Annotated in this window: 47 protein-coding genes and 2 pseudogenes (1 of these 49 running past the window's edge); 33 read left to right on the top strand and 16 right to left on the bottom strand. The window is 71.9% G+C overall.

The window, feature by feature from the left end; translation table 11 throughout:
• From gatB to AB0I68_RS21790, 3 genes are all read left to right on the top strand, one after another.
• Positions 1–1357 carry the 3' portion of an Asp-tRNA(Asn)/Glu-tRNA(Gln) amidotransferase subunit GatB gene (gene gatB, locus AB0I68_RS21800; RefSeq protein WP_363178986.1) on the top strand. It extends 152 nt beyond the left edge of the window, so the window shows 1357 of its 1509 coding nt (coding positions 153–1509); its start codon lies beyond the left edge, outside the window; the stop codon is at positions 1355–1357.
• Positions 1358–1505: 148 nt separating this feature from the next.
• Positions 1506–2432, top strand: coding sequence for a hypothetical protein (locus AB0I68_RS21795; RefSeq protein ID WP_363178985.1), 927 nt, complete (start codon positions 1506–1508; stop codon positions 2430–2432).
• A 20-nt stretch (positions 2433–2452) separates the two neighbouring features.
• Positions 2453–2776, top strand: a complete 324-nt coding sequence (locus AB0I68_RS21790; RefSeq protein ID WP_363178984.1) for a hypothetical protein — start codon at positions 2453–2455, stop codon at positions 2774–2776.
• A 119-nt stretch (positions 2777–2895) separates the two neighbouring features.
• Here AB0I68_RS21790 and AB0I68_RS21785 read toward each other — a convergent pair whose 3' ends face one another.
• The 3 genes from AB0I68_RS21785 to AB0I68_RS21775 all read right to left on the bottom strand — a co-directional run bounded on the left by AB0I68_RS21785 (position 2896) and on the right by AB0I68_RS21775 (position 7533).
• Entirely contained in the window at positions 2896–4743 is a 1848-nt protein-coding gene (locus tag AB0I68_RS21785; protein WP_363178983.1) for a serine/threonine-protein kinase, read from the bottom strand.
• Positions 4744–4906: 163 nt separating this feature from the next.
• Positions 4907–5509 (bottom strand): GNAT family N-acetyltransferase, encoded by a 603-nt coding sequence (locus AB0I68_RS21780; RefSeq protein ID WP_363178982.1) that lies wholly within the window; start codon positions 5507–5509, stop codon positions 4907–4909.
• Positions 5506–7533: a penicillin acylase family protein gene (locus AB0I68_RS21775; protein WP_363179064.1), complete on the bottom strand. Its 2028-nt coding sequence runs from the start codon at positions 7531–7533 to the stop codon at positions 5506–5508. Before AB0I68_RS21775 ends, AB0I68_RS21780 begins: the two co-directional genes overlap by 4 nt.
• A 256-nt stretch (positions 7534–7789) precedes the next feature.
• On the opposite strand from AB0I68_RS21775, the gene AB0I68_RS21770 reads away from it, so the two are divergent.
• A complete protein-coding gene (locus tag AB0I68_RS21770) occupies positions 7790–7948 on the top strand; it encodes a hypothetical protein (RefSeq protein ID WP_363178981.1) in 159 nt (52 codons plus the stop codon).
• A 203-nt stretch (positions 7949–8151) separates the two neighbouring features.
• Here the strand turns inward: AB0I68_RS21770 and AB0I68_RS21765 are convergent, their stop codons facing one another.
• Both AB0I68_RS21765 and AB0I68_RS21760 read right to left on the bottom strand, forming a co-directional pair.
• Entirely contained in the window at positions 8152–8652 is a 501-nt protein-coding gene (locus AB0I68_RS21765; protein ID WP_363178980.1) for a DinB family protein, read from the bottom strand.
• 173 nt (positions 8653–8825) lie between these two features.
• Positions 8826–9623, bottom strand: a complete 798-nt coding sequence (locus AB0I68_RS21760) for a GNAT family N-acetyltransferase (RefSeq protein WP_363179063.1) — start codon at positions 9621–9623, stop codon at positions 8826–8828.
• Between the two features lie 60 nt (positions 9624–9683).
• Between AB0I68_RS21760 and AB0I68_RS21755 the strand changes: the two genes are divergently transcribed.
• From AB0I68_RS21755 to AB0I68_RS21730, 6 genes are all read left to right on the top strand, one after another.
• Positions 9684–10073 carry a signal peptidase I gene (locus tag AB0I68_RS21755; RefSeq protein WP_363178979.1) on the top strand — a complete coding sequence of 130 codons (390 nt, stop codon included), beginning with the start codon at positions 9684–9686 and terminating at the stop codon, positions 10071–10073.
• Positions 10074–10278: 205 nt separating this feature from the next.
• Positions 10279–12528, top strand: a complete 2250-nt coding sequence (locus tag AB0I68_RS21750; protein ID WP_363178978.1) for an MMPL family transporter — start codon at positions 10279–10281, stop codon at positions 12526–12528.
• Between the two features lie 39 nt (positions 12529–12567).
• Entirely contained in the window at positions 12568–13122 is a 555-nt protein-coding gene (locus tag AB0I68_RS21745) for a GNAT family protein (protein ID WP_363178977.1), read from the top strand.
• Positions 13123–13225: 103 nt separating this feature from the next.
• On the top strand, positions 13226–13819 hold the full coding sequence (locus AB0I68_RS21740; RefSeq protein WP_363178976.1) for a hypothetical protein: 594 nt from the start codon (positions 13226–13228) through the stop codon (positions 13817–13819).
• Between the two features lie 158 nt (positions 13820–13977).
• Positions 13978–14175, top strand: a complete 198-nt coding sequence (locus tag AB0I68_RS21735; protein ID WP_363178975.1) for a hypothetical protein — start codon at positions 13978–13980, stop codon at positions 14173–14175.
• Positions 14176–14255: 80 nt separating this feature from the next.
• Entirely contained in the window at positions 14256–17309 is a 3054-nt protein-coding gene (locus AB0I68_RS21730) for an AAA family ATPase (protein ID WP_363178974.1), read from the top strand.
• Here the strand turns inward: AB0I68_RS21730 and AB0I68_RS21725 are convergent.
• From AB0I68_RS21725 to AB0I68_RS21715, 3 genes are all read right to left on the bottom strand, one after another.
• Positions 17275–17442, bottom strand: coding sequence for a DUF6191 domain-containing protein (locus AB0I68_RS21725; protein ID WP_363179062.1), 168 nt, complete (start codon positions 17440–17442; stop codon positions 17275–17277). The genes AB0I68_RS21730 and AB0I68_RS21725 overlap by 35 nt on opposite strands.
• Before the next feature lie 51 nt (positions 17443–17493).
• On the bottom strand, positions 17494–18720 hold the full coding sequence (locus tag AB0I68_RS21720) for a PQQ-dependent sugar dehydrogenase (RefSeq protein WP_363178973.1): 1227 nt from the start codon (positions 18718–18720) through the stop codon (positions 17494–17496).
• 150 nt (positions 18721–18870) lie between these two features.
• Positions 18871–19878 carry an aldo/keto reductase gene (locus AB0I68_RS21715; protein WP_363178972.1) on the bottom strand — a complete coding sequence of 336 codons (1008 nt, stop codon included), beginning with the start codon at positions 19876–19878 and terminating at the stop codon, positions 18871–18873.
• 79 nt (positions 19879–19957) lie between these two features.
• Between AB0I68_RS21715 and AB0I68_RS21710 the strand changes: the two genes are divergently transcribed.
• From AB0I68_RS21710 to serA, 6 genes are all read left to right on the top strand, one after another.
• On the top strand, positions 19958–20905 hold the full coding sequence (locus AB0I68_RS21710; protein WP_363178971.1) for a 2-hydroxyacid dehydrogenase: 948 nt from the start codon (positions 19958–19960) through the stop codon (positions 20903–20905).
• A 347-nt stretch (positions 20906–21252) separates the two neighbouring features.
• Positions 21253–24111 (top strand): EAL domain-containing protein, encoded by a 2859-nt coding sequence (locus AB0I68_RS21705; RefSeq protein WP_363179061.1) that lies wholly within the window; start codon positions 21253–21255, stop codon positions 24109–24111.
• 204 nt (positions 24112–24315) lie between these two features.
• The gene (locus AB0I68_RS21700) at positions 24316–26202 is read left to right on the top strand and encodes an acetolactate synthase large subunit (protein ID WP_363178970.1); all 1887 of its coding nucleotides are present in this window, start codon (positions 24316–24318) and stop codon (positions 26200–26202) included.
• A gap of 32 nt (positions 26203–26234) precedes the next feature.
• Entirely contained in the window at positions 26235–26759 is a 525-nt protein-coding gene (ilvN, locus tag AB0I68_RS21695) for an acetolactate synthase small subunit (protein ID WP_363178969.1), read from the top strand.
• A 145-nt stretch (positions 26760–26904) separates the two neighbouring features.
• Entirely contained in the window at positions 26905–27906 is a 1002-nt protein-coding gene (ilvC, locus tag AB0I68_RS21690; RefSeq protein WP_363178968.1) for a ketol-acid reductoisomerase, read from the top strand.
• A gap of 276 nt (positions 27907–28182) precedes the next feature.
• Positions 28183–29772 (top strand): phosphoglycerate dehydrogenase, encoded by a 1590-nt coding sequence (gene serA, locus AB0I68_RS21685; RefSeq protein ID WP_363178967.1) that lies wholly within the window; start codon positions 28183–28185, stop codon positions 29770–29772.
• A 100-nt stretch (positions 29773–29872) separates the two neighbouring features.
• Here serA and AB0I68_RS21680 read toward each other — a convergent pair whose 3' ends face one another.
• Positions 29873–31423 carry an MFS transporter gene (locus AB0I68_RS21680; RefSeq protein WP_363178966.1) on the bottom strand — a complete coding sequence of 517 codons (1551 nt, stop codon included), beginning with the start codon at positions 31421–31423 and terminating at the stop codon, positions 29873–29875.
• Between the two features lie 89 nt (positions 31424–31512).
• Between AB0I68_RS21680 and AB0I68_RS21675 the strand changes: the two genes are divergently transcribed.
• Entirely contained in the window at positions 31513–32103 is a 591-nt protein-coding gene (locus AB0I68_RS21675) for a TetR/AcrR family transcriptional regulator (RefSeq protein ID WP_363178965.1), read from the top strand.
• A 42-nt stretch (positions 32104–32145) separates the two neighbouring features.
• Here AB0I68_RS21675 and AB0I68_RS21670 read toward each other — a convergent pair whose 3' ends face one another.
• The gene (locus AB0I68_RS21670; RefSeq protein WP_363178964.1) at positions 32146–33651 is read right to left on the bottom strand and encodes a helix-turn-helix domain-containing protein; all 1506 of its coding nucleotides are present in this window, start codon (positions 33649–33651) and stop codon (positions 32146–32148) included.
• A gap of 199 nt (positions 33652–33850) precedes the next feature.
• Here AB0I68_RS21670 and AB0I68_RS21665 point away from each other — a divergent pair, with 199 nt between their 5' ends.
• The gene (locus AB0I68_RS21665; protein WP_363178963.1) at positions 33851–34777 is read left to right on the top strand and encodes a proline dehydrogenase family protein; all 927 of its coding nucleotides are present in this window, start codon (positions 33851–33853) and stop codon (positions 34775–34777) included.
• 31 nt (positions 34778–34808) lie between these two features.
• On the top strand, positions 34809–36440 hold the full coding sequence (gene pruA, locus AB0I68_RS21660; RefSeq protein WP_363178962.1) for an L-glutamate gamma-semialdehyde dehydrogenase: 1632 nt from the start codon (positions 34809–34811) through the stop codon (positions 36438–36440).
• A 73-nt stretch (positions 36441–36513) separates the two neighbouring features.
• Here pruA and AB0I68_RS21655 read toward each other — a convergent pair.
• Both AB0I68_RS21655 and AB0I68_RS21650 read right to left on the bottom strand, forming a co-directional pair.
• Positions 36514–36990: pseudogene (locus AB0I68_RS21655) on the bottom strand (zinc-binding dehydrogenase); the annotation flags it as partial.
• A 363-nt stretch (positions 36991–37353) separates the two neighbouring features.
• Positions 37354–38055, bottom strand: coding sequence for a nitroreductase family protein (locus AB0I68_RS21650; RefSeq protein ID WP_363178961.1), 702 nt, complete (start codon positions 38053–38055; stop codon positions 37354–37356).
• An 81-nt stretch (positions 38056–38136) separates the two neighbouring features.
• On the opposite strand from AB0I68_RS21650, the gene AB0I68_RS21645 reads away from it, so the two are divergent.
• Together AB0I68_RS21645 and AB0I68_RS21640 are read left to right on the top strand one after the other, a co-directional pair.
• A complete protein-coding gene (locus AB0I68_RS21645) occupies positions 38137–38853 on the top strand; it encodes a tyrosine-protein phosphatase (RefSeq protein WP_363178960.1) in 717 nt (238 codons plus the stop codon).
• A gap of 12 nt (positions 38854–38865) precedes the next feature.
• The gene (locus tag AB0I68_RS21640) at positions 38866–39402 is read left to right on the top strand and encodes a GNAT family N-acetyltransferase (protein WP_363178959.1); all 537 of its coding nucleotides are present in this window, start codon (positions 38866–38868) and stop codon (positions 39400–39402) included.
• A gap of 42 nt (positions 39403–39444) precedes the next feature.
• On the opposite strand, the gene AB0I68_RS21635 is transcribed toward AB0I68_RS21640, so the two are convergent.
• Positions 39445–41472, bottom strand: coding sequence for a phosphocholine-specific phospholipase C (locus AB0I68_RS21635; protein WP_363178958.1), 2028 nt, complete (start codon positions 41470–41472; stop codon positions 39445–39447).
• A 119-nt stretch (positions 41473–41591) separates the two neighbouring features.
• Positions 41592–42608 carry an NADP-dependent oxidoreductase gene (locus AB0I68_RS21630; protein ID WP_363178957.1) on the bottom strand — a complete coding sequence of 339 codons (1017 nt, stop codon included), beginning with the start codon at positions 42606–42608 and terminating at the stop codon, positions 41592–41594.
• Between the two features lie 101 nt (positions 42609–42709).
• On the opposite strand from AB0I68_RS21630, the gene AB0I68_RS21625 reads away from it, so the two are divergent.
• The 5 genes from AB0I68_RS21625 to AB0I68_RS21605 all read left to right on the top strand — a co-directional run bounded on the left by AB0I68_RS21625 (position 42710) and on the right by AB0I68_RS21605 (position 47265).
• Positions 42710–43606: a LysR family transcriptional regulator gene (locus tag AB0I68_RS21625; protein WP_363178956.1), complete on the top strand. Its 897-nt coding sequence runs from the start codon at positions 42710–42712 to the stop codon at positions 43604–43606.
• 259 nt (positions 43607–43865) lie between these two features.
• Entirely contained in the window at positions 43866–43994 is a 129-nt protein-coding gene (locus AB0I68_RS21620; RefSeq protein ID WP_266625109.1) for a hypothetical protein, read from the top strand.
• A gap of 83 nt (positions 43995–44077) precedes the next feature.
• A complete protein-coding gene (locus AB0I68_RS21615) occupies positions 44078–45118 on the top strand; it encodes a 3-isopropylmalate dehydrogenase (RefSeq protein WP_363178954.1) in 1041 nt (346 codons plus the stop codon).
• A gap of 231 nt (positions 45119–45349) precedes the next feature.
• A complete protein-coding gene (locus AB0I68_RS21610; protein ID WP_363178953.1) occupies positions 45350–46435 on the top strand; it encodes a branched-chain amino acid aminotransferase in 1086 nt (361 codons plus the stop codon).
• 395 nt (positions 46436–46830) lie between these two features.
• A complete protein-coding gene (locus AB0I68_RS21605) occupies positions 46831–47265 on the top strand; it encodes a hypothetical protein (RefSeq protein WP_363178952.1) in 435 nt (144 codons plus the stop codon).
• An 80-nt stretch (positions 47266–47345) separates the two neighbouring features.
• On the opposite strand, the gene AB0I68_RS21600 is transcribed toward AB0I68_RS21605, so the two are convergent.
• The gene (locus AB0I68_RS21600; protein ID WP_363178951.1) at positions 47346–48782 is read right to left on the bottom strand and encodes a cytosine permease; all 1437 of its coding nucleotides are present in this window, start codon (positions 48780–48782) and stop codon (positions 47346–47348) included.
• A 156-nt stretch (positions 48783–48938) separates the two neighbouring features.
• Here AB0I68_RS21600 and ureA point away from each other — a divergent pair, with 156 nt between their 5' ends.
• From ureA to AB0I68_RS21570, 6 genes are all read left to right on the top strand, one after another.
• On the top strand, positions 48939–49766 hold the full coding sequence (gene ureA, locus AB0I68_RS21595) for an urease subunit gamma (RefSeq protein WP_363178950.1): 828 nt from the start codon (positions 48939–48941) through the stop codon (positions 49764–49766).
• A complete protein-coding gene (locus AB0I68_RS21590) occupies positions 49763–51496 on the top strand; it encodes an urease subunit alpha (RefSeq protein WP_363178949.1) in 1734 nt (577 codons plus the stop codon). Before ureA ends, AB0I68_RS21590 begins: the two co-directional genes overlap by 4 nt.
• A gap of 28 nt (positions 51497–51524) precedes the next feature.
• The gene (locus AB0I68_RS21585) at positions 51525–52562 is read left to right on the top strand and encodes an agmatine deiminase family protein (protein WP_363178948.1); all 1038 of its coding nucleotides are present in this window, start codon (positions 51525–51527) and stop codon (positions 52560–52562) included.
• Positions 52563–52591: 29 nt separating this feature from the next.
• Positions 52592–53200, top strand: a complete 609-nt coding sequence (locus AB0I68_RS21580) for a TetR/AcrR family transcriptional regulator (protein ID WP_053790989.1) — start codon at positions 52592–52594, stop codon at positions 53198–53200.
• 295 nt (positions 53201–53495) lie between these two features.
• A complete protein-coding gene (gene cimA / locus AB0I68_RS21575; protein ID WP_363178947.1) occupies positions 53496–55127 on the top strand; it encodes a citramalate synthase in 1632 nt (543 codons plus the stop codon).
• Positions 55128–55261: 134 nt separating this feature from the next.
• On the top strand, positions 55262–56608 hold the full coding sequence (locus AB0I68_RS21570) for a hypothetical protein (protein WP_363178946.1): 1347 nt from the start codon (positions 55262–55264) through the stop codon (positions 56606–56608).
• Positions 56609–56641: 33 nt separating this feature from the next.
• Here the strand turns inward: AB0I68_RS21570 and AB0I68_RS21565 are convergent, their stop codons facing one another.
• Complete coding sequence (locus AB0I68_RS21565; RefSeq protein WP_363178945.1) at positions 56642–57253, bottom strand: YceI family protein; 612 nt, start codon at positions 57251–57253, stop codon at positions 56642–56644.
• A 254-nt stretch (positions 57254–57507) separates the two neighbouring features.
• On the opposite strand from AB0I68_RS21565, the pseudogene AB0I68_RS21560 reads away from it, so the two are divergent.
• Positions 57508–57671, top strand: a pseudogene (locus AB0I68_RS21560) (methylmalonyl-CoA carboxyltransferase); the annotation flags it as partial.

The following is a 57671-nucleotide window of genomic DNA, read 5'->3' as shown; positions in this document are numbered from 1 at the left end:
CCCCACCTGCCTCGGTCTGCCCGGCTCGCTGCCCGTCGTCAACGCGATCGGCGTCGAGTCGGCCATCAAGATCGGCCTCGCGCTGAACTGCGAGATCGCCGAGTGGTGCCGCTTCGCCCGGAAGAACTACTTCTATCCGGACATGCCGAAGAACTTCCAGACCTCCCAGTACGACGAGCCGATCGCCTTCAACGGCTACCTCGACGTCCAGCTGGAGGACGGCGAGATCTTCCGCGTGGAGATCGAGCGCGCCCACATGGAGGAGGACACCGGCAAGTCGCTGCACGTCGGCGGCGCCACCGGCCGTATCCACGGCGCGTCCCACTCCCTGCTGGACTACAACCGCGCCGGCATCCCGCTCATCGAGATCGTCACCAAGCCGATCGAGGGCGCGGGCGCGCGGGCCCCCGAGGTCGCCAAGGCGTACGTCGCCGAGCTGCGCGAGGTCATCAAGGCGCTCGGCGTGTCCGAGGCCCGGATGGACAAGGGCCAGATGCGCTGCGACGTGAACCTGTCGCTGCGCCCGACCCCCGAGTCCGAGTTCGGCACCCGCAGCGAGACGAAGAACGTCAACTCGCTGCGCTCCGTCGAGCGCTCGGCGCGCTTCGAGATCCAGCGCCACGCGGCCGTGCTGTCGTCCGGCGGCTCGATCGTGCAGGAGACCCGGCACTTCCACGAGGAGGACGGCTCCACCACCGCCGGCCGCATCAAGGACAACGCCGAGGACTACCGGTACTTCCCGGAGCCCGACCTGGTCCCCGTCGCCCCGGCCCGCGACTGGGTCGAGGAGCTGCGCGCCGGCCTCCCCGAGATGCCGCGCGTGCGCCGCAACCGGCTCCGTGAGGAGTGGGGCGTCAGCGAGCACGACATGCAGTCGATCCTCAACGCGGGCGCGGTGGACTCCATCGTCGCCACGATCGAGGCGGGTGCCGACGCGGCCGCCGCCCGCAAGTGGTGGATGGGCGAGCTGGCCCGCAACGCCAACGAGCAGGGCGTCGTCGTCGACGAGCTGCCGATCACCCCGGCCCAGGTCGCGCGCGTCGCGGCCCTGGTCGCGGCCGGCGAGCTGAACGACAAGCTGGCCCGCCAGGTCCTCGAGGGCGTCCTCGCCGGCGAGGGCACCCCGGACGAGGTCGTCGAGAAGCGCGGCCTGAAGGTCGTCTCGGACGAGGGCGCGCTCGGCGCGGCCGTGGACGAGGCCATCGCGGGCAACGCGGCCATCGCCGACAAGATCCGCGGGGGCAAGATCGCCGCTGTCGGCGCCCTGGTCGGCGCCGTCATGAAGACCACCCGCGGCCAGGCCGACGCGGCGCGCGTCAAGGAGCTCATCCTGGAGCGCCTGGGCGTCTGCGAGTAGCAGCCCCTGTCGTCCGGACGACAGCCCCGACGGCCCCGCACCGAACTCCGTGCGGGGCCGTCGTTCGTTCAACAACCTTGTGGATGCGCCACCGTCACCGCGGACCTACGGTGGAAGGACCGTCCCCGTGCGATGGTGAGGTGCACGCATGCTTCGCGTAGACGTGGACATCTTCTCCGGCCGGCCCAATCCGGCCTGGATCATCACCGACGAGGATGCCGCCCGTGAACTGCTTTCGACCGTCAGCGAGGCCCAGAACGAAGTCGTGGGGCTCAAGGGACAGGGGTACGACGGCCTCGGCTATCGCGAAGTCGTGGTCTCCTCGATCGGAGACGACGACGGCACCTGGCCGGACCACCTGCCACGCTCCTTCGCACTGGGCACCATCAACGCCCGCGATCTGACGCAATCCGGCGAACTGGCCCGCCGCATCGTCGAGGACATGACGCGGTATGCCGGCATCCACCTCCTGGAGCACGCGTCGACCCCCATCGACGCACACCTGCGGGACGTGGTTCTGGAGCAGTTGGAGCGCTTTCTCCACGACCCTCCGGACTGGTTCCGCCCCCCGCTGGAGCCGCGGCCGAACCCGCTGCGCACCACGGTCCGCGACCAGCGGTGCGAACACTGCGCGTACGAGGTGAGCCAGTTCAACCCCAACTTCTGGAACCGTCCGGCGGTGCAGCCCCGGAACAACTGCTACAACTACGCGCGCAATTGGCGCACGGACACCTTCGCCCAGCCCGGCCGCGCCCATGGCGCCCAGGCCGGTGTGATGGCCTGCGCGAACGTCACCACGGCGGCCCTTGCCGACGGCCTGCACCGCCGCTGCGAGTGCCTCTCCGACGACGAGTATCCCCGGCGGCTGACGGCCCTCGTCGTCTGGCCCGACGAGGACTACCACTGGTACCGCGAGCAGCGCGGCGGATTCTGGGGCCACAAGCCCGGCAACACGGCGGCCCGGAACCACGACGGCAAGAACAATCTCATCACCGACCCCGAGAGCTGTGACCGCGGCGGCTACACGGACTTCTGCGGCTACTTCTACGCAGGACGCTCGGTGGTCATCAACTGAGGGCCGGGACTCCCGTGATCGTGGAACTGGACATCTTCAGCGGCCGGCCGAATCCGCGCTGGGCGCTGGACGGGGAGGCCGCCGAGGAAATGTGGTCCCTGGTGGACGGGCTCACCCCCGGGCCGGTCACACCGCCCGAGCTGCCGGGGCTGGGCTACCGGGGGTTCGTCTGCTCGTCGGGCAGCCTGACCTGTCGCGCGTTCGACGCCCGGGCTGCCGTCGGCAACCTCGTACTGGCGGATCCGGACCGCACGGTGGAACGCTGGCTCCTCGACCGGCTGCCGCCGGAATTCGAGTCCCTGAGGTCCGTCGTGGCAGCCGCCATCCAGGAGGAGCCGTCCTGAGGAACGCCAGGCGGTCGGCGCGCGCCGAGGGGCCGCCGCCGCCGTCCCGGGCCGGAGGAGGCGGCGACCCTGTTCCCCCGAGGCGGCCGTCTCGGGGCCGCCGCAGAGGCGAGAACGCCTCAGCGGGTGAGGCGGGGATTGGCCATGACGAGCGTGCCGGTGTTGCAGGCCTTGTCCCCCTTGATCCGAAGCCGCAGGGCGCCCTGGACGTTGATCTTCTTCGTGAGGGGCTTGCCCAGTTCGAGGCGCTCGGTGAAGAGCGCCGGCTTGTCGTCGACGGTGATGGTGAGCCGGCCCGCCTCGTACTGGGAGCCGTCGTTGATGCCGGCCGTGAACTCGAGCCAGGTCCATGCCAGGTTGAGGTCGTACTCCGTGTACACCTCGGTATTGCAGCTGGGGTTGGACAGGAGCGTGTCGCCGTACTCGACGGCGCGGAGCTTCGCGGGAAGGATCTCCCAGCCGCCCATGCCGTTGATGGGGGTCAGCGACGTCAGGGACACCTCGTTGCTGGCCGCGCCGGTGCCGGGGCTGTTCGAAGGGCTCGCACTCTCACCGGTGTCCTGGTCGGCGGCGGTACGCGAGGCGGACGCGGACGGTGTGCCCGGAGGGGTCGGCGACGGCTGCGCGGACTGGCCGGACGAGCTCGCGGCGGGCGCCGCGTTCTTGTCGGCCCGGTCCGTCCCCTTGCCGTCGTCCTTGAGGAGCCGTACGCCGGCCAGCGCGGCGGCGGTGACGATCAGGACGGCGGCCACGGAACCCAGGACCAGCCCGGTCCGCTTCCGCCTGCGCGGCGGACCGGGTTCCGGGGCCGGTTCCGGAGCCGGTTCCGGAGCCGTCGCCGACACAGGCACAGGCCCCGGCGCCGGGTCGTAGGCCGGGGCGTACGTCGGTGTGTACTGCGGCGGCACGGCCGGTTCCTGCTGAGGCGGCGTCACGGGCGGCGTCACGGGCGTCACGGGCGCAGCGACCGGTGGAGGCGGTACGGCCGGCGGGGCCGCCGGCTTCGGCGGAGCCGCGTCCTGCCCCGGGGTCCGGGCCTGGGCCGGTGCCGGAAGGTGCTGGGAGGTGGACGTCGTCGTGGACACCACCGCGTGGCGGACGTCCTTCATCCAGGCGGCCAGGCTCGCCGGCCGCTCCCCGGGCTCGGCCGCGTAGATCGCGGTGAGCCGCGCCCGCTGCTCGGCGTCCAGCGCGGCGATCTGCGGGAGCCCGGCCAGCGCCCGGGCCAGCTGCTCCGGGGTGGCCGGCGGGGACTGCCCGCTCAGCAGGAAGTAGGCGATCGCCCCGAAGGCGTACCGGTCCGTGCCGGGCGTGCGCTTGCCGTCGAAGACCTCCGGAGCCGCGTACCCGGGCGTGAACCACACCTCCGCCGTCTGGTGGTCGGCGGTCAGTTTGCTCAGCCCGAAGTCCACCAGCGTGGCCTGCCCATGGGCGTCCACCATCACATTGCCGGGCGACAGGTCACCGTGGATCACCTGGCGGCCGGACGGGGTGGCCTTCCCCGAGTGCAGCCAGTCCAGTACATCGGCGAGCTGCTCCAGCGTCCGCATCACCTCGCGCCGCTCGGCGGCGGTGGCCAGCGTCCGCTCGGCCCGCCAGTCCCGCAGGTCGAGCCCGTCGACATGGTTCATCACGAGGACGAGCGCCCGGCCGGTCAGCGTCGAGGACTCCCCGGCCCGGTGGATCGGCGGTCCTTCGAAGTGCTCCCGTACGCCCACCACGCCCGGCCGGTGCACGAACCGCAGTAACTCCGCCTGCTCGTTCCACTTCTGGCTGATCCGGTCGAAGACGTCGGGCGTGATGGTCGTCTTGGAGTCGAGCACTTTCACGACCACCGGCTCGGCCCCGCCGGCCAGCTGGATCTCCGCGAGATAGAGCACGGCCTCTCCGCCGCGCCCGATCGACCGGAGCAATCGGTACCGGTCGGCCGCCGCGTCCGGCCCGATGTGCAGATTCTGGCTGGTCAATTATCCCCCACTGCCAGTGAGTTGAGTGGGGATCAGCTTCCAGCCCCGGGGCTCGCCCGGTCAATGCCAACAGGGATCCCGTTCGGGTGGTGACCGGGGCGAAGGCCGCCGCGGGGAGGTGCCGGGGCCGCTCCCCGCGGCGGTGCGCGGTGGAAGGCGCCGGTCAGCGGGCTTCCGGGGGGCTGAGGAAGGCGAGGCGGGCCTGCTTCGCCGGCAGGTGGACCTCGGGCAGGTCGATCTCCGGGAGCTCGACCTCCGGGCCGAGGACGAAGCCGCTCCGCACCAGGCGCGCGACGGCCTTCTCGTTGCGGGCGTCCGGCTCCGCGACCACCCGGCGGGTGGTTCCGTCCGAGAAGACGTACGCGAGGAAGGCCCCGATCAGACCGGCGGTGAAGCCGCGTTCGGCCGCACCCTGCGCCGGGCCGAGCAGCATGTGCACGCCCGTGTCGCCCGGCTGGACCTCGTAGCACTCGCCGACCCGGTCCTCGGCGCAGTCGTACGTCTGGAACAGCGCGACCGGTTCGCCGTCGCGGCGCGCGAGGAACGCGTGGTGGGTCGTGCGGCGGTCGACGTCCTCGTAGATCTCCTGCACGAGCTCGCGGCTGGCCTCGCCCATGCCCCAGAATCGGGCCCGCTCCTCGGTGACCCAGGAGTGGATCAGAGCCGCGTCGGCGGCCGGGTCGAGGGGCGTGAGCGTGACCGTGCCGACGCCCTCGACGCGCTGGGAGTGGACGGGCTGCCGGGGGGAAGCGGCACTGCTGGTCATACGGATTCCTTGGTGAGGAGGGTCCAGCCGGTGACGACGGGGACGAGTTCGCACTGCGCCCAGAGCGGGAGCTGGTCGCGGTGGTGGGCTGAGCCGGTGACGCCGTCCGCGCCGAGCGGGACCGCCCAGAGGCTGTCCTCGCGGCGGCCCAGGTCCCAGACGTAGCGGGCCGCCGATGCGCGGGCGGTGAGATCGGTGAAACCGGGGACGGTGGAGGTGGCGTTCACGCAGTCGTGGTCCCCGCCGAGGCCGGGCCACTGCGCATCCGGGTCGGGAAGCGCCGACCAGGGCGCGAGGCGGTGCACCTGCGACCACGGCGTATCGGGGGTGTCCGCCGCGGCGGTCTCCTCCAGGGCGGCGCGTACGTGGGCCGCCCGGTCGAGGGCGGGGAGGAGCGCGGTGGTCAGCAGTCCCTCCAGGGCGTAGCCGACGCGCGGGACCAGGTACAGCCACGGGTGGAACACCTCGGGGCCGGTCGGCGCGCCCGCCAGGTCCGCGAGGGCGGGATCGGCGGCGAAACGGCGCACGGCCCTGGCCCGGAACGCCGAGAACACGGTGGCGTCCGTACTCTCGGCGGCCATGTGCCGGTCCCAGGCGAGCAGTCGGGTGCGCAGTGCCTGCGCCCCGGGGGACAGGCCGTCCAGCCCGGGCAGCAGGGCCAGCAGCGGCGCGGCCGAGGCCAGGTGGGTGTCCCGGTGTACGCCGGCCATCGCCTTCGGGGACCAGTCCGCCGAGCCGGAGAGCAGCGCGCGGATGCGGTCGGCGCGGTGCGGGGGCGCGAACTCCACGCCGAGCGGCGAGGCGATCCCGCGCGCGTTGGCCATGACGGCGAAGCCCTGCACGGGCTCGGAGGGGGTCTCGGCCCAGCCCTGCCAGGCGTACTGCGGATCCCAGGCGGGCACCGGGCGCAGCCGGTTGGCCGGGTGGCGCAGCGGGACCGCGCCGGCGACGCGGTGCAGCAGGCCGCCCTCGGAGTCGGCGGCGTGGACGACGTTGACGGGCTCGGCCCAGCCGTCGAAGGCGCGGTCGATGTCGGCGACGGTACGGGCGCGCAGCAGGGCCGGGAGGACGGCGAAGCCGAGGTCGCGACGGACACGGGGCGGGTAGCGGAGCGAGAGGGTCTGGTCCGCCGTTCCGCCGTGCGTGATCACCGGGCCGCGGGCGGTCTCCAGCACCTCGACCTCGACCGGGTCGGCCCCGGCGACGGTGAGGGTCTCGGTGTGCCGGTGGACGGGCTCCCAGGTGCCGTCGGGGCCGAGGGCCTCGAAGCCGCCGTCCTCGGCCCCGCCTCCGGCCGGGCGGAGCTGCTCGACGTACAGGTCCTGGTAGTCGGCCATGGCGTTCGTGATCGCCCAGGCGGCGCTGCCGGTGTGCCCGAAGTGGCCGAGGCCGGGTATGCCGGGGACGGCCAGGCCGAGGACGTCGTACTCGGGGCAGGAGAGCCGTATCTGCTGGTACACGCCCGGGTCCTCGATGAACCGGTGCGGGTCGCCCGCGATGATCGCCGACCCGCTGCCGGTCCGGTCGCCGGGGACCAGCCAGCCGTTGCTTCCGGCGGTGCCGGGGCCGTCGGTGGCGAAGAGCGTGGCGGCCTCGTCGCCGAGGGCGCGAGCCACGCGCTCGCGCCACAGCTTGGTGGCGAACCCGGCGAAGAGGATGTGCGTGGCGATCCAGATGGCGAGCGGAACCCACGGCTCCCAGGGGGTCGGGACATGGCCGGTGCGCGCGAACCGCTCGTCGCGGGCAGCGCCCCGGGCCAGCCCGTCGTTGACGCCGTCCACGTACGCCCGGACCCAGGCGGCGGTGTCCGGGTCGAGCGCCTCGTGGCAGCGGCGGGCGGTGTCGGCGAGCCGGGACTGGCGGGCGAACCGGTCCCAGGGGACGGATTCCGGGCCGAGGAAGGCGGCGCTGGAGCCCTGGGCGCGGTGGCGCTCCACCTCCAGCTGCCAGGCGCGGTCGAGGGCGGTGGTACGGCCCTGGGCGTAGGCGAGACGGCCGGCGTCGGGGGCGCGGAGATGGGGGATGCCCCAGTCGTCCCGGTAGAGCTCGAAGGCATTGGTGCCGGTGGGGTCCGGGCTCGTGGGGTCCGGGCTCGTGGGGTCCGCGTCGGCGGTGTCGTCGTTGGTCACAAGGCTCACACTCTTCCCCCGATTCATTAGGTTAGGCTGCCCTAAGTGTAGGGGCTCGAAGGGGAGGGGCGGCGCGGCACGGGGGGAGGCGTCGGCGGTCGACTCCCTGCCGGACGCCTGCCCGCAGACCCCGGCGACGATCCGGCTGGAGATGCGGCACGCGTCGGACGTCGACCTTCCGGTACGGCTGGACCCGGACCGGCGCGAGATCCGGCAGGTCGCGCGGGGTGGGGGTGGGGGTGGGGGCTCGGGCTCGGCGCTGGTGGAGCAGGTGAAGGCGCAGCTCCCGGAGTTCGTCCGGCTGGCCTGAGGCACGGCGGCGACACGGGCCCTGACCGCGTACCTGCGCAAGGAACCGGCCCTGCCGAAGCAGCGGGTGAACGGCCTGGGCTGCCGGCGGGCCGCCTGATGGGCCTGGTGGCCCGGGCGGGCCCGGCGGGCCCGGCGGTTCACCCGCTGCTTCGGCCGGACGGAGCCTTGGACGTACCTCCAGGGCTCCGTCCCGTCGGGGTGTCAGGCTCCGGTGACGCCGTCGATGGCCTCGCGCAGGAAGTCGGCGTGGCCGTTGTGGCGGGCGTACTCGTGGATCAGGTGGAGCATGACGAGGCGCAGCGAGGCCTCCTCCTTCCAGCCGCTCACGTACGCCGTCACGTCGAGGGACTCGGCGGCCTCCTCGATGCGGCGCGCGTGCGCGACCTCCGCCTCCCAGGCGGCGAACGCCTCCTCGCGGGTAGAGCCGGAGGCGTCGTAGGCGGCCTGGAAGTCGTGGGTGTCGGACCAGAGGTGGGGGAGTTCCTCTCCGTTCAGAGTGCGGCGGAACCAGTGCCGCTCGACTTCGCCCATGTGCCGGACCAGGCCCAGCAGGGAGAGGGTGGACGGCGGCATCGAGGGGCGCCGCAGCTCCTCGTCGGTGAGCCCCTCGCACTTCCAGGCGAGGGTGGCCCGGTGGTAGTCGAGGTATGCGCGCAGGGTTTCGCGTTCGTCGCCGGTCAGCGGCGGTCCAATGCGTTCCATGGGGTGATCTTGCCCCGAAGCCGCCGGGGGACGGAAGGCCGCCGGGGGACGGAAGGCCGGTGGGCGTGTGGGCGGGAGGGCGCGGCGGAGCCCTGCCCCTCCTGGAGCCCCGCCCCTCCGGAGCCCCTGCCCCTCCTGGAGCCCCGCCCCTCCGGAGCCCCCGCGCCGACCCGCTATGCGGTCCCGTTCCAGATGTACGGCACCGTCGTGCCCAGGGCCGTGAAGCCCAGGCGTTGCAGGATCGGGCGGCTGTCGTCCGACGCGTCCACCTGGAGGTAGCGGATGCCGCGTTCCGCCGCGATGCGGGCCCGGTGGGCGACCAGGAGGCGGTAGATGCCCCGGCCTCGCCACTCCGGGAGGGTGCCGCCGCCGCAGAGGCCCGCGAAGGAGGAGCCCGGGCGCATCTCCATGCGGGCCGCGCTCACCGGAGTGTCCCCGGCCATCGCCACCACCGCTGCGAGGGTCTCCGGCTCGTCCCTCAGCAGGGTGAGCAGCAGGTGCCGGATCCGGGGGCGCTCCGTTCCGAAGGCCTTCGCGCGGACGTCCATCATCAGGTCGACGCCCGCCTCGTCCGTCACCGCACGCAAGGTGATCCCCTCCGGCGGTTCCACCGGCAGTGCGGCGAGCTCGTCGACCCGCCCCACCAGCAGGGTCTCGGCCGGCTCCGGGACGAAGCCCGCCGCGCGCAGCCGGTCCCCGAGATCCGCCGGCCGGTCGTAGTCGTACAGCTTCCACTCGAAGTCGCCGGCCCCGCGCCCCGCGAAGTACGCCACCTGCGCCGCGATCTCCGCGTCCGCCGTCTCCGCGTCGAGGTCCGACCAGAGCACGCCGTTCCACCCGGGCCCGGGCACGGTCTGCCGTACGACCGCCCCCGCCCGCTCCACCCAGGCCTCCGCGGCGTCCGGCGGGGCGCCCTGGCGCATCTCCCGGTCGAACTCGGCCCGTATCTTCAGCAGTGCGTTGAGATCCATCGTCATCGCCCCAGCTCACCAGCCGTCGGCGCGCCCGCACAACTGCATTAGCCTCGCCCCGTGAACGACGACTCCATCTACACCGGCAAGGCCGCCCCGGATGCCGCAACCGACCGCGGCTGGCTCCTCGGCCACTTCAAGGACCCCGCCGACCCGCGCCACAGCAAGGACGTGGAGATCAAGTGGGGGGTCCACCCGAAGGGCGACGAGCGGGCCCAGTGGGTGCGGGGCGAGGAGCGCACCGCGCTGCAGGTGCTGATCAGCGGGCGCTTCCGGCTGGAGTTCCCCGGCCGGACCGTGGTCCTCGCCGAGCAGGGGGACTACGTCGTCTGGGGCCGAGGTGTCGACCACTCCTGGTACGCGGAGGAGGACGCGGTGGTCCTCACCGTCAGGTGGCCCTCCGTCCCGGGCTACCAGGTCGACGGGGCGGACGGCCCGCCGAGCGGATGACCTTGGTCCCGCACCGCTCCGCGCCCCTGTGACGATGCACACGAAAGGGGCCAACGATCACGAAACGCTGAGATCGTGACGGTGCATACCTTCTTGGTCGATCCCCGGGGCGATCCCCCGAGCCGTCGGCCGCCTTCACGAGTTCTAGCGTTCTTTGCGTCGGGCAGCTCCCGGTAAAGATCCGAACCACCAGGGAGCACGTCCGTTGGCAGCGATCGCACGATGGTGCCTGCGGCACCGACTGGTAGCCGTTCTCCTGTGGCTGCTCGCGCTCGGCGGCACCGCCGCGGCCGCAGGGACCGCCGGATCGGCGTTCTCCAACGACTACGAGGTCCCCGGCACGGAGTCGAGCCGCGCCCACGCCCTCCTCCGGGCGGGCTTCCACGGCCAGGGCGGTGACACCGACACCATCGTGTGGCGGGCCCCGGAGCATCAGACGGCCCGTACTCCCGGCGTCGAGCAGCGCATGGCCAAGGCCCTCGACGCCATCGCCGGGCTCCCCGGTGTCGGTTCGGTCGCCGGCCCCTACGGCGCCGGACCGGAGAGCGCCGCGCAGATCAGTCCCGACGGGCGCACCGCCTATGCCGTGGTGACCTTCGACCGGCAGGCCGACGCCGTACCCAAGGCGCAGGCCAAGGCCGTCGTCGACGCCGCGAAGAACGCCACCACCGAGGCGGACGGCCTGCAGGTCGAGCTCGGCGGCCGGGCGATCGCCCTCACCGAGGCGCCCACCGCGCACGTCGCCGAGGTCATCGGCGTGGCCGTCGCGGCCCTGGTCCTCTTCCTCGCCTTCGGCTCGCTCGCCGCGAGCCTGCTGCCCATCGCGACCGCCCTGGTCAGCGTGGGCACCGCGTATTTCGGCATCACCCTCCTCGGGCACGCCATGCCGGTCGCCGACTTCGCTCCGATGCTCGGCACCCTCGTCGGGCTCGGTGTGGGCATCGACTACGCGCTGTTCATCGTGACCCGGCACCGCAAGGGGCTCATGCGCGGCCTGCCGGTCGAGGAGGCGGCCGAGCGGGCCGTCGCCACCACCGGCCGGGCCGTCGTCTTCGCCGGGGCCACCGTCTGCATCGCGCTGCTCGGCATGCTGGTGCTGCGGCTGAACTTCCTCAACGGCGTCGCGATAGCCGCGTCTTTGACGGTGGTGCTGACCGTCGCCGCCTCGGTCACGCTGCTGCCCGCCCTCCTCTCGTACATCGGCATGCGCGCCCTCTCGCGCCGCGAGCGCCGCAGGCTCGCTGCCGAGGGCCCGCGGCCCGAGACGCCCACCGGGTTCGCCGCCCGCTGGTCGGCCTTCGTGGAGCGGCACCCCAAGCTGCTCGCCGCCGTCGCGGCGCTGGTCATGGTGGTGCTGGCGCTGCCCACCTTCTCGCTCCACCTGGGCACCTCCGACCAGGGCAACAACCCGGCGACCTCCACCACCCGGCAGGCCTACGACCTGCTCGCCGACGGTTTCGGGCCCGGTATGAACGGCCCGCTCACCGTCGTCTCCCGCCTCGACGGCGCCGGGGACCGGCTCGCCGTCGAGCACCTGGCCGAGGCGCTCCGTACGACCGAGGGCGTCGCCGCCACCGGACCGGCCGTCTTCAACCGGAGCGGGGACACCGCCGTCCTGACCGTCGTACCGGACTCCGCCCCGCAGTCCCGGGCCACGAGCGAGCTGGTCACGACGCTGCGCGAGAACGTCATCCCGAGCGCCGGGCACGGCAACACCATGGACGTGCACGTCGGCGGTGTGACCGCGGGCTACGACGACTTCGCCGATGTCATCGTCGGGAAACTGCCGCTCTTCGTCGGGGTGGTGATCACCCTCGGCTGCGTCCTCCTGCTGCTGGCCTTCCGGTCCATCGGCATTCCGCTCAAGGCGGCCGCCATGAACGTCGCGGCCGTCGCCTCCTCCTTCGGCGTCGTCGTCGCGATCTTCCAGTGGGGCTGGGGCAGTGAGCTGCTCGGTCTGGGCAGCGCCGGCCCGATCGAGCCCTTCCTGCCGGTGATCATGGTGTCGGTCCTCTTCGGGCTGTCCATGGACTACCAGGTGTTCCTGGTCAGCCGGATGTACGAGGAGTGGCTGGAGACGGGTGACAACCGGCGGGCCGTCCGCGTCGGCCTCGCCGAGACCAGCCGGGTGATCAACTCGGCGGCGGTCATCATGATCTCCGTCTTCCTGGCCTTCGTGCTCAGCGGCGACCGGATCATCGCGATGTTCGGCATCGCGCTCGCCGCGGCCGTCGCACTCGACGCCTTCGTGCTGCGCACCCTGCTCGTCCCGGCGCTGATGCACATGCTCGGCGGCGCCAACTGGTGGCTGCCCGCCTGGCTGGACCGCCGGCTGCCCAAGATCAGCATCGAGCCTCCGGAACGCCGCTCGCGTGCGACACTTCCCGCGCAGCGACCCGGTACGGACTCCGCCACGAGCGAGGACGGCGCCGAGCCCGCCGCAGCATCCCGGTGATCCGGCAACCCGCCGTTTGAGACCCAAGGAAGAAGCCGCATGTTCTCGATAGACCTCGCCGACGACGCCCAGCTGTTTCCGCTGGAGGTCTGGCACGCCGAGGAGTTCCTGGCGCACATGGACCGCGGCCGGGAGTTCATAGGCGAGCACATCGTCCTGGCCGACTTCGTCACCGACCTCGGCTCGGCGCGCGGTTTCCTCTCCACGTACGCGCAGAAGACGGCCGCCGACGGCGGGCGGATCTACGGCATCCGCGTCGGCGGCACCCTCGTCGGCGGGGTCCTCTTCCGGATCTTCGACGCCGAGTCGGGCAACTGCGAGGTCGGCTGCTGGCTGGAGCCGGCAGCGGCGGGCCGGGGCCTGGTGACCAAGGCCTGCCGCGTCCTGATCGACTGGGCCTTCCACGAACGCGGCATGCACCGTGCCGAGTGGCACGCCTCCTCCGACAACAAGAAGAGCCTCGCCGTCGCGGAGCGCCTCGGCATGACCCGCGAGGGCGTCCTGCGTGAGAGCTACCCGTACCGCGGCGTCCGCCAGAACACCGAGATCTGGGCGGTCCTCGCCCACGAGTGGCCGCCGGCTCCCACTGCCTGACACCACCCGCCGCAGCCCCGGTCCGGGGCTTGCGGCCGGCCCGGCCCGACGGCGCCGGAGCATTCTCAGAAACCTCTCAGACAAGCCGCCTACGGTGCCCCGCATGGACACCACGAAGACCGCCGACCCGACCGCTCCCGAGGCGGACACCGCCGAGCCCCAGGCCGCGGAGGCCGCCGAGGCCAAGGCCGAGCTCAAGGACGCCCCCGCCGCGGAGGCCGCCGAGGCCCCCGAGTCCGACCTCTCCGACGAGGAGCTCGAGGACGCCCTCCACGACGAGCTCGACGACACCGAGAAGCAGTCCGACGGCGTCGGCGCCGCGGCCTCCGCCGTCGTCGCGGCCGGGCTCGGGCTCGTCGCCCTCAGCGGGAGCTGGGTCTCGCGCGTCATAGCCGAGCGCCAGACCCTCGTGGGCCAGATCGAGTCGGTCAACGCCTCCACCACCGAGGCGAAGATCCAGGCCCTGTACGGCGACGCCTGGCACATGACCGCCCTCGTCAACGGCGTCCTGTCCACCCTCGCGCTCCTCCTCGCGGTCTTCGTGCTGGCCCGCCCCGCCTTCGGCGCCCCCGGCCGCACCCTCCCGACCTGGGTCCGGGCCGTCTCCTGGGCCGCCGTCGCGCTCGGCGCCCTGGGCGTACTGCTCTTCGGCCTCATGTACTTCGACATCCTGGCTCCCCTCCCGAAGGCCGCCTAGGACATCCCGTCGCCTGCCTAGGACCCCCTCCTAGGCACTCCCGGTCCGGCTCAGGGGCCCCCGGCTCCGGCCTAAGGACCCCTGCCCCGTACAGATGCGGCATGCGCCCGATGCGCCGGCACCCTCTGGGACGCGAATCTTGGATCACACCGAACGAGGTGCCCGAGAAAGCAACCAGGGAGTACGAGATGTTCGAGTACGAGATCGCCATCGCCCGCCGCGCCGACCTCATCCGCGAGGCCGACGAGTACCGCCGGGTCCAGCAGGCCAAGAAGGCGAGCCGCGCGTCCTGGCGCAGCCAGGAACCCGAAGGGTCGGTGAGGGGACAGCGCAGCCGCTTCACCCGGGCCGCGTAACCCGCGCCCCGAACCGCGTGGACTGACACGTGATGAGAAGCGCACCGATAACGAGTGCCGTCGGCCCCGGATCCTGTGCGATGCTCGGCGACGTGGAGACCAGATCTGTCAGCCCGGTGTTCGTCGGCCGAGCCGACGAACTGGCCGTACTCACCGACGCACTGGCGCGCGCCGCGGGCCAGGAGCCGCAGGCGATGCTCATCGGAGGCGAGGCCGGGGTCGGAAAGACCCGCCTCACCGAGGAGTTCCTCTGCGAGGCGGCCCGCCGCGGTGCGGTGGTGGCCGTCGGAGGCTGTGTGGAGATCGGGGCGGAGGGGCTTCCCTTCGCCCCGTTTTCGACTGCTCTGCGGACCCTGCACCGGCAACTCCCGGGGGAGTTGGCGGCCGCGGCCGCAGGCCAGGAGGACGAACTCGCCCGGATCCTTCCCGAACTCGGCGACACCCCCCGCGGCCCGCACGACGAGGAGAGCACCGCCCGGCTCTTCGAGCTGACGGCCCGGATGCTGGAGCGGCTCGCCGCCGACCGCACCGTCGTCCTCGTCCTGGAGGACCTGCACTGGGCGGACACCTCCACCCGGCACCTGCTCTCCTATCTCTTCCGCACCCTCGGCAGCGGCCGGCTCGTCGTCGTCGCCACCTACCGGGCGGACGACGTCCACCGCCGCCACCCGCTGCGCCCGCTGCTCGCCGAACTGGACCGGCTCCGCACCGTCCAGCGCATCGAACTGCCCCGCTTCAACCGGGCCGAGGTGCGCCGCCAGCTCGCCGGCATCCTCGCCTCGCAGCCCGACGAGGCCTTCGTGGACTCCGTGTTCGACCGCTCCGACGGCAACGCCTTCTTCGTCGAGGAACTCGTCGCCTGCAAGGAGAGCGGCTGCCGCGCCGGACTCACCGAGTCCCTGCGCGACCTGTTGCTCGTCCGTGTCGAGGTGCTGCCGGACGCCGCCCAGCGCGTGGTGCGCATCGTCGCCGAGGGCGGCTCCACCGTGGAGTACCCCCTCCTGCGTGCCGTCGCCGGGCTGACGGAGGACGAGCTGATCGAGGCCCTGCGCGCCGCCGTCGGCGCCAACATCCTCCTCGCCACCTCCGACGGGGACGGCTACCGCTTCCGCCACTCGCTGGTCCGCGAGGCCGTCAGCGACGACCTGCTGCCGGGCGAGCGCGCTCGCGTCAACCGCCGCTACGCCGAGGCCATGGAGGCCGACGGCTCGCTGATCCGCGCCGAGGAGCGGGTCATCCGGCTGGCCAGCTACTGGTACTACGCCAACGACGCGGCCAAGGCGCTGCCCGCCGTCCTCGCCGCCTCGGTCGCCGCCCGCCGCCGGCACGCCTACTCCGAGCAGCTGAGCCTGCTGGAACGGGCGTTGGACCTGTGGGAGAGCGCGCCGGAGGAGATCCGTGAGGCGCTGCGCCCGGTGGATTACACCGAGGTGTACCCCCCGTGCGGCTGCGATCCGGCCACCACCCCGCTGCAGCGGCTCGACCTGCTGGCCGAGGCGACCGTCGCCGCCCGCTTCGGAGGTGAGCGCGAACGCGCCCTGAAGATCACCAAGACCGCGCTCCGGCTGCTGGAGGAGGACCAGGACCCGCTGCGGGCCGCCTGGTTCTGGACCGAGCGCTCCCGGCTCGTCTCCAGCCTGGCCCGCGGCGACGGCTGGGAGGAGCTCGCCAAGGCCCAGGAGCTCGTCAAGGGGCTTCCCCCGTCCCAGGTGCACGCCGAGGTCCTGGTCCGGGCCGCGGGCTGGGGCATGCTCCACAACCCCGGCCCCGGCAACCTCGACGCCGCGGAACGCGCCGTGTCCTACGCCCGCATGCTCGGGGCCGAGGACATCGAGCTCAACGCCCGGATCACGGTGGGCTGCCTGCTCACCGACTCCGGCGACGCCGAGCGCGGCCTCGCCGAGATGCTCGCGGTCCGGGAGCGGGCCGCCGAACTCGGGCTCGTCATGCTGGCGGGACGTGCACATATCAACCTCACCTCTCAGCTGGAAAGCATGGGCCGGTCCCGCGAAGCCGTGGAACTGGCCGAACAAGGGGTCGAACTCGTCAAGCCGTCACGGCTGCTGGACACCGAGGCCTGGATCAGCGGGAACATGGCGGAGAGCCTGTACAACCTCGGCCGCTGGGACGAGGCCGCAGAAGCCGCCCAGCGCGCCCTGCGCGTCGGCCAGAGCGCGGCCCCGCGCGGCTCCGCCTCCGCACGGCTGTCCTACCTGGCCCTGGCCCGCGGCGAAATGACCGAGGCAACCGGCCGACTCGCCTCCGCCCACGCCCACTTCGGCACCCACGACAGCCAGCCCCAGCACCGCATACCGCTGTACCGCCTCGCGGTCGGCGTGGCCGCGGGGGAGGGCCGGATAGCCGACGTCCGTGCGGAGATCACCGAGGCGGTCGCCTGCGGCTTCCCGCTCGGCCAGCACCGGTACGCCTGGCCGCTGCTGCTCGCCGCCGCCTCCGCCGAGGCGGACGCCCGGGGACTCCCGGTCGCCGACGCCGGCCGCGCAGCCGCCCTGGACGTGCTCCGCGGCGCCGCCCGCGCCCTGGCCACCCCGGTGCCCGTGTGGGTCGCCCACGCGGAGTTCTTCCGCGCCGAGCTGCTGCGGGCCGAGGACCGGGACACCGCCGCCGACTGGGCCGCCGTCGAGCAGGCCATCCGCCCGCTGGAGCGCCCGTTCCTGCTGGCCCGCGCCCGCCACCGGCTCGCCGAGGCCCTGCTGGCCTCCGGTGGTGACCGCGAGCCCGCCGCCGCCCTGCTCCGCGAGGCCTACGCCACCGCGGACCGGCTCGGCTCACGCAGGCTCCGCGAGGACCTGGCGCTGCTCGCCCAGCGCGCCCGGCTCCCGCTCACCGAGGCCGGCGCACCCCCGGCCCTGCCCGCACCGGACACCGACCCCGTCGAGGCCCTGGGCCTGACCAGCCGCGAGCGGGACGTACTGCGTCTGGTCGCGGCGGGCAACAGCAACCGCCAGATCGCCGAGGAGCTCTTCATCTCCCCGAAGACGGCCAGCGTGCACGTCTCGAACATCCTGGCCAAGCTGGGCGTCGCCGGCCGAGGCGAAGCGGCCGCCCTCGCCCACCGGCTGCGGCTGTTCGCGCCCCTCACTCCTGCGGGGGCCGCCCGGCCGGGCGTATGAGCACCTTGCCGGAGTCGAGGTCTATCGGACCTCGTCCCGGGTCGCCGTCGTTCACGTCGGTCCGGGACAGCTCCAGCCGCTTCTTCTCCTCGTTCGTGTGCTTGCGCCCCGGATCGAACAGCTCCTCGAACATGTCGAACACCGCGCCCACCGTGCCTTCCGCCCCCCACCGGGGCCACATCGGTTACCGCACTGTCAGGGTCAGGATCCTGTCGTCGCCCGCTTCCGGCGATCCGCGCCCGTCCGTCTCGCTCGTGACCAGCAGCAGTCTGTCCCCGCCGAGGGCGATCACCGTGCGCAGCCGCCCGTACTTCCCGGTCAGGAAGGCCTCCGGCTCGGCCACGGGAGTCGCCCCCGCCAGCGGGATCCGCCACAGCCGCTCGCCCTTCAGCCCGGCCATCCACACCGAGCCCTGAGCCCAGGCGATCCCGCTCGGCGAGGCCTCGTCGGTCTTCCACACGGCCACCGGATCACGCAGGCCGGGCTTGCCCGCCTTCCCCTCGGCCTCCGGCCAGCCGTAGTTCGCGCCGGGTTCGATCAGATTCAGCTCGTCCCAGGTGTTCTGGCCGAACTCGGCCGCCCACAGCCGTTTGTCCTTGTCCCAGGCCAGGCCCTGCACATTGCGGTGCCCGTAGGAGTACACGACGGAGTCTGCCTCCGGATTCCCGTGCACCGGCTGCCCGTCCGGGGTCATCCGCAGGATCTTGCCGCCGAGCGACTTCCTGTCCTGCGCGAGCGCGGTGTCGCCCGTCTCGCCCGTCCCCGCATAGAGCATCTTGTCCGGGCCGAAGGCGATCCGGCCGCCGTTGTGGACCAGGCCCTTGGGGATGCCCCGCAACACCGTGTCCGGCGCGCCCAGTTGCTGTCCGGCGTCTCTGTGCTCGTCGTAGCGCATCCGGGCGATGCGGTTGTCGGACTCCGTCGTGAAGTACGCGTACACCATGCGGTCCGAGGCGAACGAGGGCGACAGCGCGAGCCCCAGCAGCCCGCCCTCCCCGCCCGGGGCCACCCCGGGCACCTTGCCGATCGGCGTCACCTTGCCCGTGGCCGCCGCGACCCTGCTGATCGTCCCCTTGTCCCGCGAGGCGACCAGCAGGTCCCCGTCGGGCAGCGGGGCCACCCCCCACGGCGACTCCAGGTCCTTGGCGAGCTCGCCCGTCACGGTCACGGAGCCCTTGGCCGGCGGCGCGGCGGCCCCCGCGTCGCCGGTCGGGGAGCCCGAGGGGCCGGCCGCCGATGCGGTGGGTGCCGCGCGGGGTGGTGAGGTGCCCGGCTTGGCTCCGGGGGCGCCCGCCGGTGCGCAGCCCGCCGCGAGCAGAGCCCCGCATCCGGCCAGGGCGAATGCCGCCAGCACTCCACGGGTCCGGGTGCGCGGGCCCTCGTACAGCTTGTGTGCCTGTCCGTATCGCATCGTCCTGCTCCCCTCCGGTCCTGCGATCGTCCCCTTCATCTGTCTCAACAGCTGCGGCAGTTCCCGAAGTTCCACCACTCGTACACCCGATCGAGTGGTTGTCCGGGCATCGGGCTCGGGCCATGGCTCGGGCCATGGCTCGGGCCGGGCTCAGTCCCAGGCTCCCACCGCGGCCGGCAGTGCCGCGATCTCGGCCAGGTCCCCGGCCGTGAGCCGGACGTCCGCCGCCCCCGCGTTCTCCGCCGCCCAGTGCGCCCGGTCGGCCCCCGGCACCGGCACCACCTGCGGCCCCTGCGCCAGCACCCACGCCAGCGCCACCTGCGCCGCCGTCACGTGCGGCCCGTGCCGCCGGGCCACCCGCCGCAGCCCCGCCACCAGCACCTGGTTCGCCGCCATCGACTCCGCCGTGAACCGCGGATGCCGGGCCCGCACGTCCTCCCACTCGAAGCCCTCGCCCGGCCTGAGCGTCCCCGTCAGGAACCCGCTGCCCAGCGGCATCGCCGCCAGGAACCCCACCCCGCGCGCCGCACACCAGGGCAGCAGCTGCCGCGCCGCCTCCGGGGACCACACCGACAGCTCCGCCTGCACCGCGCTCACCGGGAACACCTGCTGTACCCGCTCCAGGTGTCCCAAGGTCACCCGGTACGCCCGGTCCCCGCGCCGCCCCGCCCCCGGCCCGGCACCCGCGCCCAGCGCACAGAACCCGAGCGCCCGCACCTTCCCGGCACCCACCAGCTCAGCCATCGCCCCCCAGGTCTCCTCGACCGGGACGTCCGGATCCACCCGGTGCAGCTGGTAGAGGTCTATGACGTCCGTCCGCAGCCGCCGCAGCGAGGCGTCGCAGGCCCGCCGCATGTATCCGGGCCGCCCGTCCGCCACCACGTGCTGCTCGCCCGCCCGCAGCCCCACCTTCGCGGACACGAACGCCTCCGCCCGCCGCTCCCGCAGCACCCGCCCCAGCAGCAGCTCATTGGTGAACGGCCCGTACATGTCGGCGGTGTCCAGCAGGTTCGCCCCCAGGTCCAGCGCGGCGTGCACCGTGGCCAGGGACTCCTCGCCGCTGCGCCGCGAGGGCGCGTACGCCCAGCTCATCGGCATGCACCCGAGCCCGACGGCGCCCACCGCCAGCGCCCCCGCCCCGATCGACCTGCGCTCCACCCGTGCGTCCCCCTCCCGGTCCCGCAATCAAACTAACGGCTTGATCAGGATCCTTTGGCCTTGGCATAGCCTCGTGATCATGACTGCAAAGACAGCGGACGTCTGGCTTCCGTTCCCCGCCGAGGAGATCGAGGGCCTCCCCGACACCTTCCGCTACCGCCGCTGGGACGGCGAGGACACCTTCCCGGCCGATCCGGCCGCCTGTGTCTTCTACGTCACCCCGTACATGAAGTCCTCCGAAGTCACCCTGCGCCCGCTGGCCGGCATGCCGGACCTCGAGGTCGTGCAGACGCTGACCGCGGGCATCGACCACGTCCTGGACGGCCTCGACCGACTGCGCCCCGGCGTACGGCTGTGCAACGCGCGCGGGGTCCACGAGGCGAGCACCGCCGAGCTGGCGCTCACCCTCACCCTCGCCTCGCTGCGCGGCATCCCCGGTATGGTGCGCGGCCAGGACCGTGAGGAGTGGCGCTCCGGCTTCTACGACGCCCTCGCCGACAAGTCCGTACTCATCGTCGGCTACGGATCGATCGGCGCAGCCATCGAGGACCGGCTCGCGCCCTTCGAGTGCGCGCGGGTCGCACGGGTCGCACGCTCGGCGCGCACCACCACGCGCGGGCCGGTGCACGCGCACGCCGATCTGCCCCGGCTCCTCCCGCAGGCCGACGTGGTGATCCTCTCCACGCCGCTGACCGACACGACGCGGGGCCTGGCCGACGAGGCCTTCCTCGCCCGGATGAAGGACGGCGCCCTGCTGGTGAACGTGGCGCGCGGCCCCGTCGCCGACACCGCCGCGCTGCTGGCGGAGCTGGAGTCGGGCCGGCTGCGCGCGGCACTCGACGTCACCGACCCGGAACCGCTGCCCGCCGGCCATCCCCTCTGGCATGCTCCGAATGTCCTGATCACGCCTCACATCGGCGGCAGCAGCACGGCGTTCGAGCCGCGGGCCAAGCGGCTGGTGGCCCGCCAGCTCCACCGGTTCGCCGCCGGGGAGCCCGTCGAGAACACGGTCCTGATCACCGAGTGACGCGCTGTGCGCACGCTCCGCATCCGTCCGGACGCGCACAGTGGGCACAACTCCCCGCGCAGTAACGGAGAGTAGGGCATCTATGTCCCTGAGTAACGAAAGTGGTGTATCGTCCGGACCGAGGGGATGCAGCGCGTTCGTCTGGCGCTGGGGAGTGATCGGACACTTTGGGGGCGACGGGCGATGCACGGCCAATGGACGAAGGATCCGATGCGGCACAGCCGCCGGAGGCGACGCTGCGGGGACTGGGCCGCGCCGGAACCAGCCGGCGAGGGGGACCGGTGAGTGCCCCGGGGGCGGCGCTGCTGACCAGGCAGCCCGCCTCGGGCGGGGGCAGGAGCCTGGCGATGCAGCTGCTCCTCGCCGTGACCAGCGGCGGGTACGCCGTCGGTGCCGCCCTCGGCTGGGGCTCCGGGGAACTCGCCGAGATCATGGGGGACTTCGGTCTCAGCGGTGCCGCGCTACTCGCCGCCGTCTCCTGCTACACCTACGCACGGGTGATCGACAGCCGCGAGCGCCCGGCCTGGCTGCTCTTCGCGTTCTCCTCCCTCATGGGAGCCTGCGGCAACGCCGTCTGGGGCTGGTACGAGGTGATCCTCGGCGAGGCCGTGCCGAAGCCCTCGGTCGCCGACTTCGCGTTCCTCTGCTTCGCGCCGCCCGCCATCGTGGGCCTCCTCGTCCTCGCCAAGCGCCCGGTCACCCGCGCCGGCTGGGTCTGCCTCGGGCTCGACTCCTGGCTCATCGGCGGCTCCCTGCTCACCCTGTCCTGGAGCCTGGCCCTCGCGCACGCGGCGCGGACCGCCCAGTCCGGGGCCCCCGGCAGCGTCCCGCGCGCCGCGCTCTCCCTCGCCTACCCGCTGCTGGACATCGCGCTCGTCTCCATGGTGCTGGTCCTGCACTTCCGGCGCTCCGAGGTCAACCGCTCGGCCGTCAACACCGCCATCGCGGCCCTGGCCCTGACCGTGCTCAGCGACGCCCTGTTCACCTCGCCGCTGCTGAGCGCCGAATACCAGTCCGGGCAGCTGCTCGACGCCGGCTGGTTCGCCGGCTCGCTGCTGCTCGCGTACGCACCCTGGGGGGCCCGCCGCCTCGACCCGGACCCGGGGGCGCCGGGGCTTCCGCGCGCCGACCGGCCGGTCAGCCGCCCCATCACCGGTTCGCTGCCCGCCCTCACGCCGTACCTCGCGGCAGCCGTCTGCACCCTGGGCATCCTGTACAACGTGGTGGACGGCCGGAAGGTCGACCGGGTGGTCGTCTTCACCGGCTGCACGGTCGTGCTCGCCCTCGTCATCCGGCAGGGCATCATGCTCATCGACAACATCGCGCTGACGCAGGAACTGGCCCAGAAGGAGAACCACTTCCGCTCCCTGGTCCAGGGCTCCAGCGACGTCATCATGATCGCCGCACCCGCCGGGACCCTGCGGTACGTCAGCCCGGCGGCGGCCGGGGTCTACGGGCGCGAGGCCGAGGAGCTGGTCGGCACCGAGCTCGCCACCCTGATCCACCCGCACGACCTGGGCCGGGTCGTCCACGAGGTACGCCGATTCCTCGCCGCGCCGCCCGCCGAGGAGCCGACCACCCGCATCGAATGCCGCTTCAAGTCGGGCAGCGGCGAATGGCTCAACGTGGAGTCCACCGTCAACCGCCACCAGGGCGGTCTCATCCTCAACAGCCGGGACGTCACCGAGCGGGTCCGCCTCCAGGCGCAACTCCAGCACAGCGCCGAGCACGATTCGCTGACCGACCTGCCCAACCGGGCGCTGTTCACCCGCCGGGTCCGCCAGGCCCTGACCGGCCGGCGCACGGGGGACCACAGCACCGCCGTGCTCTTCATCGACCTCGACGGATTCAAGGCGGTCAACGACACCATCGGCCACCAGGCCGGAGACGAGCTGCTGATCGAGGCCGCGCACCGGCTCCAGGACTCGGTGCGCGCCGGCGACACCGCGGCCCGCCTCGGCGGCGACGAGTTCGCGGCACTGATCCTGGGCGACGGCAGCCGTGACCGCAGCGCCCGCGAGTACCAGGTGCACGAGATCGCGGAACGGCTGCGCACCACCCTGTCCCAGCCCTACCGGATCGCCGGCAGCGAGGTCCGGGTCGCCGCCAGCATCGGAGTGGCCTTCGCCGACTCCGGCATCACCCCTTCGGACCTGATGCGCAACGCGGATCTCGCGATGTACCGCGCCAAGGCGGGCGGCAAGGACCGGGTCGAGCTGTACGCGCCCCAGATGCAGGCCGAGGTGGTGCGGAAGGCGGAGCTCGCCGGGCGGCTGCGCACCGCGCTGCACGACGGAGAGTTCGCCCTGCTGCACCAGCCCGTGGTCTCGCTGGCGACCGGCGAGGTCACGGCCGTGGCGGCGCAGGCCCGCTGGCGCTCCGCCCAGGGGATCTTGTTCACCCCGGCGGAATTCCTCCGGGTGGCCGAGTACAGCGAGGGCGCGGCGGGGCCGGACCGTCGTGGCGGCCCCGCCGCGGGTACGCCCACCCGGGCCGCCGAGCTGGGGCACTGGCTACTGGAGGAGGCCGTGGGGCAGGCCGCCGAGCGGCACCGGATCGGGCACCACGTACCGGTGGCCGTCCGGATGAGCGCGCAGCGGCTGCTGGACCGGGGGGTACCCCCGGCGGCAGCCGGGGGAGCCAAGCCGCTCGGCTCTGTGGAGACCCTGCTGACCCGCCACGGACTGTCGTCCGGGGCCCTGGTGATCGAACTTACCGTTTCCGATCCCCGAGTCCCCTTCGACGAGCTGGAGCGGCGCCTGGCGGCGCTGCGCCGGCTCGGGGTCCTGATCGCCCTGGACGGCTTCGGCAGCGGCTATGCGGCCATCAGCGCCCTGCGCCGGCTCCCCGTGGACATCCTGAAGCTGGACAGAGGACTGGTGGAGGGCGTGGTCGAGTCCGCCCGACTCCACAAGATCACCGCTGGTTTGTTGCGCATTGCAAATGATTTGGGCATGCAGTCGGTGGCCGACGGGGTCGACCTCCCCGAGCAGGTCATGGCACTACGCGCAATGGGGTGCACACACGGCCAGGGAGTGGCTTTTTCCGGCCCGCTCGACGAGTACAGGCTGCGCCGGGCGCTGGTGCGCGGTACGTTCCCAGTACCGGGCGCGGCGGCCCAGCCCGCCTTGGCCGGTGGCTCGCCCGGTGGCTCGATGGCCATCCGCAGAGGCTCACATAATGAGACGCCCGTCCCACCCACTTGACATCCCCCTCCCGCCGGAGGGAGGGTCAGTGCCATGCGCACCCGAATTCTCGTACTTGGAAAGCGCGTCGGCTGAAGCCGGGACCAGCATGTCCCCGCTCCGTGCACCCGACGCGCTCCCCTCGCTTGCCTCCTGGCACGAGGGGTTTTTTGTTGCACTGGCACACCTTCGAATCCTCGTAAAACCCTCAGCCTCGAGAAGAGAATGCCGATGACCGAGCAGGCCACCGGGGCCCACCATCCGCAGCCGCGGCCCCGTTCCGGCGGACACCAGCCCGCCGCAGTTGAGCACGTCACGGGTGCGCAGTCCCTCATCCGCTCTCTCGAAGAGGTGGGGTGCGACACCATCTTCGGCATCCCGGGCGGGGCCATCCTCCCGGCGTACGACCCGATGATGGACAGCACCAAGGTCCGCCACATCCTGGTCCGCCACGAGCAGGGCGCCGGCCACGCTGCGACCGGCTATGCGCAGGCCACCGGCAAGGTGGGCGTCTGCATGGCCACCTCCGGCCCGGGCGCCACCAACCTGGTCACCCCGATCGCCGACGCGCACATGGACTCCGTGCCGCTCGTCGCGATCACCGGTCAGGTGTCCTCCAAGGCGATCGGCACCGACGCCTTCCAGGAGGCGGACATCGTCGGCATCACGATGCCGATCACCAAGCACAACTTCCTGGTCACCAAGGCCGAGGACATCCCGAAGACGATCGCCGAGGCCTTCCACATCGCCTCCACCGGCCGTCCCGGCCCGGTCCTGGTCGACATCGCCAAGGACGCGCTGCAGGCGAAGACCACCTTCTCGTGGCCGCCCTCGCAGGACCTCCCGGGCTACCGGCCGGTCACCAAGCCGCACGCCAAGCAGATCCGCGAGGCCGCCAAGCTCATCTGCCAGGCCAAGCGCCCGGTCCTGTACGTCGGCGGCGGCGTCATGAAGTCCGGCGCGACCGCCGAGCTGAAGGTTCTGGCCGAGCTGACCGGCGTCCCGGTCACGACCACGCTGATGGCGCTGGGCTCCTTCCCCGACAGCCACCCGCTGCACGTGGGCATGCCGGGCATGCACGGTGCGGTCACCGCCGTCACCGCCCTGCAGAAGTCGGACCTGCTGATCGCGCTCGGCACCCGCTTCGACGACCGCGTCACCGGCAAGCTGGACAGCTTCGCCCCGTTCGCAAAGGTCATCCACGCGGACATCGACCCGGCCGAGATCGGCAAGAACCGCGAGGTCGACGTCCCGATCGTCGGTGACGCCCGCGAGGTCATCGCCGACCTGATCCAGGCGGTCCAGGCCGAGCACACCGAGGGCAACGCCGGGGACTACTCCGCCTGGTGGAAGGACCTCAGCCGCTGGCGCGAGACCTACCCGCTGGGTTACGAGACCCCGGCGGACGGCATGCTCTCGCCGCAGCAGGTCATCCAGCGCATCGGCGAGCTCGCGCCCGAGCACACCATCTACGCGGCCGGCGTCGGCCAGCACCAGATGTGGGCCTCGCACTTCGTCAACTACGAGGAGCCCCGCACCTGGCTGAACTCCGGCGGCGCCGGAACCATGGGCTACGCGGTCCCGGCCGCGATGGGCGCCAAGGTCGGCATGCCGCAGCGCACGGTCTGGGCGATCGACGGTGACGGCTGCTTCCAGATGACCAATCAGGAACTGGTCACCTGCGCGCTGAACAACATCCCGATCAAGGTCGCGATCATCAACAACGGTGCGCTGGGCATGGTCCGCCAGTGGCAGACCCTGTTCTACAACCAGCGGTACTCCAGCACCGTGCTGCACGCGGACGAGACCGGCCACGACGCCGTCGGCTCCCAGCTCGGCGAGTCCACCGCCCCCCGCAAGGGCACCCGCGTCCCGGACTTCGTGAAGCTGTCCGAGGCCATGGGCTGCGTGGCGCTGCGCTGCGAGGACCCGGCCGACCTGGACAGGGTCATCGCCGAGGCCAACGCGATCAACGACCGTACCGTCGTGGTCGACTTCATCGTCCACGAGGACGCCATGGTGTGGCCGATGGTCGCCGCCGGCACCTCCAACGACGAGGTCATGGCAGCCCGGGGCGTCCGCCCCGACTTCGGCGACAACGAAGACGACTGAGCCGAGAGAGCCTGAGAGAGAGAACGACTCACATGTCCAAGCACACGCTCTCCGTCCTGGTCGAGAACACGCCCGGCATCCTCGCCCGGATCGCCGCGCTGTTCTCCCGCCGCGGGTTCAACATCGACTCCCTCGCGGTCGGCGTCACCGAGCACCCCGACATCTCGCGCATCACCATCGTCGTGAACGTCGAGGACCTCCCGCTGGAGCAGGTGACCAAGCAGCTGAACAAGCTGGTCAACGTGCTCAAGATCGTCGAGCTGGAGCCGCAGAACGCCATCGAACGCGAACTCGTTCTGGTGAAGGTCCGCGCCGACAACGAGACCCGCTCCCAGATCGTCGAGATCGTCCAGCTGTTCCGCGCCAAGACGGTCGACGTCTCCCCGGAGGCCGTCACCATCGAGGCCACCGGCGGTGCCGACAAGCTCGGCGCGATGCTCAAGATGCTGGAGCCGTTCGGCATCAAGGAGCTCGTGCAGTCCGGCACGATCGCCATAGGGCGCGGCGGCCGGTCCATCACGGACCGCAGCCTGCGCGCGCTCGACCGCAGCGCCTGAGCACGGCAGCGACTGAGCACCGCGGCGTCCGAGCACCGCAACACCCTGGCGCCGCGTTGCCTCTCGCATAGCGAGACCAAGAAACTTCCTCTACGTTCCCCGCCGTACGGTGGGAGCAACACCAGCGCACCAAGGAGATATCCCAGTGGCCGAGCTGTTCTACGAGAACGACGCCGACCTGTCCATCATCCAGGGCCGCAAGGTCGCGGTCATCGGCTACGGCAGCCAGGGCCACGCCCACGCGCTGTCGCTGCGTGACTCCGGCGTCGACGTCGTCGTCGGCCTGAAGGAGGGCTCGAAGTCCAAGGCCAAGGCCGAGGAGCAGGGTCTGAAGGTCGTCTCCGTTTCGGAGGCCGCCGCGTGGGCCAACGTCATCATGATCCTGACCCCGGACCCGCTGCAGGCCGAGATCTACGAGGAGTCCATCAAGGAGCACCTCGAGGAGGGCGACGCGCTCTTCTTCGGCCACGGCTTCAACGTCCGCTACGGCTTCATCAAGCCCCCGGCCAACGTGGACGTCGCCCTGGTCGCCCCGAAGGGCCCGGGCCACCTGGTGCGCCGCCAGTACGAGGAAGGCCGCGGCGTGCCCTGCATCGCCGCCGTCGAGCAGGACTTCACCGGCTCCGCCTTCGCCCTCGCGCTCTCGTACGCGGCCGGCATCGGCGGCACCCGCGCCGGCGTCATCAAGACCACCTTCACCGAGGAGACCGAGACCGACCTGTTCGGTGAGCAGGCCGTCCTCTGCGGTGGCGCCTCCGCCCTGGTCAAGGCCGGTTTCGAGACCCTGACCGAGGCCGGCTACCAGCCGGAGATCGCGTACTTCGAGTGCCTGCACGAGCTGAAGCTCATCGTGGACCTCATGTATGAGGGCGGCCTGGAGAAGATGCGCTGGTCGGTCTCCGAGACCGCCGAGTGGGGCGACTACATTACCGGCCCCCGCATCATCACCGACGCCACCAAGGCCGAGATGAAGCAGGTCCTCGCCGAGATCCAGAGCGGCGAGTTCGCCAACACCTGGATGGCCGAGTACAAGGCCGGTCTGCCGAAGTACAACGAGTACAAGAAGGCCGACGAGGCACACCTGCTCGAGACCACCGGCAAGAAGCTGCGCAAGCTGATGAGCTGGGTCGACAGCGACGAGAGCTGATCTCGTGGCCGTGGGGCCGGGACGGCGCGCCGCCCCGGCCCCACGGCACACCACCGGTTCGGCGGAATGCAGGCCTTCCGTAGCGCGGCTTGTCCACCCCGGCCAACCTCGGACGGGTGATCCTTCCGTACAGGCGGAATTCTGGCCAGGATCCGCCACTACACTGCTCAACACAACGCGTCAGGCCCACAGTGTCGTGCGTCTTCCACGCGGCTACCCCCTCCACCGCCTGCGGCCGTCGGGACGGCCGTCCGCACTGGACTTGTGAGGACCCACGTGAGCTCGAAACCTGTCGTACTCATCGCCGAAGAGCTGTCGCCCGCCACGGTGGACGCGCTCGGCCCGGACTTCGAGATCCGGCACGTCAACGGAGCCGACCGAGCGGAGCTGCTCCCCGCGATCGTGGACGTCGACGCCATCCTGGTGCGCTCCGCGACCAAGGTCGACGCGGAGGCCATCGCCGCCGCCCGGAAGCTGAGGGTCGTCGCGCGCGCCGGTGTCGGGCTCGACAACGTCGACGTCTCCTCGGCCACCAAGGCCGGCGTGATGGTCGTGAACGCCCCGACCTCCAACATCGTGACCGCCGCCGAGCTCGCCTGCGGCCTGCTCGTCGCCACGGCCCGCAACATCCCGCAGGCCAACACCGCCCTGAAGAACGGCGAGTGGAAGCGGAACAAGTACACGGGCGTCGAGCTCAGCGAGAAGACCCTCGGCGTCGTCGGCCTCGGCCGCATCGGCGTCCTGGTCGCCCAGCGCATGTCGGCCTTCGGTATGAAGATCGTCGCGTACGACCCCTACGTACAGCCCGCGCGCGCCGCCCAGATGGGCGTCAAGATGCTGACGCTGGACGAGCTCCTCGAGGTCGCCGACTTCATCACCGTGCACCTGCCCAAGACCCCCGAGACCCTCGGTCTCATCGGGGACGAGGCCCTGCACAAGGTGAAGCCGTCCGTCCGCATCGTCAACGCCGCGCGCGGCGGGATCGTGGACGAGGCCGCGCTGTACACGGCCATCAAGGAGGGCCGCGTCGCCGGTGCCGGCCTCGACGTGTACGCGAAGGAGCCCTGCACGGACTCCCCGCTCTTCGAGCTCGACCAGGTCGTCTGCACCCCGCACCTCGGCGCGTCCACGGACGAGGCCCAGGAGAAGGCCGGTATCGCGGTCGCCAAGTCGGTGCGCCTCGCGCTCGCCGGCGAGCTCGTACCGGACGCGGTCAACGTCCAGGGCGGCGTCATCGCCGAGGACGTCCGTCCGGGCCTGCCGCTCGCCGAGAAGCTCGGCCGCATCTTCACCGCCCTCGCGGGCGAGGTCGCGGTCCGCCTCGACGTAGAGGTCTGCGGCGAGATCACCCAGCACGACGTCAAGGTGCTGGAACTCTCCGCCCTCAAGGGTGTTTTCGAGGACGTCGTCGACGAGACGGTCTCCTACGTCAACGCCCCGCTGTTCGCGCAGGAGCGCGGTGTCGAGGTGCGCCTGACCACCAGCTCGGAGTCCCCGGACCACCGCAACGTGGTGACCGTGCGCGGCACCCTGTCGGACGGTCAGGAGGTCTCGGTCTCGGGCACGCTGGCGGGCCCGAAGCACCTTCAGAAGATCGTCGGCATCGGCGAGTACGACGTGGACCTGGCGCTTGCCGACCAGATGGTCGTACTGCGCTACACCGACCGCCCGGGCGTGGTCGGCACCGTCGGCCGCATCCTCGGCGAGGCCGGCCTGAACATCGCGGGCATGCAGGTCGCCCGCGCCGAGGAGGGCGGCGAGGCGCTCGGCGTCCTCACGGTCGACGCCGAGGTCCCGGCGAACGTCCTCGCGGAGATCGCCACCGAGATCGGCGCGGTCTCGGCGCGCACGGTCAGCCTCGGCTGAATCCCGTAGCGGGGCGTCAGCCGCGCAGCAGCACAGGAAGGGCCCGGGGATCTCCCCGGGCCCTTCCTCGTGTTCCGCTGCTCCGCCGACCGTACGGGGCTCAGCCCGCCAGGACCGCGCCCTGCCCGGGAGTCCCCTCGGCGGGCTCCACGGCCGGGGCGGGGGCCGGGGCGCCGAGCCCCCGCATCAGGGCCACCGCGAGGACGCCGGCCGCGAGCAGCAGGGCCGCGCCGCCCCAGGCGGCGTACTGCATGCCGTGGACGAAGGCGGCGCGGGCCAGGGCCAGCACCTGCTCGCCCGCCGGACCGCCGAGCCGCTCGGCGGTGGCGACGGCGCCGCCCAGGGTCTCCCGTACGGCAGGCTCCGCACCCGGCAGATCGGAGCGGTAGACGGCGGTGCCGAGGCTGCCCAGGACGGCCATGCCGAGCGCCCCGCCGAACTCCGATCCGGTCTCCAGCAGGGAGGCGGCGGAACCGGCCTTCTCGGCGGGGGCCGAGGCGAGGGCCATGTCGGAGACCAGGGACATCACGGTGACGAGGCCGCAGGCCAGCACGCCGGCGCCGGTCAGCAGCAGCCACAGGGAGTCGTTGCCGACCAGGCCGATCAGGGTGAATCCGACGGCGGCGAGGACGAAGCCGCCGGCGATGACGTACGCCCGGTCGGTCTTCTGGGCCAGGGCCGCGCTGACCGGGGCGGCGGCGCCGATGACGAGCGAGGGGGCGAGGCTCCACAGGGCGGCCTCCAGCGTGCCCATGCCGAGCACCGACTGCAGGTACTGGGTGGTGAAGTAGGCCGAGCCCATCATGGCGAAGGCGGCGATGGTGTTGAGGGCGATCCCCGCCCCGAATCCGCGGCCCCGGAAGAGGGCCCGGCCGACCATGGCGTCGTCACGGGTGCGCTGGCGGCGGACGAAGACGAACCCGAAGGCCAGGCCCGCCGCCACGGAGAGCGCGTAGAGCGGCTCGAGGCCCTCGGCGGCGATCTCCTTGAGGCCGTACACGACCGGGAGCACGGCGGCCGTCGACAGCGGGACGCTCAGCAGGTCGAAGCGGCCGGGGGCCGGGTCCTTGAACTCCGGGACCAGCACCGGGACGAGGATCAGCAGGAGCAGCATCGCGGGCACGTTGATCAGGAAGACGGAGCCCCACCAGAAGTGGTTCAGCATCACGCCGCTCAGCACCGAGCCCAGGGCGATGCCGCCGGTCATGGCCCCGGACCAGATGGCGATGGCCTGGCCGCGCTGCTTGGCGTCCTGGAAGAGGTTGCGTACGAGCGCCAGCGTGGAGGGCATCAGGGTCGCGCCGCCGATGCCGAGCAGCACGCGGGCCGCGATCAGCATCTCGGCGCTGGTGGCGTAGGCGGCGCCGACGGAGGCGAGCCCGAAGGCGGCCGCGCCGGTCAGCAGCAGCTTGCGGCGGCCGATCCGGTCACCGAGCGAACCCATGGTGATGAGCAGCCCCGCGAGGGCGAAGGCGTAGCTGTCGAAGATCCAGAGCTGCTGGGTGGCGCTCGGGTCGAGCTCCTGGGTGATGGCCGGGATGGCGAAGTAGAGGACGGAGACGTCCATGGAGACCAGGAGCAGGGGCAGGAGGAGGACGGTGAAGGCGGTCCATTCCCGGCGGCCGGCGAGGCGCGCTGCGGAGTTCGTCATGAGCAGCAATGTACAAGCGTCATAAACACTTGTCTAGTACGGGTGTATAGGACTGCTGTCTGTGACGGCTGTCTTGATACGGTGAGGGCATGGGACACCGTGAAGATCTGCTCGAAGGTGCCAAGAAGTGCCTGGTCGAGAAGGGTTTCGTGCGGACGACCGCGCGCGACATCGTCAACGCCTCCGGCGCGAACCTGGCGTCGATCGGCTACCACTACGGTTCGAAGGACGCCCTGCTGACGCAGGCTTACACCGAACTCGCACAGGAGTGGGGCGACTCCTTCTCGCCGGAGGTCACCGGCGAGGGCGGCTCGCTGGAACGCTTCCGCTCCGTATGGGAAGGCGTGATCGGCCATCAGGAGGAGTCGTCCCCGATCTGGGCGGCCAGCATGGAGGTCGCGCTCAGCCGTGACCGGCTGCCGGAGCTGCGGGCGATGCTGACGGCCTCGCAGGGGGAGGGCCGCAGGGGGCTCGTCGCGTTGCTCGCCGGCCTTCCCGAGGAGGACCTCGACGAGCGGGACGAGCGGACGCTCGGCGGGCTGTACGAGGCCCTGCTGACCGGTGTGATGGCGCAGTGGCTGTTCAACCCGGAAGGCGCGCTCACCGCCGAGGAGTTGACGGAGGGCATGCGGCGCGCCGCGGAGATGCTGATGAAGGGCAAGGGCGGCGACTCCGCCTGAGCCGCGGGCGCCGTGCGTACGAGGGCGCAGGCGCGCTCTCGTTCAGCCGTGCAGGCGGGCCGCCTTGAGGGCCATGTGGAGCAGCAGGCGGTCCTCGCCCTCGGCCAGGTCCAGGCCGGTCAGCTGCTCCACCCGGGCGAGCCGGTAGTACAGGGTCTGGCGGTGGATGCCGAGGGCGGCCGCCGCGCGGCCCGCCTGGCCCGCGCAGTCCAGGAACAGCTCGGCGGTCCGGGCGAGTTCCCGGTGCGCGGGGCCGAGCAGGACCCGGGTCGCCGGGTCGCCCGCCCGGTCGGCGGCCGCGAGGGCCGCCAGCATCCGGTACGGGCCGATCGCCGACCACTGGGCCACCGGGCCGAACCGGGGCTGGGCCGCGGCCGCCTGCGCCGCCGCCGAGGCCTGCGCCCAGGCGTCGGCCAGGGCCGTCAGACCCCGGCGGGGCTCGGCGATCCCGGCGGTGGGCCCCGTGTGCGGCCGGGGGGCCGGGGCCGCGGCGGCACTCGAACCCCCGGCAGTCCCGGCGGCCCCAGTAGTCCCGGCGGCACCGGCAGTCCCGGCGGCCGCGAGGCCGTTCCCCGTCCCCCGGCCGTCCGCCGCCGGACGGCCCGGCTGGGCTCGGGGCTCGCCCTTGGCCGGCGCGGCGCCGTGGGGCAGCAGCCGGGTCGCGACGCCCACGGCGGGGACGAGCACCTCCGCCGAGCGGAGCCTGACCAGCACGGCGAGGGCCTGGCCGGCCTTTCGGTCCGCCCGGTCTCCGGCGCCGGCGGCCGGTCCGCTCCTGGACCCGGCCTTGGACCCGGCCTTCGCTCCGGTCCCGGAGCCGGAGCCGGAGCCGAACCCGGAGCCGAACCCGGAGCCGAACCCGGCCCCGAAGCCGCCTTCGGCCGCGGGGCCCGATCCGACCCCGTCCTCCCCGCTGCCGTCGTCGCGCCCCGGCCAGGGGACGGTGCACACCGCCGCCGCGCCCGGGACCGACGCCGGGGCCTCATCGGCCCACGGCGTCACGCACACCACCGCGTGCAGCCCGTCCGCCCCCGGACCCAGCGCCACCCGGAGCGCGGCCACCGCCATGTCCTGCTGCCAGCCCCGTCCGGCGGTGAGCACCGCCCGGAACTCCCGGGCCAGGCCGGCCCCCGCCTTCGCCTCCTCGGCGAGCAGGATCCCGATCCGCTCGGCCACCTCCATGGCCGCCGCCAGGACCTCCGGCCCGGGGCCCGGCTCCTGGTCGAGGAGCCATACGTAGCCCTGCACGATCCCCCGGTACCGCACCGGCAGGCAGATCCGCCCCCGGAGGACCCCCGCGTCCGGCGCCGCCGGGATCCGTACCGGCCCCGTGGCCCGCGCGATGCCGAAGCCCTCGAACCAGGCGCGCACGGCCGCCGTCGACTGCCGGGTCAGGATCGAGCGGGTGCGGACCGGGTCCATCGTGAGGTCGTCGTCGCTGTCGTGCGCGCCGAAGGCGATGAGGCGGAAGTCCCGGTTCTCCAGCGTCGCCGGGGCGCCGAGAAGCGCCGAGATCTCATCCACCAGGTCCTGGTAATCGCCCTTCACCCGGACATTCTCCCACCCGGACACCCGGTCTTCAGACAGATGTATGAGATCGGGGACACGGATGCGTGACAGCTGTCGATGGCAGAGGATCAAAGCGATCCTTAGGTTTCACGGTGGTTTTACTTGCGTTTTCCTTACGGCCCCCGCTCACCCCCGCGCGGACCGTATAGCTGCTTCTGCCACCTGTTGGAGGTGCCCCGTGCTGGGTCCCGCGATCCTCGCCGCTTCGCGCAGCGACAAGATGCGCCGAATCGTCTCTGCCGCCCCGGTGACCAAGCCCGTGGTGAACCGGTTCATCCCCGGCGAGACGGTCGACCAGGTCATCCCGATCGTCAAGAACCTCACGCAGCAGGGCCTCGAGATCACGCTCGACGTGGTGGGCGAGGACATCACCACCGTGGAGCAGTCCCACGCCGCGCGTGACGCCTACCTCGAGCTCATCGAGCACCTGGCGGCCCTGCAGCTGGGCGAGACGGTCGAGATGTCCGTCAAGCTGTCGATGTTCGGCCAGGCGCTGGAGGGCGGCCACGAGCTCGCGCTCGCCAACGTCCGCCCGGTCGTCGAGGCCGCCGCGGCCATCGGCACCACCGTCACACTGGACGCCGAGGACCACACCACCCTCGACTCGATGTTCGCCATCCACGAGGAGCTGCGCCGGGACTTCCCGCAGACCGGCTGCGTGATCCAGGCGTACCTCTTCCGCACCGAGGCCGACGCCCGACGCCTGGCCGCCGCCGGCAGCCGCGTCCGGATCGTGAAGGGCGCGTACAAGGAGCCCGCCGAGGTCGCGTACCAGGACAAGGGCGAGATCGACAAGGCGTACGTCCGCATCCTGAAGACGCTGATGGAGGGCGAGGGCTATCCGATGATCGGGTCCCACGACCCGCGCCTGATCGCCATCGCCCAGGAGCTCGCCCGCAAGGCGGGGCGCAAGCTGGACGAGTACGAGTTCCAGATGCTCTACGGCATCCGCAGCGAGGAGCACCTGCGGCTCGCCGCCGAGGGTCACCGCATGCGCGTCTACACCGCGTACGGGACGGACTGGTACGGCTACTTCATGCGGCGCCTCGCCGAGAAGCCGGCCAACCTCCTGTTCTTCCTCCGCTCGATGATCACCAAGAACTAGCCAAGAACTAGGTCAAGGAGTTACCAGCCCCATGGATGCTGTGACCCAGGTCCCCGCGCCGGTCAACGAGCCGGTCCACTCGTACGCCCCCGGCAGCCCGGAGCGTGCGCGTCTCGAAGCACAGCTCAAGCAGCTGTCCGAGAACCCGATCGACCTGCCGATGACGATCAACGGCGTCAAGCGCATGGGCGGGGGCGAGCGCTTCGACGTGGTCCAGCCGCACGACCACAAATCCGTGCTCGGCACCTTCGCCAACGCCACGCAGGCCGACGCCCAGGAGGCCGTCGACGCCGCCCTGGCCGCCGCCCCGGCCTGGCGCGCGATGTCCTTCGACGACCGCGCCGCGATCATCCTGCGCGCCGCCGAGCTGCTGTCCGGCCCGTGGCGCGAGAAGCTGGCCGCCTCCACCATGCTGGGCCAGTCGAAGACCGCCCAGCAGGCCGAGATCGACACCCCGTGCGAGCTCGTCGACTTCTGGCGCTTCAACGTCCACTTCGCCCGCCAGATCCTGGCCGAGCAGCCGGTCGCGAACTCCGCCGGCGTGTGGAACCGCAGCGACCACCGCCCGCTCGAGGGCTTCGTCTACGCGATCACGCCGTTCAACTTCACGGCCATCGCCGGCAACCTGCCGACCGCCCCCGCCCTGATGGGCAACGTGGTCGTCTGGAAGCCGTCCCCGACGCAGACCCACTCCGCGGTCCTCCTGATGGAGCTCCTGGAGGAGGCCGGCCTGCCGAAGGGCGTCATCAACCTGGTGACGGGCGACGGCATCGCCGTGTCCGAGGTGGCCCTGAACCACCCCGAGCTGGCCGGCATCCACTTCACCGGCTCGACCAAGACCTTCCAGTACCTGTGGAAGACGGTCGGCAACAACATCGAGAAGTACAAGTCCTACCCGCGCCTGGTAGGCGAGACCGGCGGCAAGGACTTCGTCGTCGCGCACCCGTCGGCGGACCGCGCCGTCCTGAAGACCGCCCTGACCCGCGGCTCCTTCGAGTTCCAGGGCCAGAAGTGCTCGGCGTCCTCGCGCGCCTACGTCCCGGCCTCGATCTGGAACGACGGCTTCAAGGAGGCCTTCGCGGCCGAGGTCGACGGCATCGCCATGGGCGACGTCCGCGACCTGACGAACTTCATCGGTGCCGTCATCGACGAGCGCTCGTTCGCCAAGAACAAGGCCGCGATCGACCGCGCCAAGGCCGACCCGACCTGCACGATCGTCGCGGGCGGCACGTACGACGACTCGGAGGGCTACTTCGTCCGCCCGACCGTCATCGCGTGCACCGACCCGGAGAACGAGGTCTTCACGACCGAGTACTTCGGCCCGATCCTCGCCGTGCACGTCTACGAGGACGAGAAGTTCGACGAGATGCTGGCGCAGATGGAGTCCGTCTCGGCGTACGCGCTGACCGGCTCGATCATCGCCGCCGACCGCTACGCGGCCGCGGACGCGATGGAGAAGCTCCGCTTCGCCGCGGGCAACTTCTACATCAACGACAAGTCGACCGGCGCCGTCGTCGGCCAGCAGCCCTTCGGCGGCGGCCGTGCCTCGGGTACGAACGACAAGGCGGGCGCGGCGAGCAACCTGCAGCGCTGGACCTCGACGCGCTCCATCAAGGAGACCCTGGTCGCGCCGACGGACTACCCGTACCCGCACATGGGCTGATCCTGCCCCGCTGAACCCCGCCCCCGTTCCGGTACCCCCAAGTCCGGATCGGGGGCGGTTCCAGTTGCCCCCGTCAGGGGATCAGCACCACCTTGCCGAGGTTGCGCCGCTCCTCGGTGATCCGGTGCGCGCGGGCGGCCTCGGCGAGCGGGATCTCCTCGTGCACGGTGGCCCGCAGGGTGCCGGCGCGGTACAGATCCCACTGCTCGGCGCGCCAGCGCCCGTACAGCTCGGGCCTGCCGCGGGCGATGACCGCCATCTGGAAGCCGGTCACCGGCGCGCCGCGGACCAGGAGCTCGTACGCCTCCACCGTGCCGCCGCCGGAGCCGAAGGCCACCAGCCGCCCGCCGGGCGCGAGGGCCCGTACGGCGGGGCCGAGCAGGTCGCCGCCGACGCCGTCGAGGACCACGTCGTACGGGTCGCCCCAGGCGGCCTCCTCGTACAGCACGACCTCGTCGGCGCCCAGGCCGCGGACGAAGTCCGCCTTGCCGGCGCTGCTCACCGCGGCGACGACCCGCCCCGCTCCGCCGGCCTTGGCGTACTGGAGGGCGTACGCGCCAGGCCCGTGGCCTCGCGCAGTGGGCCGCCGACGGCCCGATCACCAGGCACCAGCCCGTACCCGACGCGCGCAGCGCGGAACAGCGGGCCTTCGACTCCTCGAACTGCACCCCGCAAGGGCCGACCGGGTGCTCGCGGCGGTCCTGCCGCACATCGACGAACACTACGGAGGCCTCCTGGGCGTGCCGAGGCGGAGATCCGGCCCATGCCAGTGCGCTGGACGTGCTGCGGCTACGTCGGAGTGGGCTGGCGAACAGGCCGCACGGCATCGCCGAGCATCCACGCGACGCTCCCTGGTTCCCAGGAGAGATCGCGATGGGCGGGGGCCTACGTCAGCCTGCGTGCCGGACACCCCCTAGACCTCGGTCATGACCTGGTCGAGGGATTTGCGGATGACGTCCGGGACCTCGCAGTCGTCCGACGGGTAGCCGACCGGGATGACGGCGAAGGCCTTTTCGTTCTCCGGGCGGTGCAGGACGTGGGAGAGGAAGCGCATCGGGCTCGGGGTGTGGATCAGGGCCGCGAGGCCGCTGAGATGGAGGGCGGTCAGGAGCATGCCGACCGCGATGCCGACCGATTCGTCGACGTAGTAGTGCTTGCGCTTCGTGCCGTCCGGGCCGAGCCAGTAGCGCTGCTGGAACACCACGATCAGGGCCGGGGCGTCGGTGAGGTGGGTCTTCACGGCATCCGTGCCCAGGGGGCGCAGGGCGGCGAGCCATTCGTCGCCGAGGCGGCCGTCGTAGGAGATCAGCTCCTCCTGCTCGGCGGCGTCGCGGATCTGCCGGCGCACGGCCGGGTCCTTGATGAGGACGAAGGTCCACGGCTGCTGGTGGGCCCCCGACGGCGCGGTCGCGGCGCACGCGACGGCATCCCGGACGACCTGCTCCGGGACGGGGTCGGGGGAGAACCGGCGGACGGTGCGCCGCTCGTCCATGCGCGCCCGCAACTCCGCGGAGCGCGCGAGCGATTGCCCGCTCGGCATCCGCTCGGGCCGGTAGGCGACGGGGCGATACGGCTCGCCGTGGGTCGGGGTCCACTGCTGGGTTTCGCGCGACATGGTCAGATCTTCACGCGGGGAACCGTGCGGGGCCAGGGCCGCGTCATGACCCACTGTCCGTTGTGTACTGACAGGGGGGCTATGGGACTGGCGGTCACCGGTCGAATCCTGGAGTGGGACGGCTGCTTCAACGTGCGGGATCTGGGGGGTCTGGGGCGGGTCGTGCCGGGGGCCGCCGTCCGCGCCGACCGGCTCGACGCGCTCACCGCGCGCGGCTGGACCACCCTGTCCGCGCACGGCATACGGACCGTCGTCGACCTGCGCAACGACGACGAGGTCGCAGTGGACCACTGCGCCCGGCCGACCGGGCTGACCACGGTGCGGATCCCCCTCGACGGGATCGAGCACCGGGACTTCTGGGACGTCTGGTGGGGGACTCCGGGTTTCGGCACCCCCGCGTATTTCCGGCCTTTCCTGGAACGCTTCCCGGACCGCGTGGCCGCCGTCGCCCGCGCGATCGCCGAGGCCCCTCCCGGGGGAGTGGCCTTCCACTGCGGACTGGGCCGCGACCGTACGGGGATCATCGCGCTGGTCCTGCTGGGGCTGGCCGGTGCCGGCCCCGAGGAGATCGCCGCGGACCACGGGCTGAGCGAGCCCCGGGTGCGGGCGATGCACGCCGCGCAGGGGCGCCCGTACGACTCCGCCGAGATCGAGGCGTACGTGGCCGGCCTCGGCACCACCGTCCACGAGCTGGCCCGCGAGGCCGCCGAGTGGCTGGACGCGGAGGCCTACCTGCGCGCCGCCGGGCTGGGACCGGACCGGCTGGATGCGCTCCGGCGGCGGCTCGGCGGGCATTGATACCGTCCGGGCATGAGCATCCTCCTGCGGCACACCTCCCAGCTCGGGAGCGGCGAGCTCCGCGAGCTGCGGGAGCTGCTCGACCGGGCCTTCGACGGGGACTTCGCCGACGAGGACTTCGAGCACGCGCTCGGCGGCATGCACGTGCTCGTGCGCGAGGGCGGGGAGCTCGTCGCCCACGGGAGCGTGGTGCAGCGCCGGGTCCTGTACCGGGGGCGGGCCCTGCGGACCGGATACGTCGAGGGCGTGGCCGTACGGGCGGACCGGCGCCGGCGCGGTCTCGGCGGGCAGGTCATGGCCGGGCTGGAAGGAGTCATCGGGCGGGCCTACGCGCTCGGGGCGCTGTCGGCCTCCGAAGAAGGGGCCCGGCTGTACGCGGCCCGCGGCTGGGCCGTGTGGGGCGGGCAGATCGGGGTCCTGGGACCGCAGGGGCCCGAGAGGCTCGCCGGCGAGGAGGGCTCCACCTACGTGTGGTTCCCGCCCGGCGGGGTCCTGGACGACCCCGCCGGGCGGCTGGACTTCGACTGGCGCGACGGGGACGTCCTGTAGGCCGCCGGCCAGGCCAGTCAGCCCGGCCCCTCGGCCCGGCCGTCAGCCCGAGATGCTGGGCGCGCCCGTCTCGATGTGGCCCGTGTAGCGGCGCGACCAGGTGCCGTCGTTGTCCGCGAGGATCGTGAAGTCGTACCAGCCCTTGTTGTAGGCGACGGCGTTGAAGTAGTCCTCGCGCGAGGAGTTCGCCGGGACGGTGTAGGTCCACGGGCCGTCCGAGCGGTAGGCGTTCGAGCGGATCGTGAAGGTGACGGGGGCGGCCGACGTGTTCGTCATCTTGAAGTAGACCGCCGTCTTGCCCGTGCCCGGCTCCACCGCGAAGCGGGACGCCACCTCGATCGCCTTGCCCGCCTTCGACGCGTCGCCGATGAACCGGCGCAGGAAGCGGTTCGGCCCGTACATCGAGATGTCGTACTTTCCTGAGCCGCTGCCGAACCCGATGCTGAAGTAGTCGGTCGACGTCGCCCCCGGGTCGACCGTGTACTGCCAGGCCGCCGTGTCCCGGTACTGGTGCGGGTGGATCGAGAAGTGCGCCGCCCGCTTCGCCTGCGCCCCCTGGTTGGTCATCGAGAACCAGGCCAGGAGCTGGCCGGCCGCGCCGAACTCGAAGCGGTCCAGATTGCCGTTCACCTGGTACGGAAGGGCCCGCGCCGGGCGGGTCCCGGCCTCCTGCGCCGGGAGCGCGTTGTCCTGCGGCACCGGGTTGGGGAGCGGGCCGCAGGTCGACTGGCCGATGACCTTCGCGGTCGGGGGCAGCCCGGACGGCACCCCGTACACCGGGCGGGCGAAGTCGAAGACGCCCGTCAGGTCGCCGGTCACCTTGCGGCGCCAGGCGCTGATGTTCGGGCAGGTCGCCGGGGTGCCGAGGGCCGCCGTCCAGGTCTCCATGAAGCGGAGCACCGAGGTGTGGTCGAAGACCTCCGAGCTGACCCAGCCGCCGCGCGTCCACGGGGACATGACCAGCATGGGCACGCGGAAGCCGAGGCCGATCGGGGTGCCGTCGATGTATTCGCCCGGGGTGCCGGGCGGGGCGACCGGCGGCGGGACGTGGTCGAAGAAGCCGTCGTTCTCGTCGTAGTTCAGGAAGAGGACGGTGGAGTCGAAGACCTCCGGGTTCGCGGCCAGCGCCCGGTAGACGAGGTCCACGAAGTGCGCGCCGTCGCCGGGCGGGGCGTACGGGTGCTCCGAGAAGGCCTCGTTCGCGACGACCCAGGAGACCTGGGGCAGGGTGCCGGCGACGACGTCCGCGCGGATGGCGGCAGCGATGTCGTCGGGGGTGGAGCCGGTGACCTTCGGGACGGAGCCCATGCCGCGGTCCCACAGCGGGTTGCCGGGCGCCGCGTCCGTGAACTTCTTGAAGTAGGCCAGACCGTTGTCGCCGTAGTTGTCCTGGGCGTTCTGGTAGACCTTCCAGCTCATGCCGGCCCGCTGGAGGGCCTCCGCGTACGTCTCCCAGGTCAGCCCGGACTCGTCGCCGCCGTCCTTGCTGCCCGCGTCGACCGTGCCGCTCCACAGGAAGGTGCGGTTCGGCCCGGTCGCGCTCAGCGTGGAGCAGAAGTACGCGTCGCAGATCGTGTAGTTGTCGGCGAGCCCGTAGTGGAACGGTATGTCGCCGCGGTCCAGGTAGCCGAGGGTGCGGGTATTGCCGACGCCGGTGACCCAGTTGTCCATCCGGCCGTTGTTCCAGGCGGCGTGCTGCGAGGTCCAGCTGTGCGGGAGGTCGCCGTTGCACTGGGCGAGGGTCTCGCCGTCGACGCCGCCCGCCGGCGGGGTGGCGCTGAGCTTCCACGGGTACTGGCGGCCGCCCCAGTTGTACTGGTTGAACATGCCCCAGCCGCCCGGGATGTTTCCGGCGGCGCGGTCGCCGAAGCCGCGGACACCTTTCAGCTTGCCGAAGTAGTGGTCGAAGCTGCGGTTCTCCTGCATGAGGATCACCACGTGCTTCACGTCGGTGATCGTGCCGCTCGCGGCGGCCGCGGCCGCCGACGTCGGCGCGATCGCCGGCAGGGCGGCTCCGGCCATCAGCCCGGCGCCGATTCCCACAAATCCTCTGCGGCTGATCGGTGTCACTGGCTACTCGCCTCCAACTCACGTGCCCCGCTGGCACATTGACGGAAAGAGTGGCGGGCGCCGGGTCAAAGGTCTACATCCCTGCGGTAAGAAGTCGGTGAACATCCGGTTGGCTGGAATCAATCGCCGAGACGGACGAGCATCTTGCCCAGATTGTCCCCTCGCAGCATGCCCAGGAAGGCGTCCACCGTGTGATCGATTCCCTGGACAACGGTGGTGTCCGTGCCCACGCGGCCGCTGCGCAGGTGGGGGACCAGGAAGTCCTCCAGCTCGTCCTGCAGATTGGTGTGATTGCGAACCAATACCCCTTCCAGGCGCAACGACTTGTGGACGACCTCGAAGAGGTTGCGCGGCGCGGCCGGCGAGCGGTCCCCGTTGTACATCGAGATCCCGCCGACCCAGGCGATCCGCCCGTACTCGCGCAGCACGTCGATGGCGCCCGCCAGGTGGTCCCCGCCCACGTTGTCCACGTACACGTCGATGCCGTCGGGCGCGGCCTGCGCGAGCTGCTCGCCGACCGGCCCGTCGTGGTAGTCGAACGCCGCGTCGAAGCCGAGCACGCCGGTGAGGTGGCGGACCTTCGCCGCCGAGCCCGCGCTGCCGATGATCCGGCCGGCGCCCAGCAGCCGCGCGATGTGGCCGGTCGCGGTGCCGACCCCGCCCGCGGCGGCGGAGACGAAGAGGTCCTCGCCCGCGCGCAGGGCCGCGGTCCGGGTCAGCGCGGCGTAGGCGGTCAGGCCGGTCCCGCCGAGGATGCTCAGGTGCGCCTCCAACGGGACGCCCTCGTGGCCGCGCAGCTTCCGGGTGCCGTTCACGCCGAGCGTGACGAGGGCGTGCGTACGCCAGCCCTCGCGGTGGAAGACCAGGTCGCCCTCGCGCAGCCCCGGGTCGCGGGAGGCGAGCACCCGGCCCACCGAGCGGCCCTCCAGCGGGGTGTTCAGCTCGAAGCCGCCCTCGCCGCCGTCCATCAGCCCGCGGTGGTACGGGTCCACCGAGAGCAGCAGGTTCTGCACCAGGGCGGTGCCCGGGGCGGGGGAGGGGACCGGGGTCTCGACGTAAGCGAAGTCGGTCGCGGCGGGGAAGCCGGCGGGGCGGGCGATCTGGTGGACGGCGTGAGCGGTGTGGTTCGTGGTCATGGCGAGGACGTTAGGAAGGAATCACCGGCCCGGGCAGAGGGTTGCGTTCATGGAAGCCGCACATCCATGAACACCGCTCATAGAACGAGGTGAGAGCCGCCGTGGCCGAGCTCGCTCCGCACGAACTCCGCGTCCTGGTCGCCGTCGCCGAGACCGGTGGCTTCTCCGCCGCGGCCGCCCGGCTCGGTCTCACCCAGTCGGCGGTGTCGCATTCCGTGCGCGGCAGCGAGGCCAAGATCGGCGCGGTGCTCTTCGAGCGCGGGCGCACCGGCGCCTCGGCCACGCCTGCGGGGGAGCGGGCCGTCGGCCTCGCCCGCCGGATCCTGCGGCTGTACGAGGTCCTCGGCGCGGAGGCGCGCGGCGCCGGCCGGGCTGCGCCGCATCCGGACGCGGCGGAGGGGGTGCTGCGCATCGCGGCGTTCCGCAGTGCGGCCCTGCACCTGCTGCCCCCGGCCCTGGAGCGGCTCGCGGCCCGCCACCCGGGCCTGCGCCCCGAGGTCCGGGTGGTGCGCGAGCTCGGCGCCGGCACGGCCGGGGAGGTGGCCGCCGGCCGCGCCGACCTCGGCATCGCCACGCTGAACGCGGCCGGGCCCGTACCGGAGGCCGGCGCGGCGGGCCTGCTGACCGGGCTGCTCCGGGAGGAGGCGTACGCGCTGGTCCACCCGGCCGGGCACCCGGACCCGAAGGCGCTGCCGCTGCTGGACTGGGACGAGAACTGCGGCTCGTACACCCGCGACTGGTGGCAGGCCCAGGACTGGATCCCGCGCGCCACCGTCAAGGCCGAGGACGACGGGATGGTGCTCACCATGGTCGGGCGCGGGCTCGGCATGGCGATCCTGCCCGAGCTGTCGCTCCGCGAGGCCACGGAGGCCGTGGACATCACCGGACTGGGCCCTTCGGGGCCGGTGAGACGCGTGGGATACGTCACCACGCCGGAATTCGCTGCCACCCTCGGCGTAAGGGCTCTGATCAGGGAACTTCGCTCCGAGACGCGCTGAATCGGACTCCCGGGAAGGGCCTTCCGAGGGGTTGCGCGTCTCAGATAGTAGGAAGTCCGAGTAATTGCGGAGACATACAGCGGGACCTGCCCTAGCTTTGTAGAAGCCGAACGTCTCGCCGATCCGGCGAATGGCGGCCGAGAGCGCGCGCCCCTGGCAGGCAACCCCTGCGGCGCACAGCTCCCCGCCCCTTCCGGCGCCTTGAAGGAACCCCTCATCCGTGGCCCCGCCACGCCGTGATCTCAAGGAGTCGATCACCATGACCGCATCCACCGCAGCCCGCCGCGTCCGCCACTCCTCCACCGCCGACGCCGACCGCAAGAACGCCGCAGCCGCCCTCCAGCGCGCCCTCGACCGCCGTGACAACGGCGGCTCGACCGGCCACTGAGCGAGGCCCGGACCGGGGACATATTGCGTCCACATGGTGGACGCAATATGTCTGAGGGCTGGGACAGGGAGTACGGTTCCGACATGTCGACCAGCATCAATCTCGCAGTGATCCCCGGTGATGGCATCGGCCAGGAAGTCGTGGCTCAGGGCCTCAAGGTCCTTACCGCGGTCCTGCCCCAGGATGTGAAGCTGGAGACCAAGCAGTACGACCTCGGCGCCACGCGCTGGCACCGCACCGGTGAGACCCTCCCGGACGCGGAGCTCGAGGCCCTCAGGCACCACGACGCGATCCTGCTGGGCGCCATCGGCGACCCGTCGGTCCCGTCGGGCGTTCTGGAGCGCGGCCTGCTGCTCAAGCTCCGCTTCGCGTTCGACCACTTCATCAACCTGCGCCCGTCGAAGCTCTTCCCGAACACGGCCACCCCGCTCGCCGGCCGTCCGGAGATCGACTTCGTCGTGGTCCGCGAGGGCACCGAGGGCCCGTACACCGGCAACGGCGGCAGCCTGCGCACCGGTACGCCCGCCGAGGTGGCCACCGAGGTCAGCATCAACACCGCGTACGGCGTGGAGCGCGTCGTCCGTGACGCGTACGAGCGGGCCAACTCCCGGCCGCGCAAGAAGCTGACGCTGGTCCACAAGAACAACGTCCTCGTGTACGCGGGCCACATGTGGAAGAACATCTTCGACAAGGTCGGCCAGGAGTACCCCGAGGTCACCACCGACTACCTGCACGTCGATGCCGCGACGATCTTCTTCGTCACGCAGCCCGAGCGCTTCGACGTCATCGTGACGGACAACCTCTTCGGTGACATCCTCACCGACCTGGCCGCCGCCGTGACCGGCGGAATCGGCCTCGCCGCCTCCGGGAACATCAACCCGACCGGCGACTTCCCGTCCATGTTCGAGCCCGTCCACGGCTCGGCCCCGGACATCGCGGGCACCGGCAAGGCCGACCCGACCGCGACGATCCTGTCCGTCGCCCTCCTGCTGCGCCACCTCGGCTACGAGGACCAGGCCGTCCGCATCGAGGACGCGGTCTCCGCCGACCTGGCGGAGCGCGACGGCACCTCCCGCACCACCGACCAGATCGGCGACGCCCTCGCCGCTCGAGTAGCCGGCTGACCCGGCAGCTCCACATCAGGAAGCCGCCGGGTCATGCGACCAACGCACCCGGCGGCTTTTCCTGTGCGGCCCTGGGTGCCACCATCTCCCCTGGGCCGCATTCACCCGCTTCACCGAAGGCACCTTGCGCGCGATAATCGAACGCGAGACCGCGGAATGCGGGGAAGCTCGGACGTCCTAGTACGCCGTGAGCGCGGTCCGCCATACACAACCGGTGAAGGACAAGCACTCATGACGACGCCCACGATCGAGCTCAAGCCCTCCTCGAACCCGCTGTCCGATGCGGAGCGCGAGGCGATCCTGGCCAGCCCCGGCTTCGGCCGCCACTTCACCGACCACATGGTGACGATCAAGTGGACCGAGGGCCGCGGCTGGCACGACGCCGAGCTGGTCCCGTACGCGCCGCTGGCGATCGACCCGGCGAACATGACCCTGCACTACGCGCAGACGATCTTCGAGGGCCTCAAGGCGTACCGCCAGCCCGACGGCACCGTCGCCACCTTCCGCCCGCAGGCCAACGCCGAGCGCTTCCAGGCCTCCGCCCGCCGCATGGCGATGCCGGAGCTGCCGCAGGAGCTCTTCATCGAGGCCTGCGACGCGCTCATCAAGCAGGACGCCGCCTGGGTTCCCTCCTCCGGCGAAGCCTCGCTGTACCTGCGGCCGTTCATGTTCGCGTCCGAGGTCGGCCTGGGCGTCCGCCCGGCCAACGAGTTCCTCTTCATGGTCATCGCCTCGCCCGCCGGCGCGTACTTCCCCGGTGGCGTGAAGCCCGTCTCCGTCTGGCTCTCCGAGGAGTACGTCCGCGCCGTCAAGGGCGGTACGGGCGCGGCCAAGACCGGCGGCAACTACGCCGCCTCCCTCGTGGCCCAGGCCCAGGCCGCCTCGCACGGCTGCGACCAGGTGGTCTGGCTCGACGCGGTCGAGCACCGCTGGATCGAGGAGATGGGAGGCATGAACCTGTACTTCGTGTACGGCGACCGCATCGTCACCCCGGAACTGACCGGCTCGCTCCTGCCGGGCATCACCCGCGACTCCCTCCTCACCATCGCCCGCGACCTCGGCTACACCGCCGAGGAGGGACGCATCTCCACCGAGGACTGGAAGCGCGACAACGAGAACGGCACCCTGACCGAGGTGTTCGCCTGCGGCACCGCCGCCGTCATCACCCCGGTCGGCTCGGTCAAGTCCGAGCGCGCCAACTGGACCCAGGGCAACGGCGAGCCCGGCGAGGTCACCATGAAGCTCCGCAAGGCGCTGCTCGACCTCCAGACCGGCCACCGGGCCGACACCCACGGCTGGATGCACCCGCTCGGCTAGTCCGCGGCGCGCCCGCAACGAAGAAAACGAAGAAGAGGTCCTGGCCGGGAAGGCCGGGGCCTCTTCGCGTGTCCGGGGCCCGCCCCGCCGGGCGGTGCGGCCGCACCTGTCCGTGCCACCCGTACGGGGGTACGCCGGTGCTCCTTCGCGCCGTCGCCCGCCACGGGCGCGGCGGCCGCCCGCGCCCTTGCCCGCGGGTCCTGCGGCCCCGCCTGCCGCTCTGCGCCGGGGCACGGATCCGGTCCGTTCGAAGATGCGGTGGACAGACCGGCGTGCGACGTTGATCAAGCCCGCCCATGCGGCGCCGGACACCGGCTCCGGGCGGCACGGCACGCCCCCAGCGGCGTGAATCTCTCGTGCGTCGGCCGCTCGGGCCGGCGGGAAGGCGGATCCCCATGAAGCGGTTCGTTGCCTCCGGCCTGCTCAGCGCGGCCGTGGTACTCGGCGCCTCGGCCTGCTCCAGCAACAACGGCACGACGCCGCAGGAGGCAGCCTCGTCGGCCAGCGCCGCGCTGTGCACCAACCTGGTCCAGCTGAAGTCGGACAACGCCGCGCTCAAGGCGCTCAATCCGGCCACGGCCACCAAGGACCAGTTGAAGTCGGCGTTCGACGCCGTCCAGAACGACTGGAAGAAGGTCAAGGAGAGCACCTCGGCACTGAAGTCGGCCGAGAAGGACGCCGTCACGTCGGCCGCGGAGAACCTCAAGAAGGCCTACGCGGACCTGCCGGGCGACACCACGGGCAAGGACGCGGTCACCCAGCTGCAGCCGCAGATCCAGGCACTGGACACCGCGGCCAACGAGGCGACCACCTCACTGAAGTGCCGTTAGCGCGTGGCTGTGCGCCGGTCGCGCGGGCCCCGGGGGATCTCCCCCGGGGCCCGCCTCGTGCACCGGTCCCGGCTCCGCCGTCAGTCGACGGCGACCGCCACCCTGCCGGCCGTGTCGGCAGGCGCAGGCGCAGGTGCGGTCGCGGTCCGGAACGTCAGGGCCATGTAGACCAGGCCGCCGGCCAGGCCGGACAGGACGAAGGAGCAGTCCACGCCGCCGGTCAGGGCGAGCAGCGGTCCCTCGTAGAAGGGGGTGGTCACGGCGAGCAGGCCGACTCCGGCGCCGACGGCCCACGAGAGCGTCGCGGCGACGTTCCAGCCGGCGCGGTACCAGTAGATCCCGCCTACCGAGCGGCGGTTGAAGACCTGGAGGGCATCGGCGTCGTACTGCCCGCGGCAGCGGACGTAGCCGATCAGGGTGATCACGGCCCACGGGGTGCCGATCGCGGTCAGCAGCAGGACGAACGAGGTCATCGCGGACTGCACGTCCCACTCGAAGGAGCCGATGAAGACGAACCCGGTGGCGACGCTTGCGGCGACCAGCGTGGCCTTGGCCCGGGTGGCTCTGGGCACGATGGCGTCGAGGTCGAGGCCCATGGAGTAGAGCATCAGCCCGGCGTTGCCGACCGAGCCGGCCGCGGCGGCGGCGAGCAGCGGGAGCAGGTACCAGAACGGCGCGGCCTCGACGAGGGGCCCGGCGTACTCCGCGCCGGCCTTGGCGGCGAGCGCGGTGTAGGTGCCGAACAGCTGCGGGATCAGCAGGCCGATCAGCAGGCCGAGACAGGTGGCCCAGAACACCTTGCGGGAGCTGTGCTCGCGGGGGGAGATGTAGCGGGTGTAGTCGCCGAGCAGGGTGATGAAGGCGACGGGGCCGCTGAGTCCGGCGGCGACGGCGGCGAGCAGCCAGGTCGGCCAGAAGGAGCCGAGCAGGTAGGCGGTCTCCGGCGGTGCGGCGGTGGTGAAGTCGGGGGAGTAGGCGTAGATGCCGACGGCGAGCAGGATCACCATGCCGATCGACAGGACCTTGCTCATGCGCAGCAGCAGCCGGTAGCCGAAGACGGCCCCGACGACGGTGAAGGCGGCCAGTACGCCGTACATCACGGCCCGCGTGGCACCCGTGTCCGGCAGTCCTGTGAGCCGGGACAGGGTGCCGACCATCACGTCGCCGCCGATCCACAGGGTGAGCGCCGTGTAGCCGAGGGCGAGGAGCAGGCCGACGACCGAGCCGACGAGCCGGCCGCGGACACCGAACTGGGCGCCGCTGGAGGTGGAGAGGTTGGTCGCCGTGCGCAGGGACACCAGCGCCAGTGGCGCGGTGAAGGCGATTCCGACCAGCGTGCCGGTCACGATGGCGGTGACCGAAGGCCACAGGCCCAGTCCGAAGGACGGGGGCAGCCAGCCGAACACGATCACGCCGAGGCAGAGGTTGGAGCCGAGCAGGATCGAGATCAGGTCACGGGGACCGCTCGTCCGCTCCTCCTCGGGGATGGTGTCGACTCCGCGCTGTTCGATGGGCATGGGGGGACTCCCTTGGCAGGGCGGGGGGTGGTTCGCATTTGTTTGAACGACACTCAATGTGAGCCAGGCCCATGTCTCAGGTCAATGCTTCAATACAGAGAAATGAAGAGTTAGAGTGATGCTCTAACTCTTCGACTCAAAAGGTGGTGGATCGGCGTGCGGCTGACCCCTACGGAGCGCGACCGGCTGCTGCTGCGCAGTGCCGCGGAACTGGCCAGGGCCCGGCGGGCCCGCGGACTCAAGCTCAACGTCCCGGAGGCCACCGCGCTCATCGCGGACACGGTCTGCGAGGCCGCGCGCGACGGCAAGCGGCTGGCGGAGGCCATCGAGGAGGCCCGCAGCGTGCTGGGCGCGGACGACGTGCTGCCCGGCGTCGCCGACGTGGTCACCGAGGTGCACGTGGAGGCCGTCTTCGACGACGGTTCCCGCCTCGCGGTGGTCCCGGCTCCGATCCGGGGCGCGGTGTCGCTCGGCGAGGACGCCCCGGGAGCCGTCGTACCCGGCCCCGGCGCCCCCCAGCCGGAGCCGGCGCTGCACCTGCACGTGCGCAACACGGCCTCCGTGCCGGTGAGCGTCACGTCCCACTTCCACTTCTTCGAGGCGAACCCCCGCCTCGACTTCGACCGCGCCGCGGCCTACGGCATGCGGCTGTGCGTGCCCGCGGGCTCGTCCGTGCGGTTCGACCCGCACGGCGAGGCCGAGATCGGCCTCGTCCCCATCGGCGGCGACCGCATCGCGATCGGCTTCGCCGGGCTGGTCGACGGCCCGCTGGACGCTCCGGGCGCCAGGGAAGAGGCCCTGCGCCGCGCCGCCGCCTGCGGCTACCTGGGCGTGCGGGCCCCGGGGGCCGAAGGCGGGGCCGGGGCCGGGGGCGCCGCCGGCGAGCGGACCGGCCGGGCGGACGGCGCCGCGGGCCACGGCGAGAGCACCGACCCGGCCGGCCGGGCCCCCGGCACCGACCACGCGGACGGAGACCAGGCGTGAGCAAGCAGACCAGGCACAGCGACCACTGCGCGCCGGGCAGCCGGCACATCGACCCCCACGAGTACGCCTGCGTCTTCGGACCCCGCGCCGGGGACCGGGTCCGGCTCGGCGACTCCGGGCTCACCGTCCGGGTCGAGTACGACGCCCAGAAGCCGGGCGACGAGTTCCTGGCGGGCTTCGGCAAGACCGCCCGCGACGGCCTGCACCTGAAGGCCGCGGCCGTCCGCGACACCTGCGACGTCGTCATCAGCAACGTCCTCGTCATCGACGCCGTCCTCGGCATCCGCAAGGTCTCCATCGGCATCCGCGAGGGCCGCATCCACGCGATCGGCCGGGCCGGCAACCCGGACACCCTCGACGGGGTGGACGTCATCGTCGGGACGGGCACGAGCATCGTCTCCGGCGAGGGCCTGATCGCCACCGCCGGCGCCGTCGACACCCACGTCCACCTGCTGTCCCCGCGCGTCATGGAGGCCTCGCTCGCCGCGGGCGTCACCACGATCATCGGCCAGGAGTTCGGCCCGGTCTGGGGCGTCGGCGTCAACTCCCCCTGGGCCCTGCGCCACGCGTTCAACGCGTTCGACGCCTGGCCCGTCAACATCGGCTTCCTCGCCCGCGGCTCCTCCTCGGACGCCGCCCCGCTGGTCGAGGCCCTGGCCGAGGGCGGCGCGTCCGGCTTCAAGGTCCACGAGGACATGGGCGCGCACACCCGCGCCCTGGACACCGCGCTGCGGGTCGCCGAGGAGCACGACGTACAGGTCGCCCTGCACAGCGACGGCCTGAACGAGTGCCTCTCCGTCGAGGACACCCTGCGCGTCCTGGACGGCCGCACCATCCACGCCTTCCACATCGAGGGCTGCGGCGGCGGACACGTCCCCAACGTGCTCAAGATGGCCGGCGTGGCGAACGTCATCGGCTCCTCCACCAACCCCACCCTGCCCTTCGGCCGGGACGCGGTCGCCGAGCACTACGGCATGATCGTCTCCGTCCACGACCTCAAGCCGGACCTCCCCGGCGACGCCGCCATGGCCCGCGACCGGATCCGCGCGGGCACGATGGGCGCCGAGGACGTGCTGCACGACCTGGGCGCGATCGGCATCACCTCGTCCGACGCCCAGGGCATGGGCCGCGCCGGCGAGACCATCCGCCGCACCTTCGCCATGGCCGCCAAGATGAAGGGCGAGCTGGGTCCGCTGGCCGGCGACGGCGAGGGCGACGACAACGCCCGCGTCCTGCGCTACATGGCCAAGCTGACCATCAACCCGGCCATCGCGCACGGCCTGGCCCACGAGATCGGCTCGATCGAGGTCGGCAAGCTCGCCGACATCGTGCTCTGGCGCCCCCCGTTCTTCGGCGCCAAACCGCAGCTGGTCCTCAAATCCGGCTTCCCCGCGTACGGCGTCACCGGCGACCCCAACGCGGCCACCGACACCTGCGAACCGCTGGTCCTCGGCCCGCAGTTCGGCTCGTGCGGAGCCACCGCCGCCGACATCTCCGTCGCCTTCGTGTCGGCCGCGGCCGCCGCGCTGGGCTCCGACGAGATGCCGACCCGCCGCCGCCGGGTCGCCGTCCGCGCCGCCCGCGGCATCGGCCCGCGGAACCTCCTCCTCAACTCCCGGGTGGGCGCGGTCGATGTGGACGCGCGCAGCGGGCTCGTCACCCTCGACGGCGACCCGCTGCGCTCCGAAGCGGCCGATTCGGTCTCCCTCAACCGCCTGTACTTCTTGTAAGTCAGCACAGCCTTCAAGGACTCCTGCCATGACTGCAAAGCCCACGGACAACGGATTCCGGATGCCCGCCGAGTGGATGCCCCACGAGCGCACCTGGATGGCCTGGCCCAGCCCCAACCCGACCTTCACCAACGAGCAGGAGCTCGCCGAGGCCCGCGAGGCCTGGGGGGCCGTCGCCCGCGCGGTGCGCGCGTACGAGCCCGTGACCCTGGTCGTCTCGCCCGGTGACGCGGAGAGCGCCCGCGGACACGTCGGCGACGACGTGCAGCTGGTGGAGCGCGAGCTCGACGACGCCTGGATGCGTGACATCGGCCCGACCTTCGTCACCAACGAAGCCGGCGAGCTGGCCGCCGTGGACTGGACCTTCAACGGCTGGGGCGCCCAGGAGTGGGCCCGCTGGGAGCACGACTCCAAGATCGCCCGGCACGTGTCGGACCTCGTCGGCACCCGTACGTACAGCACCCCCCTCGTCAACGAGGGCGGCGCCATCCACGTCGACGGCGAGGGCACCGTGCTCCTCACCGACACCGTGCAGCTGGGCGCCGGGCGCAACCCCGGCTTGACCCGCCAGCAGGTCGAGGAGGAGATCCACGCCCACCTCGGCACCACCAAGGCGATCTGGCTGCCGTACGGCCTGGCCGGCGACTACGGCACCTACGGCACGCAGGGCCACGTGGACATCGTGGCCGCGTTCGCACGCCCCGGCGTGGTGATGGTCCACACCCAGCCCGACCCGGCCCACCCGGACCACGAGCGCTGCAAGACCATCGCCGCGATCCTGCGCGCGTCCACCGACGCACGGGGCCGGCGGCTGGAGGTCGTGGAGATCCCGGCGCCGACGGTGCTGGAGGAGGACGGGGAGTGGGTGGACTACTCCTACATCAACCACTACCTGTGCAACGGCGGCGTGGTGCTGTGCTCCTTCGACGACCCGCGCGACGAGGAGGCCGCCGAGATCTTCCGCGGCCTGTTCCCCGAGCGGACCGTGACCCTTGTCGACGCACGTACGATTTTCGCCGGGGGTGGCGGTATCCACTGCATCACCCAGCAGCAGCCGAAGGTCTGACCCGAGGCGGAACGACGAAGGAGTGGCCCATGGCGGCGGGTGGAGTACGTGCGGTGCGGAAGAACGCGCCGCCGCGCGAGGACGTACTCGTCGCCGCCATGGCCACGATCGCCGAGCGCGGCCTGGAGGGTCTGACCATGGCCGGGCTCGGCCGCCAGGTCGGCATGAGCAGCGGCCACCTCCTCTACTACTTCGGCAGCAAGGACGAGCTCCTGCTGCAGACGCTGGAGTGGAGCGAGGCGGCCCTGGGCGCGAAGCGGCGGGCCCTGCTGTCCCGCCGCGGCCCGGCGCGCGAGCGTCTGCAGGCGTACGTGGACCTGTACGTGCCCGAGGAGGCCCGGGATCCGCACTGGACCCTGTGGCTGGAGGTCTGGAACCGCTCGCAGAACGCCGGCCCGCAGGAACGCGAACGCCAGGCCGCCATCGAGGGCGCCTGGCACCGCGACCTGGTGGCCCTGCTCGCCGAAGGCATCTCGCGCGGGGAGTTCCGGCCGGTGGACCCGGACCGCTTCGGCGCCCGGCTGCGGGCCCTGCTCGACGGGTTCAGCATCCAGGTCGCCGTCGGTCTGCCCGGGATAGGGCGGGCGGACATCCTGGCCCACGTCTCGGAATTCCTTGACGAGGCTCTCGTATCGTGAGACGCGCCGCTCTTGCGGTGAGACGGTATGGCACACTGCGGATGTGCCTGCTCAGCTCATGATTATGGACAGCAGCGCGCCGGTCCGCAGTGGCCGCTGAACCGTGGAAAACCTTCGCGGAAGCGGCCATCGTGCCCCAGACCCGCGCGCAGACCTCTCGCACCCGCGAGAGGTTTTTTCGTTTCCCGGCTCCACTCCTGCCGGGACCGGACCGCGCGGGATGATGGGGGCAGTGGCGGCAGCCTGCCCTCGGGCGGGTATCCGGAACCACTCATCCGACAGGAGTCAGATCAGCATGACGACGACAGAGGCGACAGGGCCGGCGCAGAACCCCGCCGACGACACGGACAGCTTCCACGTCTTCGACACCACCCTGCGCGACGGCGCCCAGCGTGAGGGCATCAACCTCACCGTCGCCGACAAGCTGACGATCGCACGGCACCTGGACGACTTCGGAGTGGGATTCATCGAGGGCGGCTGGCCGGGTGCCAACCCCCGCGACACCGAGTTCTTCGCCCGCGCCCGGTCCGAGATCGACTTCAAGCACGCCAAGCTGGTCGCCTTCGGCGCGACCCGGCGGGCGGGCGGCTCGGCGGACCAGGACCCGCAGGTGCGGGCCCTGCTCGAGTCGGGCGCCCCGGTGATCACCCTGGTCGCCAAGTCCCACGACCGGCACGTCGAACTCGCCCTGCGCACCACGCTGGACGAGAACCTGGAGATGGTCCGGGACACGGTCTCCCACCTGGTCGCCCAGGGCCGCCGCGTCTTCGTCGACTGCGAGCACTTCTTCGACGGATACCGGGCCAACGCCGAGTACGCGAAGTCGGTCGTGCGCACCGCCCACGAGGCCGGCGCCGACGTCGTCATTCTCTGCGACACCAACGGCGGCATGCTGCCGGCCCAGGTGACCGCGGTCGTCGCGACCGTGCTGGCCGACACCGGGGCCCGCCTGGGCATCCACGCCCAGGACGACACCGGCTGCGCCGTCGCCAACACCCTGGCCGCCGTCGACGCGGGCGCCACGCACGTCCAGTGCACCGCGAACGGCTACGGCGAGCGGGTCGGCAACGCCAACCTCTTCCCGGTCGTCGCCGCGCTGGAGATCAAGTACGGCCGCCAGGTGCTCCCCGTCGGCGCGCTCGCCGAGATGACCCGCATCTCGCACGCCATCGCCGAGGTCGTGAACCTGACCCCGTCCACGCACCAGCCCTACGTCGGCGTCTCCGCCTTCGCGCACAAGGCGGGCCTGCACGCCTCGGCCATCAAGGTCGACCCGGACCTGTACCAGCACATCGACCCCGAGCGGGTCGGCAACACCATGCGGATGCTGGTCTCCGACATGGCCGGACGCGCCTCCATCGAGCTCAAGGGCAAGGAGCTCGGCGTCGACCTCGGCGGGGACCGCGCGCTGATCTCCCGGGTCGTCGAACGGGTCAAGGAGCGGGAGCTCTCGGGCTACACGTACGAGGCCGCCGACGCCTCCTTCGAGCTGCTGCTGCGCTCGGAGATCGAGGGCCGCGCCCGCAAGTACTTCCGTACGGAGTCCTGGCGGGCGATCGTCGAGGACCGCCCGGACGGCACCCACGCGAACGAGGCCACGGTGAAGCTGTGGGCCAAGGGCGAGCGGATCGTCGCCACGGCGGAGGGCAACGGCCCGGTCAACGCCCTGGACCGCGCGCTCCGGGTCGCCCTCGAACGCTTCTACCCCCAGCTGGCCAAGTTCGAGCTGATCGACTACAAGGTCCGCATCCTGGAGGGCAAGCACGGCACGGGGTCCACGACCCGCGTGCTGATCGCCACCACGGACGGCACCCGCGAATGGTCCACGGTCGGTGTCGCCGAGAACGTCATCGCCGCCTCCTGGCAGGCCCTGGAGGACGCCTTCACGTACGGCCTCCTGCGCGCGGGCGTCGAACCCGCCGAGTAGGCCTTTCGGCCACGCGGCGCCCGTCCGCGCGGCGCTTCCCCGTCCCGCGGTGCGGGACGGGGCGCCCGTGGAGGGGGAGTGGGGTTTATGTCCTGCTCACACAGGAAAGTAGCGGTTCCGGTAGCGTCGGGGCTATGAGGACCAGGCTGATATCCGCACGTTTTGGATCGTTGCTGTCCGGTCTGCTGCTGGCCCTGTCCGCGACCGCCCTCGTGGTCGCCCCGCAGGCGTCGGCGGCCACCGGACCCGCTGCCGTGGCGGAGGCCCTCAAGCAGGGCCCGGTCTACGTCGACCCGCGCGCCGAGGCGCAGCTGCCGAAGGCCCAGGCCGACGCGCTCGCGAAGAAGATCAAGGACGCCGGGAAGCCGGTGTTCGTCGCCGTGCTGCCGGCCACCGCGGAGTACCCCGCCGGCAGCGTGCTGCGTACGGTCCGGGCCGAGACGGGCATCACCGGGCTCTATGCGATCCGGCTCGGCGACGGCTTCAACGCCGGAGCCGACAAGGCGGTCATGCCCACCAACGCCGTCCGCAACCTGACCGACGCCGTGAAGGCCGGCGGGCCCGTGGACGCGGGCACGCAGCTGAACAACTTCGTGGACCAGGCCCTGGCCCAGGCCAAGGGACGCGCCCCGGCCTCCTGGGGCGACTCCGGCAGTGGCGGCGGGGTCCCGGTCGGCGGGCTGATCACCCTCGGCGCGGTGGCCGCCATCGGCGGTGGCGGTGCGTACGCACTGGTGCGCCGCAACCGCAAGAGGAAGGAAGAGGCGGAGCGCGAGGCCATCGAGAAGCTGCGCGTGGTCGTCGACGAGGACATCACCGCCTTCGGCGAGGAGCTCGACCGGCTGGACTTCCACCCCGGTGAGCCCGGCGCGGACGACGCGATGCGGCGGGACTACGAACAGGGCCTCGACTCGTACGAGAAGGCCAAGGACATCATGGCCTCGGTCCAGCACCCCGATGAGGTCAGGGGGGTCACCCAGGCCTTGGAGGACGGCCGGTTCGCACTGGCCAGCCTCGATGCCCGCCGCCAGGGCACGCCGCTGCCCGAGCGCCGTTCGCCCTGCTTCTTCGACCCGCGGCACGGGCCGAGTACGGAGGATCGCGACTGGGCGCCGGCCGGCGGGGCGGCGCGTACTGTCCCCGTGTGCGCTGCGGACGCCGTCCGCCTGCGCGAGGGCAAGGACCCGATGGTCCGTACGGTCGACACCGAGTACGGGCCGCGCCCGTACTACGACGCCGGCCCGGCCTACGGCCCCTGGGCGGGCGGATACTTCGGCGGCGGCATGCTGCCCGGTCTGCTCATGGGCACGATGCTCGGTTCGATGATGTCCGGCCCCGCCTACGCCTCCGACATGGGCGGCTACGACGGCGGGGACTACTCCGGCGCCGACTTCAACTCCTCCGACTTCGGGGGAGGGGACTTCGGCGGCGGCGGTGGGTTCGACGGCGGGGGCGGGTTCGACGGCGGGGGCGGCTTCTAGCGGCCGCCCCCGGACCCGGCGGCGTCAGGCGGTTCAGGCCTGCTTGATGGCCGAGATGTCGAAGGTCAGCTTCGCCTTGTCGCTGACCATGACGCCGCCGGCCTCCAGCGCGGCGTTCCAGGTCAGGCCCCAGTCGGAGCGCAGGATCTCGGCGGAGCCCTCGAAGCCGACGCGCTCGTTGCCGTAGACGTCGGTGGCCGAGCCGTTGAACTCCAGGTCGATGGAGAGCGGGCGGGTGACGTCCTTGATCGTCAGCTCGCCGGTGATGCGGTACTTGTCGCCGCCGAGCTGGGCCGCCTCGGTGGAGCGGAAGCTCATCAGCGGGAAGGCCTCGGCGTCGAAGAAGTCCCCGCCGCGCAGGTGGCCGTCGCGGTCGGCGATGCCGGTGTCCACGGAGGCGACCTTCACCTCGAGGGAGGCCGCGGAGCGGGACGGGTCGCTGCCGTCCAGCTGCAGGGTGCCGGCGTAGTCGGTGAAGCTGCCGCGGACGTTGGTCACCATCGCGTGGCGGACGGTGAAGCCGATGCTGCTGTGGGCGGCGTCGATGACGTAGTCGCCGGTGAGGGCGGCCAGGGCCGGGTCCACCTCGAGCGTGGCGACGGCGCTGTTCGTGGTGTCCTGGCTGCGGCGGGTGAAGAGACCCATGACGTGCTCCTTGGAAGTGTCCTGCCGTGGTTGTTGAACTTTCAACGAGAACGACGTTAGGCCTATTCCGTTCAAATTTCAACATCTAGACGCCGTGGCGCGCCGTTTTGTGGACCCTGCACAAAGGAGGGCGGCCCTGCCTGGTGGTGTCCGCGCATCACGGGGCGGTTCTGTCCGGGCCGGACAGCGGAACACACCCGAGACTGTGTAGAACCAACGGAGGTTTTTCATCGAGCGCTTCGTAAGGTCGATACATGACCGTTGTGGACCAGACTCCGAGCGAGCCGACGGACGCCCGCGGGCGCGTGGCCGAGCTGCACTCACTGCGCGAGCAGGCGCGGCGTGGACCCAGTGACCGGGCGACCGAGGCGCAGCACGCCAAGGGCAAGCTGACCGCGCGCGAGCGCATTGCGCTGCT

Source organism: Streptomyces sp. NPDC050448 (genome assembly GCF_040655295.1).
In the GTDB taxonomy this organism is placed as follows: domain Bacteria; phylum Actinomycetota; class Actinomycetes; order Streptomycetales; family Streptomycetaceae; genus Streptomyces.
This window is presented reverse-complemented; position numbering and strand designations above follow the sequence as displayed.

Excerpts from the sequence above, each read along its gene's own strand:
- AB0I68_RS21580 (WP_053790989.1), top strand. The coding sequence starts at position 52,592 with ATGGCGGCGGGTGGAGTACGTGCGGTGCGGAAGAACGCGCCGCCGCGC.
- AB0I68_RS21650 (WP_363178961.1), bottom strand. The coding sequence starts at position 38,055 with ATGTCGCGCGAAACCCAGCAGTGGACCCCGACCCACGGCGAGCCGTAT.
- AB0I68_RS21585 (WP_363178948.1), top strand. The coding sequence starts at position 51,525 with ATGACTGCAAAGCCCACGGACAACGGATTCCGGATGCCCGCCGAGTGG.
- AB0I68_RS21710 (WP_363178971.1), top strand. The coding sequence starts at position 19,958 with ATGACTGCAAAGACAGCGGACGTCTGGCTTCCGTTCCCCGCCGAGGAG.
- pruA (WP_363178962.1), top strand. The coding sequence starts at position 34,809 with ATGGATGCTGTGACCCAGGTCCCCGCGCCGGTCAACGAGCCGGTCCAC.
- ilvN (WP_363178969.1), top strand. The coding sequence starts at position 26,235 with ATGTCCAAGCACACGCTCTCCGTCCTGGTCGAGAACACGCCCGGCATC.
- AB0I68_RS21605 (WP_363178952.1), top strand. The coding sequence starts at position 46,831 with ATGAAGCGGTTCGTTGCCTCCGGCCTGCTCAGCGCGGCCGTGGTACTC.
- AB0I68_RS21730 (WP_363178974.1), top strand. The coding sequence starts at position 14,256 with ATGCTCGGCGACGTGGAGACCAGATCTGTCAGCCCGGTGTTCGTCGGC.
- AB0I68_RS21680 (WP_363178966.1), bottom strand. The coding sequence starts at position 31,423 with ATGACGAACTCCGCAGCGCGCCTCGCCGGCCGCCGGGAATGGACCGCC.
- AB0I68_RS21700 (WP_363178970.1), top strand. The coding sequence starts at position 24,316 with ATGCCGATGACCGAGCAGGCCACCGGGGCCCACCATCCGCAGCCGCGG.
- AB0I68_RS21675 (WP_363178965.1), top strand. The coding sequence starts at position 31,513 with ATGGGACACCGTGAAGATCTGCTCGAAGGTGCCAAGAAGTGCCTGGTC.
- AB0I68_RS21740 (WP_363178976.1), top strand. The coding sequence starts at position 13,226 with ATGGACACCACGAAGACCGCCGACCCGACCGCTCCCGAGGCGGACACC.
- AB0I68_RS21570 (WP_363178946.1), top strand. The coding sequence starts at position 55,262 with ATGAGGACCAGGCTGATATCCGCACGTTTTGGATCGTTGCTGTCCGGT.
- AB0I68_RS21565 (WP_363178945.1), bottom strand. The coding sequence starts at position 57,253 with ATGGGTCTCTTCACCCGCCGCAGCCAGGACACCACGAACAGCGCCGTC.
- AB0I68_RS21610 (WP_363178953.1), top strand. The coding sequence starts at position 45,350 with ATGACGACGCCCACGATCGAGCTCAAGCCCTCCTCGAACCCGCTGTCC.
- AB0I68_RS21725 (WP_363179062.1), bottom strand. The coding sequence starts at position 17,442 with ATGTTCGAGGAGCTGTTCGATCCGGGGCGCAAGCACACGAACGAGGAG.
- AB0I68_RS21600 (WP_363178951.1), bottom strand. The coding sequence starts at position 48,782 with ATGCCCATCGAACAGCGCGGAGTCGACACCATCCCCGAGGAGGAGCGG.
- AB0I68_RS21760 (WP_363179063.1), bottom strand. The coding sequence starts at position 9,623 with ATGGATCTCAACGCACTGCTGAAGATACGGGCCGAGTTCGACCGGGAG.
- AB0I68_RS21780 (WP_363178982.1), bottom strand. The coding sequence starts at position 5,509 with ATGACCAGCAGTGCCGCTTCCCCCCGGCAGCCCGTCCACTCCCAGCGC.
- AB0I68_RS21645 (WP_363178960.1), top strand. The coding sequence starts at position 38,137 with ATGGGACTGGCGGTCACCGGTCGAATCCTGGAGTGGGACGGCTGCTTC.
- AB0I68_RS21620 (WP_266625109.1), top strand. The coding sequence starts at position 43,866 with ATGACCGCATCCACCGCAGCCCGCCGCGTCCGCCACTCCTCCACCGCC.
- AB0I68_RS21770 (WP_363178981.1), top strand. The coding sequence starts at position 7,790 with ATGCGGCACGCGTCGGACGTCGACCTTCCGGTACGGCTGGACCCGGAC.
- AB0I68_RS21705 (WP_363179061.1), top strand. The coding sequence starts at position 21,253 with ATGCAGCTGCTCCTCGCCGTGACCAGCGGCGGGTACGCCGTCGGTGCC.
- AB0I68_RS21765 (WP_363178980.1), bottom strand. The coding sequence starts at position 8,652 with ATGGAACGCATTGGACCGCCGCTGACCGGCGACGAACGCGAAACCCTG.
- AB0I68_RS21745 (WP_363178977.1), top strand. The coding sequence starts at position 12,568 with ATGTTCTCGATAGACCTCGCCGACGACGCCCAGCTGTTTCCGCTGGAG.
- cimA (WP_363178947.1), top strand. The coding sequence starts at position 53,496 with ATGACGACGACAGAGGCGACAGGGCCGGCGCAGAACCCCGCCGACGAC.
- AB0I68_RS21615 (WP_363178954.1), top strand. The coding sequence starts at position 44,078 with ATGTCGACCAGCATCAATCTCGCAGTGATCCCCGGTGATGGCATCGGC.
- AB0I68_RS21795 (WP_363178985.1), top strand. The coding sequence starts at position 1,506 with ATGCTTCGCGTAGACGTGGACATCTTCTCCGGCCGGCCCAATCCGGCC.
- AB0I68_RS21720 (WP_363178973.1), bottom strand. The coding sequence starts at position 18,720 with ATGCGATACGGACAGGCACACAAGCTGTACGAGGGCCCGCGCACCCGG.
- AB0I68_RS21630 (WP_363178957.1), bottom strand. The coding sequence starts at position 42,608 with ATGACCACGAACCACACCGCTCACGCCGTCCACCAGATCGCCCGCCCC.
- AB0I68_RS21640 (WP_363178959.1), top strand. The coding sequence starts at position 38,866 with ATGAGCATCCTCCTGCGGCACACCTCCCAGCTCGGGAGCGGCGAGCTC.